Origin of the sequence: Thermopolyspora flexuosa (assembly GCF_006716785.1) — a bacterium.
GTDB lineage: Bacteria > Actinomycetota > Actinomycetes > Streptosporangiales > Streptosporangiaceae > Thermopolyspora > Thermopolyspora flexuosa.
The window spans coordinates 2008796-2066466 of the sequence record NZ_VFPQ01000001.1; the positions used below are offsets into that span (position 1 = coordinate 2008796).

At 70.7% G+C, this 57671-nt stretch carries 43 protein-coding genes and 2 pseudogenes (2 of these 45 running past the window's edge); 21 read left to right on the forward strand and 24 right to left on the reverse strand.

What is annotated here, in order from left to right:
* A protein-coding gene (locus FHX40_RS08565) for a hypothetical protein (RefSeq protein ID WP_142259112.1) crosses the window boundary here: on the reverse strand, nt 1-239 show its beginning. 511 nt of this gene lie to the left of the window's left edge; only the first 239 of its 750 coding nucleotides appear in the window; its start codon is at nt 237-239; the stop codon falls past the left edge of the window.
* Nucleotides 240-617: 378 nt separating this feature from the next.
* Here FHX40_RS08565 and FHX40_RS08570 point away from each other — a divergent pair.
* A pseudogene (locus FHX40_RS08570) lies at nt 618-2006 on the forward strand (GntP family permease).
* Nucleotides 2007-2052: 46 nt separating this feature from the next.
* On the opposite strand, the gene FHX40_RS08575 reads toward FHX40_RS08570, so the two are convergent.
* Nucleotides 2053-2793 carry a FadR/GntR family transcriptional regulator gene (locus tag FHX40_RS08575; RefSeq protein ID WP_142259113.1) on the reverse strand — a complete coding sequence of 247 codons (741 nt, stop codon included), beginning with the start codon at nt 2791-2793 and terminating at the stop codon, nt 2053-2055.
* 128 nt (nt 2794-2921) lie between these two features.
* Between FHX40_RS08575 and FHX40_RS08580 the strand changes: the two genes are divergently transcribed.
* The gene (locus tag FHX40_RS08580; RefSeq protein WP_142259114.1) at nt 2922-3428 is read left to right on the forward strand and encodes a gluconokinase; all 507 of its coding nucleotides are present in this window, start codon (nt 2922-2924) and stop codon (nt 3426-3428) included.
* 61 nt (nt 3429-3489) lie between these two features.
* Here the strand turns inward: FHX40_RS08580 and FHX40_RS08585 are convergent, their stop codons facing one another.
* Genes FHX40_RS08585 through FHX40_RS08605 form a run of 5 tightly spaced genes read right to left on the reverse strand, consistent with a single transcriptional unit; the run spans nt 3490 to nt 9740 of the window.
* The gene (locus tag FHX40_RS08585; protein ID WP_142259115.1) at nt 3490-5202 is read right to left on the reverse strand and encodes an amino acid ABC transporter ATP-binding/permease protein; all 1713 of its coding nucleotides are present in this window, start codon (nt 5200-5202) and stop codon (nt 3490-3492) included.
* Entirely contained in the window at nt 5199-6836 is a 1638-nt protein-coding gene (locus FHX40_RS08590; protein ID WP_142259116.1) for an ATP-binding cassette domain-containing protein, read from the reverse strand. Before FHX40_RS08590 ends, FHX40_RS08585 begins: the two co-directional genes overlap by 4 nt.
* A complete protein-coding gene (locus FHX40_RS08595) occupies nt 6833-7828 on the reverse strand; it encodes an ABC transporter substrate-binding protein (RefSeq protein WP_170198768.1) in 996 nt (331 codons plus the stop codon). Before FHX40_RS08595 ends, FHX40_RS08590 begins: the two co-directional genes overlap by 4 nt.
* Nucleotides 7825-8598 carry an ABC transporter ATP-binding protein gene (locus FHX40_RS08600; RefSeq protein ID WP_142259118.1) on the reverse strand — a complete coding sequence of 258 codons (774 nt, stop codon included), beginning with the start codon at nt 8596-8598 and terminating at the stop codon, nt 7825-7827. Before FHX40_RS08600 ends, FHX40_RS08595 begins: the two co-directional genes overlap by 4 nt.
* The gene (locus tag FHX40_RS08605) at nt 8595-9740 is read right to left on the reverse strand and encodes a FecCD family ABC transporter permease (protein ID WP_142259119.1); all 1146 of its coding nucleotides are present in this window, start codon (nt 9738-9740) and stop codon (nt 8595-8597) included. Before FHX40_RS08605 ends, FHX40_RS08600 begins: the two co-directional genes overlap by 4 nt.
* A 602-nt stretch (nt 9741-10342) precedes the next feature.
* On the opposite strand from FHX40_RS08605, the gene FHX40_RS08610 reads away from it, so the two are divergent.
* Entirely contained in the window at nt 10343-11281 is a 939-nt protein-coding gene (locus FHX40_RS08610) for an SDR family NAD(P)-dependent oxidoreductase (protein WP_142259120.1), read from the forward strand.
* 220 nt (nt 11282-11501) lie between these two features.
* On the opposite strand, the gene FHX40_RS08615 is transcribed toward FHX40_RS08610, so the two are convergent.
* From FHX40_RS08615 to FHX40_RS08630, 3 genes are all read right to left on the reverse strand, one after another.
* Complete coding sequence (locus FHX40_RS08615; protein ID WP_142259121.1) at nt 11502-11888, reverse strand: SdpI family protein; 387 nt, start codon at nt 11886-11888, stop codon at nt 11502-11504.
* 491 nt (nt 11889-12379) lie between these two features.
* Entirely contained in the window at nt 12380-13567 is a 1188-nt protein-coding gene (locus FHX40_RS08625; protein ID WP_142259122.1) for a thiolase family protein, read from the reverse strand.
* Nucleotides 13568-13813: 246 nt separating this feature from the next.
* Entirely contained in the window at nt 13814-14641 is an 828-nt protein-coding gene (locus FHX40_RS08630) for an ion transporter (RefSeq protein ID WP_142259123.1), read from the reverse strand.
* A 649-nt stretch (nt 14642-15290) separates the two neighbouring features.
* On the opposite strand from FHX40_RS08630, the gene FHX40_RS26240 reads away from it, so the two are divergent.
* Complete coding sequence (locus FHX40_RS26240) at nt 15291-15578, forward strand: Scr1 family TA system antitoxin-like transcriptional regulator (protein ID WP_425329290.1); 288 nt, start codon at nt 15291-15293, stop codon at nt 15576-15578.
* Nucleotides 15579-15819: 241 nt separating this feature from the next.
* Nucleotides 15820-15969, forward strand: a complete 150-nt coding sequence (locus FHX40_RS08635) for a DUF397 domain-containing protein (RefSeq protein ID WP_229789138.1) — start codon at nt 15820-15822, stop codon at nt 15967-15969.
* A 284-nt stretch (nt 15970-16253) separates the two neighbouring features.
* On the opposite strand, the gene FHX40_RS08640 is transcribed toward FHX40_RS08635, so the two are convergent.
* Nucleotides 16254-17171, reverse strand: coding sequence for an HNH endonuclease (locus FHX40_RS08640; protein WP_229789137.1), 918 nt, complete (start codon nt 17169-17171; stop codon nt 16254-16256).
* 488 nt (nt 17172-17659) lie between these two features.
* Here FHX40_RS08640 and FHX40_RS08645 point away from each other — a divergent pair, with 488 nt between their 5' ends.
* Nucleotides 17660-18610, forward strand: coding sequence for a hypothetical protein (locus tag FHX40_RS08645; RefSeq protein ID WP_142259125.1), 951 nt, complete (start codon nt 17660-17662; stop codon nt 18608-18610).
* Here the strand turns inward: FHX40_RS08645 and FHX40_RS08650 are convergent, their stop codons facing one another.
* A complete protein-coding gene (locus FHX40_RS08650; RefSeq protein ID WP_142259126.1) occupies nt 18611-20155 on the reverse strand; it encodes a hypothetical protein in 1545 nt (514 codons plus the stop codon). It lies immediately after the preceding gene.
* 475 nt (nt 20156-20630) lie between these two features.
* Between FHX40_RS08650 and FHX40_RS25030 the strand changes: the two genes are divergently transcribed.
* From FHX40_RS25030 to FHX40_RS08670, 6 genes are all read left to right on the forward strand, one after another.
* A complete protein-coding gene (locus FHX40_RS25030; protein WP_170198770.1) occupies nt 20631-20774 on the forward strand; it encodes a hypothetical protein in 144 nt (47 codons plus the stop codon).
* Nucleotides 20775-21290: 516 nt separating this feature from the next.
* Nucleotides 21291-23156 (forward strand): hypothetical protein, encoded by a 1866-nt coding sequence (locus FHX40_RS08655; RefSeq protein ID WP_142259127.1) that lies wholly within the window; start codon nt 21291-21293, stop codon nt 23154-23156.
* On the forward strand, nt 23149-24051 hold the full coding sequence (locus FHX40_RS08660; RefSeq protein ID WP_142259128.1) for a hypothetical protein: 903 nt from the start codon (nt 23149-23151) through the stop codon (nt 24049-24051). The genes FHX40_RS08655 and FHX40_RS08660 overlap by 8 nt, the downstream gene beginning before the upstream one ends.
* Nucleotides 24048-29141, forward strand: coding sequence for a DEAD/DEAH box helicase (locus FHX40_RS08665; protein ID WP_142259129.1), 5094 nt, complete (start codon nt 24048-24050; stop codon nt 29139-29141). The genes FHX40_RS08660 and FHX40_RS08665 overlap by 4 nt, the downstream gene beginning before the upstream one ends.
* Nucleotides 29142-29491: 350 nt before the next feature.
* Nucleotides 29492-29560 carry a putative leader peptide gene (locus tag FHX40_RS26245; RefSeq protein WP_373286912.1) on the forward strand — a complete coding sequence of 23 codons (69 nt, stop codon included), beginning with the start codon at nt 29492-29494 and terminating at the stop codon, nt 29558-29560.
* Between the two features lie 82 nt (nt 29561-29642).
* On the forward strand, nt 29643-30932 hold the full coding sequence (locus FHX40_RS08670; protein WP_229789136.1) for a dicarboxylate/amino acid:cation symporter: 1290 nt from the start codon (nt 29643-29645) through the stop codon (nt 30930-30932).
* Between the two features lie 953 nt (nt 30933-31885).
* On the opposite strand, the gene FHX40_RS08675 is transcribed toward FHX40_RS08670, so the two are convergent.
* From FHX40_RS08675 to FHX40_RS08700, 6 genes are all read right to left on the reverse strand, one after another.
* A complete protein-coding gene (locus FHX40_RS08675) occupies nt 31886-32719 on the reverse strand; it encodes a DeoR/GlpR family DNA-binding transcription regulator (protein ID WP_142259131.1) in 834 nt (277 codons plus the stop codon).
* Between the two features lie 58 nt (nt 32720-32777).
* Nucleotides 32778-33839, reverse strand: coding sequence for an NAD(P)-dependent alcohol dehydrogenase (locus FHX40_RS08680; protein WP_142259132.1), 1062 nt, complete (start codon nt 33837-33839; stop codon nt 32778-32780).
* Entirely contained in the window at nt 33836-34690 is an 855-nt protein-coding gene (locus FHX40_RS08685; protein WP_142259133.1) for a carbohydrate ABC transporter permease, read from the reverse strand. The genes FHX40_RS08680 and FHX40_RS08685 overlap by 4 nt, the downstream gene beginning before the upstream one ends.
* Nucleotides 34687-35628, reverse strand: coding sequence for a carbohydrate ABC transporter permease (locus tag FHX40_RS08690; RefSeq protein ID WP_229789135.1), 942 nt, complete (start codon nt 35626-35628; stop codon nt 34687-34689). The genes FHX40_RS08685 and FHX40_RS08690 overlap by 4 nt, the downstream gene beginning before the upstream one ends.
* 5 nt (nt 35629-35633) lie before the next feature.
* Nucleotides 35634-37082 carry an extracellular solute-binding protein gene (locus FHX40_RS08695; protein ID WP_142259134.1) on the reverse strand — a complete coding sequence of 483 codons (1449 nt, stop codon included), beginning with the start codon at nt 37080-37082 and terminating at the stop codon, nt 35634-35636.
* Nucleotides 37083-37782: 700 nt separating this feature from the next.
* Nucleotides 37783-38544 carry an SDR family NAD(P)-dependent oxidoreductase gene (locus FHX40_RS08700; RefSeq protein ID WP_142259135.1) on the reverse strand — a complete coding sequence of 254 codons (762 nt, stop codon included), beginning with the start codon at nt 38542-38544 and terminating at the stop codon, nt 37783-37785.
* A gap of 55 nt (nt 38545-38599) precedes the next feature.
* Between FHX40_RS08700 and FHX40_RS08705 the strand changes: the two genes are divergently transcribed.
* Nucleotides 38600-38953 carry an ArsR/SmtB family transcription factor gene (locus FHX40_RS08705; RefSeq protein WP_142259136.1) on the forward strand — a complete coding sequence of 118 codons (354 nt, stop codon included), beginning with the start codon at nt 38600-38602 and terminating at the stop codon, nt 38951-38953.
* A gap of 79 nt (nt 38954-39032) precedes the next feature.
* Here the strand turns inward: FHX40_RS08705 and FHX40_RS08710 are convergent, their stop codons facing one another.
* Entirely contained in the window at nt 39033-39569 is a 537-nt protein-coding gene (locus tag FHX40_RS08710; RefSeq protein ID WP_142259137.1) for a hypothetical protein, read from the reverse strand.
* A 92-nt stretch (nt 39570-39661) separates the two neighbouring features.
* Nucleotides 39662-40702, reverse strand: coding sequence for a glycosyltransferase family 9 protein (locus FHX40_RS08715; RefSeq protein ID WP_170198771.1), 1041 nt, complete (start codon nt 40700-40702; stop codon nt 39662-39664).
* A 1173-nt stretch (nt 40703-41875) separates the two neighbouring features.
* Between FHX40_RS08715 and FHX40_RS08720 the strand changes: the two genes are divergently transcribed.
* Together FHX40_RS08720 and FHX40_RS25750 are read left to right on the forward strand one after the other, a co-directional pair.
* Complete coding sequence (locus tag FHX40_RS08720) at nt 41876-42421, forward strand: hypothetical protein (RefSeq protein WP_142259139.1); 546 nt, start codon at nt 41876-41878, stop codon at nt 42419-42421.
* A 75-nt stretch (nt 42422-42496) separates the two neighbouring features.
* Nucleotides 42497-43396 (forward strand): DNA-3-methyladenine glycosylase family protein, encoded by a 900-nt coding sequence (locus FHX40_RS25750; RefSeq protein WP_142259140.1) that lies wholly within the window; start codon nt 42497-42499, stop codon nt 43394-43396.
* 109 nt (nt 43397-43505) lie between these two features.
* Here FHX40_RS25750 and FHX40_RS26250 read toward each other — a convergent pair.
* Nucleotides 43506-43571 (reverse strand): annotated as a pseudogene (locus FHX40_RS26250) (hypothetical protein); the annotation flags it as partial.
* 153 nt (nt 43572-43724) lie between these two features.
* Here FHX40_RS26250 and FHX40_RS08735 point away from each other — a divergent pair.
* The 3 genes from FHX40_RS08735 (at nt 43725) to FHX40_RS08745 (ending at nt 48414) form a co-directional block, all read left to right on the forward strand.
* Nucleotides 43725-44282: an SMI1/KNR4 family protein gene (locus FHX40_RS08735; protein ID WP_170198772.1), complete on the forward strand. Its 558-nt coding sequence runs from the start codon at nt 43725-43727 to the stop codon at nt 44280-44282.
* A 479-nt stretch (nt 44283-44761) separates the two neighbouring features.
* Nucleotides 44762-46615, forward strand: a complete 1854-nt coding sequence (locus FHX40_RS08740) for an ABC transporter ATP-binding protein (RefSeq protein WP_229789134.1) — start codon at nt 44762-44764, stop codon at nt 46613-46615.
* Nucleotides 46612-48414 carry an ABC transporter ATP-binding protein gene (locus FHX40_RS08745; protein ID WP_142259142.1) on the forward strand — a complete coding sequence of 601 codons (1803 nt, stop codon included), beginning with the start codon at nt 46612-46614 and terminating at the stop codon, nt 48412-48414. The genes FHX40_RS08740 and FHX40_RS08745 overlap by 4 nt, the downstream gene beginning before the upstream one ends.
* Nucleotides 48415-48483: 69 nt before the next feature.
* Here the strand turns inward: FHX40_RS08745 and FHX40_RS08750 are convergent, their stop codons facing one another.
* The 3 genes from FHX40_RS08750 to FHX40_RS08760 all read right to left on the reverse strand — a co-directional run bounded on the left by FHX40_RS08750 (nt 48484) and on the right by FHX40_RS08760 (nt 52870).
* Nucleotides 48484-49935: a hypothetical protein gene (locus FHX40_RS08750; RefSeq protein ID WP_142259143.1), complete on the reverse strand. Its 1452-nt coding sequence runs from the start codon at nt 49933-49935 to the stop codon at nt 48484-48486.
* A 306-nt stretch (nt 49936-50241) separates the two neighbouring features.
* Nucleotides 50242-52329, reverse strand: a complete 2088-nt coding sequence (locus tag FHX40_RS08755) for a RecQ family ATP-dependent DNA helicase (protein WP_142261641.1) — start codon at nt 52327-52329, stop codon at nt 50242-50244.
* A gap of 121 nt (nt 52330-52450) precedes the next feature.
* Complete coding sequence (locus FHX40_RS08760) at nt 52451-52870, reverse strand: hypothetical protein (protein ID WP_142259144.1); 420 nt, start codon at nt 52868-52870, stop codon at nt 52451-52453.
* A gap of 698 nt (nt 52871-53568) precedes the next feature.
* Here FHX40_RS08760 and FHX40_RS08765 point away from each other — a divergent pair.
* From FHX40_RS08765 to FHX40_RS08780, 3 genes are all read left to right on the forward strand, one after another.
* Complete coding sequence (locus FHX40_RS08765) at nt 53569-53985, forward strand: ATP-binding protein (protein WP_142259145.1); 417 nt, start codon at nt 53569-53571, stop codon at nt 53983-53985.
* A gap of 708 nt (nt 53986-54693) precedes the next feature.
* Complete coding sequence (locus FHX40_RS25035) at nt 54694-56307, forward strand: chitinase (protein WP_170198773.1); 1614 nt, start codon at nt 54694-54696, stop codon at nt 56305-56307.
* A gap of 11 nt (nt 56308-56318) precedes the next feature.
* On the forward strand, nt 56319-57671 hold the 5' portion of the coding sequence (locus FHX40_RS08780; RefSeq protein ID WP_142259146.1) for a chitinase. The gene runs 258 nt beyond the window's last position; 1353 of the gene's 1611 nt are visible here — the first part of the coding sequence; it begins with the start codon at nt 56319-56321; its stop codon lies beyond the right edge, outside the window.

Sequence of the window (57671 nt, forward strand, 5' to 3'; positions counted from 1 at the left end):
TAGCGGAACCGCAGCTCCCGGGCCCCGTCGAGGCGATGGAGCCGGAACACCGTGCGGCCCGGCAGCCGGACGGGCTCGGCCCTGAGCGGCGTGATCCGCAGGGTGCGCGGGCCGTCCGCCCAGGCGATGCCGTACACCACCTTGGCGGACCTGTCCGGCGGGGCCGCGGCGATGGCGGGTGTGGCGATGGACGCGGCCCCGGCGAGTACGGCCAGCCCGGCGACGATGGAACGTGCCATAACGAATGACCCCCGTTGTGGTCGTGTGCTGTCTCGGTGGGCCCCGTCCGGCGAGGCCCGATACCACGATCGGTGTCTTGGTAGACGCGCACTGTAATCCCGGTAACAGTTCGCTGTAATCGAGCGGTCGCGCTGCGGGGTCAACGTGGACTCGTGCACCCGGCGACCGGTGATCGCGGCTTCGCCCTGCGAGAACGTTGCGGACCGGGAGGCCCGCTGCGGAAGCGCGTGGAGGACGGGGTCGCGCGCGCGGTGGAACACGGGTTGCGCGAAGAGGCAAGAGGGTTTCCGTTCTCCGACCACTTGTATTGGTATCACCATTGCGCCAGAGTGGCGTTCACACGTTTCCGTACTACGTTCCACTGCAAGGAGTCCGGCGTGCAGACCAGCGCTCCCGCATACGACGCCGGACCGCTGCTCGCCATCGCGGGCGCCGCGGTCCTGCTTCTGCTCTTTTTGATCATCCGGCTTCGCCTGCACGCCTTCGTGGCGCTGGTGCTGGTCAGTTTCCTCACCGCCCTCGCGACGCGCGTGCCCCCGGCGGAGGTCGTCCCGACCATGCTCGAGGGCTTCGGCGGCACCCTCGCCGGGGTGGCCCTGCTGGTCGGCCTGGGTGCCATGATCGGGCGGCTGCTGGAGGTCACGGGCGGTGCCGACGTGCTCGCCCACACCCTCATCGACCGCTTCGGCGAGCGGCGCGCGCCGCTCGCGCTCGGCGTGGCGTCCCTGCTCTTCGGCTTCCCGATCTTCTTCGACGCCGGCCTCATGGTGCTGCTGCCGATCATCCTGAGCGTCGCGCGCCGGTTCGGGGGATCCGTCCTGCTGTACGCGCTGCCCGCGGCGGGCGCGTTCGCGGTGATGCACGCCTTCGTGCCGCCGCACCCGGGCCCGGTCGCGGCCGCGGAGCTGATCGGCGCCGACATCGGCCTCGTGGTGGTCTTCGGCCTGCTCATCGGCATCCCCACCTGGTACCTGGCGAGCTACCTGTTCGGCCTGTTCACCGGGCGGCGGCTGGTGCTGCCGGTGCCCGACACCTTCGCCACCCAGGACGGCGAGGACGCCGAGGCCGCGCGGGCGAACGCGCCGCGGTTCGGCACCGTGCTGTTCATCCTCCTGCTGCCGCTGGCGCTGATCTTCCTCAACACGGGGCTGAACACCCTCGCCACCGCCGGGGTGGTGGACGGCGACGCCGCGTGGGTCCAGGCGCTCCGGATGATCGGATAGACCCCCGTCGCGCTGCTGATCACCGTCCTGATCGCGATGTGGGTGCTCGGCGGCGGCCGCCGTACCCGCGAGCAGGTGGAGAAGCTCGTCGACCAGGCGCTCGGCCCGATCTGCGCGATCATCCTGATCACCGGCGCGGGCGGCATGTTCGGCGGCGTGCTGCGGGCGAGCGGGATCGGCGACGCGCTCTCCTCCAGCCTCGACTCGCTCGGCCTCCCGGTGATCGTGGCCGCGTTCGTGGTCGCCACCTGCCTGCGCGTCGCGCAGGGCTCGGCGACCGTCGCGCTCACCACGACCGGCGGGCTGATGGCCCCGGCGATCGAGGCCACCTCCGGGCTGAGCGGCGTCGACCTGGCCCTGATCGTCATCGCGATCGCCTGCGGCTCCACGGTGCTGTCGCACGTGAACGACTCGGGCTTCTGGCTGGTCGGCCGGTTCTTCGGCATGGACGTCAAGACCACGCTGAAGACCTGGACGGTGATGGAGACGCTGATCGGCGTCGTGGGCTTCGCCTTCGCGTTCCTGCTCAGCCTGGTGCTCTGAACCGGCCCTGACGGCAGCGCGCCCGGTCGCGCCTCGCGGCCGGGCGCTAGCCGTCCTCCGGGGCGGGCGGCTCGTTCTCGAGCCCGGCGAGCCGGGCGACCTCGTCGCGTACCTCGGCCACGATGCTGCGCATCGCCGCCTGGGCGACGTCGGCGAGCCCGGCGCCGATCGCGGAGGCGACGAGCGCGTGCAGCCGCAGCGCCTCGGGCCGCGGGCGGGCGGGCATGAGGTGGTGCACGGTGCGGCCGGTGAGCACCTCGGCGATCACGTCGCCCAGCCCGGCGAACATCTCATTGCCGGACTCGGCGAGCACCAGCCGGTGGAACTCGATGTCGTGCCGCAGGAACGTGTCGAGGTCCCCGGCCTCGCCGGTGGCGGTCAGCAGCTCGCTCAGCTCGGCGAGCCGGGCCCGCCCGGCCTCGGACGCGCGCACCGCCGCCGCGGCGGCGGCCGCCGGCTCGACCGCGGCCCGCAGCTCGGTCAGCGACCGCAGCTGCGCGATCCTGCCCCGCCCGGCGAGCCGCCACCGGATGAGGTAGGGGTCGAACACGTTCCAGGCCGTGACCGGCTGGACCTTCACCCCGATCCGCGGCCGGCTCACGACCAGGCCCATCGACTCCAGCACGCGCACCGCCTCACGGACCACGGTGCGGGACACCCCGAAGTCGGCCTCGAGCCGGTCCAGCGTGAACACGTGGCCGGGCCGGTAGTCGCCCGCCGCGATCGCGGGCCCCAGCACGGCGAGCACCCGGTTGTGCAGCGTCTCCGACCGGGCACCGTCGCGCATCGACCGCCCCCCTCTCACCCGTGACGGCGCCGACCGAGCCGGGTGTCCGCCACGTCCCGCCGCCGCCTCCCTATATTGGTATCACCAATAGTCGGTACGGGACGTCGCAGCCACACGGAAGGTCGGCCATGGCAACGCATGTGATCGTGATGGGGGTGGCCGGCTCTGGCAAGAGCACGGTCGCCCGGTTGCTCGCGGACCGTCTGGGCCTGAGGTTCGCCGAGGCCGACCGCTTTCACCCGCCCGCCAACATCGCCAAGATGGAGCGCGGCGTCCCGCTCGACGACGCCGACCGGCTGCCCTGGCTGACCGACCTCGCCGCGTGGATCCGCGACCGGGAGGCCGAGGGCGCCTCCACCGTGGTGGCCTGCTCGGCGCTCAAACGCCGATACCGCGACATCCTCCGCACCGGCGCGCCGGAGGTCTTCTTCGCCCACCTCGCCGGGACCGAGGAGGTGATCCGCGACCGGCTGGCGGCCCGCTCCGGGCACTTCTTCCCGCCCGCGCTGCTCAGCTCCCAGTTCCGCGACCTGGAGCCGCTGCAGCCCGACGAGCACGGGATCACGCTCGACGTGGCCGAGCCGCCGGAACGCCTCGCGGACCGGCTGGCGGCGCTGCTGGCCGCGAAGCAGTGACCGGGGACGCGCCCGCCCGGCCGTGCCGGTCGGCACCCGGCGACTCGGCCCGCCTGCGGGATCAGACCTCGGCGCGAGGGGACGTCACGGCGTCGCCTCGCCGCACCTCGGCGATGCGGCCGTCCTCGAGGACCACGACCTGGTCGGCGAGGTGGAGGGTGGCCGGCCGGTGGGTGATCCAGACGACGGTGCACCCGGCCAGCTCCGGGCGGAGCCGTTCCAGCAGCCGGGCCTCGGTGGCGGCGTCGAGCTGGCCGGTCACCTCGTCGCAGATCAGCAGCGCGGGCCGCCGCAGCAGCGCCTGGGCGAGGGCGAGACGCTGCAGCTGGCCGCCGGACAGATTGCCGCCGCGCTCGGTGAGCCGGGCGTGCAGGCCGTCGGGCAGCGCCCGGACGGTGTCGCCGAGCTCGACCGCCTCGATGACGTGCCACAGGTCGGCCTCGCCGGCGTCGGGCCGGGCGAGCCGCAGGTTCTCGGCGATGGTGCCGGAGAACACGAACGGCCGCTGGTCGACGAGCGCCACCCGGCGCCGCAGCTCGTCCTCGGGCAGCTCGCGCAGATCGACCCCGTCCAGGGTGATCCTGCCCGCGGTGGGGGAGACGCAGCGGGCCAGCAGGTAGCCGAGGGTGGACTTGCCGCTGCCGGTCACCCCGAGGATCGCCGTGGTCGAACCGGCGGCGAGGTCGAGGGTGACGTGGTCGAGCACCGGTACGGCACGGCCGCCCGGCCCCGGGTACCCGAAGCTCACCCCGCGCAGCCGTACCACCGCCCCCGCCGGATGCCGCGCCACGGCCGGGCCCGGGCCCGCCGGGGCCTGCGCGGCGGGCGCGGCGTCGACGATCGCGAACAGCCGCTGCGCGGCGGCCAGCGTGGTGCCGAAGGCGCTCGCGAACGCCTCCACCGCACTCAGCGCGGGCCCGAGCGCGACGGCGACCGCGATGGCCACCCACCACGCCTGCTGGTCGAGCCGCCCGTCCCGCCACAGGTACGCCCCGGCGACCGCCACCGCGCACACCGTCAGCGCGAGCACCGCCACGTTGGCCCCGCGCCGGGCAGCGGACCGCCCGGCCAGCGTGCGGGTGTACGCGCCCGCCTCGGCGTCGAGCCCGGCGAGCCGCGCACGCCGGCGCCCGAGGGCGCGAAGCTGCACCAGCTCGCGCAGCCCGCCGATGGTGTCGGTGAGGTGCGCGGCGATCCGCCCGCGGACCTGCTGCCGCCGCCGCGCCGCCTCCCGCAGCCGCCCCCGCCACAGCCCGGGTACGGCGAGCCCGGAGGCCGCGGCCCCGGCGAGCACGATCGCCCCGAGCAGCGGATGCGCGGCCACCGCGAGGTACCCGGCCGCGCCGAGCGAGACGACCGCCGCGGCGATCGCCGGTGCGATGGTGTGCGCGTAGAACACCTCGATCCGGTTGATGTCCTCGGTGGCCCGCGCGGTGAGGTCCCCGGACCGGTGCCGGTGCAGCACCCCCGGCGCCTGCCGCGCGAGGGCGTCGAAGAACACGGTCCGCAGCCGGGCCAGCACGGTGAACGCCACCCAGTGCCCCAGGTACTGCTCGCCGTAGTGCGCCGCCCCCTTGGCCGCGGCGAGCAGCAGGATCAGCCCCACCGTGCCCGCGACGCCCGGCGCGTCCGGGCCGCGCCCGGCCTGCCCGACCGCGTGCACCGCGGCCGCGAGCACCCCGATCCCCAGGCCGAGCTGCACGACCCGCAGCGCCGTGGACGCCGCGAGCACGCCCGCGAACGGCCGGGCGAACGCGGCGAGCCGCCGGATCATCGCGCCACCTCCCGCACCCCGGCCACCTCGACCACCCGGTCGGCGACCTCCATCACCGCCTCCGAATGCGTGGCCACGACGATGGTTCGCGTGCCGCGCAGCCGCCGCAGCGTGTCGATGACGAGCCGCTCGGACCGGGCGTCGATGTGCCCGGTCGGCTCGTCGAGCAGCAGCACGTCGGCGTCGACGAGCAGCGCCCGCGCGAGCGCCAGCCGCTGCGCCTGCCCGCCGGAGAGGGTGAGCCCCTCCTCGCCGACCCGCGCGTCCAGCCCGCCCGGCATCGCCTCCACCTCCTCGGCCAGGTGCGCCTCCCGCAGCACCGACCACATCCGCTCCTCGTCGGCGTCCGGATCGGCGAGCCGCAGGTTGCCCGCCACGGTTCCGGTGAACAGCCAGGCGCGCTGCGGCACGAGCACGGTACGCGCCGGTCCGCCGCCGCGCGCCGAGAGCCGCACCGTCCCGGCGCGGGGCGCGAGCTCCCCGGCGAGCACCGACAACAACGTCGACTTGCCTGCCCCGGACGGCCCGGCGAGCGCCACCATCTCCCCGTGGCCGACCCGCAGGTCGATCCCGTCGAGTACGGCGGGGCCGTCGCCGTGCCCGGCCACCACCCCGGCCAGCTCCACCGCGGCCTCGCCGTCACCCGCCCCCGGCGGCGGTACGGCACGGCGCTCCCCGGCCCCGGCGAGCGCCCGGACCACCTGGCGCTGCGCCGCCCGGCCCGCCATCGCGATGTAGAAGAACCCGCCCGCGACGCTGATCGGCTCGGTCAGCAGCAGCGAGATCGGCACCAGCGCGAGCGCCGTGCCGAGCGGGATCGCGCCCTCGGCGTGCCGTACCAGCGCGACCGCGGTGCCCGCCCCGATCAGCGCCCCGTAGAACGCCACGTCGGTGACGAGCAGCACGAGCTGGTTGCCCGCGAGCAGCCGCATCGTGGCCCGCCGGTGCCGCTCGCTCTCCTCGGCGAGCAGCCGCGACCGCCGCTCGGCCGCGCCGAGCAGGGTGAGCAGCCGAAGCCCCTGGATCGACTCGAGGAACTGCGCCGCCAGCCGCCGCGACTGGGCCTGGTAGGCGGAGGTGGAGGCGCGGAACATGCGCTGGAAGCCCCCGATCACCACCGGCACCGCGGCCACCACCGCGAGCAGCACGGCCGCCGCGGCCGGGTCGACGACCACCGCGACCACCGCCACCACCACGAGCGGGGTGGTGACCGCCGCGACGAGCTCGCCGAGGAACCCGCCCCGCCACGCCGCGACCTTGGCGGCCCCGTCGGTGGCGAGCGAGGCGAGCGACCCGGTGACCGGCTCGCCGTCCGGCCGGGGCTCGCCGAGCGGGCCGCGGGCGAGGATCGCCGCGTGGATGCGCGCCCGCACCGCGGTCTCGGCGACCGCCTCGCCCGCCCCGCCCGCCCGGCCCTGGCCGAGCACCCCGGCGACGGCGAGCACGATCCCGGCCGCCATCAGCGCCGGTGGCCGCCACCCGATCGCGCCGCCGCCGGTCACCGCGTCGACGAGGCCGCCGATGCCCAGGTAGGTCAGGCACAGCCCGGCCGCGCTCAGCCAGCCGCAGGCCACCGCGGCCATGACGTGGCCGCGCACCGGCAGCTCCAGCCGGGCCGGCGCCGCCCCGCTCATCGCATCGCCTCCGGGTGCAGCCAGCGGGCGATCTCCTCCAGGCCGTCGGCGAGCCGTACGCCGCCGGTGGCGTAGGAGATCCGGGCGGGCAGCAGCCTGACCCGGCCCTGCCGTACCGCGGGCAGCTCGGCCACGGCCGGGTCGTCGAGCAGCGCCCGGAACGAGTCGCGGCCGCGGCCGGTGACGTCGACGAGCAGGATCGCGTCCGGCCGCGCCGCGATCAGCCGCTCGGCGGTGACCGGGCCGGTGGTGCGCCACCCGATGCGCTCGGCGACCAGGTCGCCGCCCGCGCGCCGTACCAGGTCGGAGGTGAGCACGTCGGCCGCGTTGAGGAACGGCCGGTCGGCCTGGTTCGACAGGATCGCCACGCCGGGCCGTTCGGTGACGCCGGCGATCTTCTCGGCCACGGCGGCGGCCCGGCGGTCGAGCTCGGCGACGAGATCGCGGGCCTTGGCCTCGGCGTCGAGGGCCCGGCCGAGCACGGTGAGGTTCCGCTCGACCTCCTCGAGGGTGCGCCAGCCGTTGGTGATGGCGATCATCGGGATGCCGGCCTGGGCGAGCACCTCGCGGGCGTCCTGCTCGCCGCCGTGCCGGGTGGTGAGCAGGATCAGGTCCGGTTTGAGGGAGATGATCTGCTCGGGATCGGGGTCGGTGCCCGGCGGCAGCTTGACCGGGACGGACGCCATCGCCTCGGCGTGGCTCGACAGCGACGGGTTGGCGGCCGAGGCCGGGACCGCGGCGAGCCGTCCGGCGCCGGCCAGCTCCACGGCGGCCTCGGCCACGTCCGGGGAGAGCGCGGCGATCCGGGTCGGCCGGGCCGGTACGGTCACCCGCTGCGGCGGGTCGCCGGGGACCTCGACGGTGCGCGGGTAGGCGGCATCGGCCTGCCCGGCCGGCGCGGCGGGGGAGGCGTCGCCCCGGTCCGGGGCGCAGCCGGTCAGCAGGGACAGGCCGAGCACGGCGGCGGCCGGCCCGGCGAGCAGGTGTTTCACGTGTTCTCCAGTGCGGTCACGGTGAGGGATTCGGTCAGGTCGTCGCGGCGGACCACCGCGCGCACGCCGTACGCCGCGGCGAGGTGGTCCGGGGTGAGCACGTCCGCCGGTGGCCCGGCGGCGAGCACCCGGCCGCGGGCGAGCAGGGCGAGCTCGGTGCAGTGGCGCGCGGCGAGGTTGAGGTCGTGCAGTACGGCGAGCACGGTCCGGCCCGCGTCGGCGCAGGCCCGCAGCAGCCGCAGTACGGCGAGCCGGTGGCGCAGGTCGAGCGCGGAGAGCGGCTCGTCGGCGAGCAGCACCGGGGTGTCCTGGGCGAGCGCCTTGGCGAGCAGCACGAGCCGGCGTTCCCCGCCGGAGAGGGTGGCGATGGAGCGGTCGGCGAGGTGGATGGTGCCGGTGGCGGTCATCGCCCGCTCGGCCGCCTCGTGGTCGGCTGGCCCCTCGACGGCCATCCGGCCGAGGTGCGGGTGCCGTCCCATGAGCACCACCTGGTAGGCGGTGAACGGGAACGCGACCGTGGCCTCCTGCGGCAGGTAGGCGATGCGGCGGGCGAGCTCCCCGGGCCGCATGTCGTGCACGGGCCGCCCGTCGAGCAGCACCCGGCCGCGCGCGGGGCGGTGCAGCCCGGCGATCGTGCGCAGCAGGGTCGATTTGCCCGCGCCGTTCGGGCCGACGAGCCCGAGCAGCCGCCCGGGCGGCACGGCGAGGTCGACCCCGTCGAGGATCACCGTCGTCCCGGCGGTGACCCGCAGGCCGTCGACCACGATCATGCGACGGCCCTCCGGCGGGACCACAGCACGAGCCCGAGGAAGGCCGGCGCGCCGACGAGCGCGGTGACCACCCCGGTCTGCAGGGCCAGTGGGGCGATCAGCAGCCGTGCCGCCGTGTCGGCCGTCACCAGGAACGCCGCGCCGAGCAGCGCGCTCGCGGGCAGCAGCAGGCGGTGGTCGGGACCGGCGAGCAGCCGGATCACGTGCGGGGCCACCAGCCCCACGAACCCGATCACGCCGCTCACCGCCACGGCCACCCCGGTGAGCAGCGAGGCGAGCGCGAGCAGCACGCCCCGGGTACGGGGCACGTCCACGCCGCCGGTGCGGGCGGCGTCATCGCCGAGCAGCATGACGTTGAGGTCCCGGGCGAGCAGCGCGGTGGCCGCGATCCCGGCGAGCACCGGCGCCAGCACGAGCTGCACGTGCTCCCACGTGCGGGCGTCGAGGTCGCCCTGCAGCCAGAACACGATCCCGCGCAGCGCCCGCTCGTCCGGGGCGTTCGCCACCAGCGCGGACACCACCGCCCCGAGCAGCGCGTTGAGCGCGATGCCCACCAGCAGCACCGTGGCGAGGCCGCGGGCGCGGCTCACCGCGGCGATGCCGTGCACCAGCCCTGCCGTGAGCAGGGCCCCGGCGAACGCGGCGGCGGGCAGCGCGAGCGTCCCGGCCGCGCCGTAGGTGATCGCGAGCACGGCCCCGACCGCGGCCCCGGCCGACACCCCGGTCACCCCGGGCTCGGCGAGCGGGTTCCGGAACAGCGCCTGCATCACCGCGCCCGCCGTGCCGAGGGCGGCCCCGACCAGCGCGGCCGTGATCACGCGCGGCAGCCGGATGTTGCCGACGACCAGCGCCTCCTGTGTCGTCACCTCACCCACGGGCAGCCCGAGCCGTCCGGCGAGGATCGCCACCACGTCGCCCACCGGGATCGCGACCGGCCCGAGCGCGACCGCCGCGCCGCCCGCGACGGCGAGCAGCACGAGCAGCCCGCCCAGCGTCGCGACGGCCGTGACGAGCGTGTTCCGGCGGTGCCGTACGCGCGGCGGCCGGTCGGGGGGATCGGCGGATGTGGGGTGGGGCACTGGGGAGGCCGGGATCTCCGGCGCCACCCGTAACGCCTGATCGGCGGTTGCTTCCTTCGACATACGCCCATACCTTGGCATAGTGAAAACGATTATCGCAACCATAACCATTGTCATGGCATGACCAAGGGGAGGGGCATCGGCGGAGATGGCCTTGGCGAGGTGCGGGCGGATGCCGCTCGGCCGGCTCGGCGACATCCGCCGCCGGAACGCGGCCAACGCGGCGTGGAGCGAGGGACATACGTGCCGCTACCCCAGGAGAGACGCGGCCGATCGCGTGTGCGGGTGGGCGACCCGGTCAACGGGTCGTGCTCGATCCCGCGAGCGCGACCCACGTGAGCGAGGCGCCGTCAGCCGCACCGAGCCGCATGCCCGTGTGGTCGCCCGGTGCAGGCCGTACGACGGCGAACGAGCCGACCGCGGCGCGGAGGCGATGGCCGTTTCGGTGCACGGGCCACGCCGGACCTCGGCGTGTCGGTCCGCGATACGGGAGTGCGCCATTCCTGCTCGGCCGCGGCGCACGCGATTCGTGCTTCGTTTGCCGCGTCACGGAAACCCGTCTGTGACGTAGATAACGCCGGGGCTACCGTGTCCTCCGAATTGCGTTCGGGGCCGCGGGCTGCGGGCGGCGCCGGACGGCGAGGAACAGGAAGGAAGCAGGCAGGGTGGAGATATCTCTCGAAGGCAAGGTCGCGCTCGTCACCGGCGTCGGGCCGAACATCGGCAGTGGCATCGCGCTCGCGCTGGCCAGGTACGGCGCCAAGGTCGCCTGCAACGACATCTCCGAGGACGTCATCAAGGCCTGCATCGCCCGGATCGAGCGGAACGGCGGCGAGGCGATGCCCGCTCCCGGTGACGTGACCGACGAGGAGGCCGTCAAGGGCTACATCCAGAGCGTGCTCGACAGGTGGGGCCGCCTCGACATCGTGGTGAACAACGCCGCGCTGCTCGGCGGCCGGGGCGTGCTCGACGAGTCCGCCGAGATGTTCGAGAAGATGGTGAGGGTCTCCGCGCTCGGCACCTTCCTCAACACCAAGTACGGCGCGCGGGCGATGGCGGAGCGCGGCATCAAGGGCTCCATCATCTGTGTCTCGTCCTCCAACGGCTGGAACGGCTCCGCCGGCGTGATCGCCTACGCGTTCCACAAGGGCGGCGTGAACAACTTCGTGCGGGCCGCGGCGATGGACCTCGCCCCCTACGGCATCCGGGTCAACGGCATCACCCCGACCGCCCCCACCCCGGACAACCCCGAGCTGATCGCCGAGCTCGCCAAGAAGGGCCTGCCCACCGGCGGCGTGCTCGGCCCCGGCCCGCACCGCGGGCTCGGCGGCGCGGAGGGCGACGAGCCGTGGCGCCGCCCGAGCCGCTGGACCGGCCAGCGCCCGCCGCTCGTCCCGATGGGCACCACCGGCACCCCGACCGACCTCGGCCACGCGGTCGCCTGGCTGTGCTCCGACTACGCCCGCCTGATCACCGGCACCGACCTGGTCGTCGACGGCGGCGCCCGGGCCAAGAACTTCGCCTACTTCCCGGCCGCGCCCGACCAGATCGCCGGCCCGGTCGACCTCATCCCCCTCGACAACACGCCGCCCTACCAGGGCTGATGCGGACGGCGCGCCGTAGACCCCCGTACGGCCGCGCCGCCTGAGCCGCGCCGTACCGCGGGTCGGGAGCCCGGCCCGCGGTACGGCCGGCCGGCGGTCACCGCGGACGTTCCCAGAGAGATCGCCGTCGGGAACGGCCGCGGCAGAGCCGGCCGCGGGGGCGAATGGGGAGAGCGACCCCGGCCGGGCGGCGGTGGGGCGGGCGGGATGGCGATCGGAGCTATCTGACGCGGTTCCGGCGGCGGAAGGACAGGTGCGCGAGAACCGTTCCGGTCACCAGCAGGACGCCCATCACCGCGGAGCCGACCAACGCCGCCCAGAACCGGACGTGTCCGGACGGCGCAAGACCGATCACCACGCCGGCGACGACGAAGGACAGCCCCGCCAGCGCCACCCAGGGTGCCGACTTGCGGTGGACGTACGCCCAGGCCTTCGGGTCGCGCATGGTCAACGGGGTCCTGATCCCCATCAGTGGATTGGGGCGGAGCTTGCCCAGGGCCCCCAGCGCGCCCGTTGCCATCAGCAACAGCCCGGCAAGCACAAAGGCCACGGTGACCAAGATGAGTTCGCGCGGCTCGAGAGGCAGCTCTGGTAGCCGGTTGGCCATTCGGCTCCTTTCTTGGTACGGCGCCGCGTTCGCGCGGCCGTACCGGTGTCGCAGGGCGGGGCATTACCGACGGGACGGCACGATGGCCCCCTTTCACATCCTGACCGGCGATATGTGATCACGCGATTTCCCGCGGCCCGGAAACGGGATTTCGGCAGGGACCTCTGATCGTGCCGCCGCCCGACCCGCCACTGCGCACACGTGGCCGTGGCGTTGGGGCCGGAACGGCCTTTGCCCTCGCCGCTCCTCAGTGTCCCGCCGCGGGCTCGAGGCCGACCGCGAGCCCGCCGCCGCAGCTCGTCGGGCGTGACGCCGTACGTCGCCCGCACCCTGACCCGATCGCCGCCGACCTCGAAGACGCCCTGGTCGGTGTAGACGCGGCTGACGAACGGCATGCCGGCGAGGCCGAAGCCGCCGACCAGGATGGTGGAGCCGTCCTCGATCCCCGGCGACCGCCTCGTCGACGCTGTCGACGATCCGCGTGGCCGGCATCACGCGCCCGCCTCGAGGTTCTCGAGCACCACGGCGAGGCCCTGGCCCACGCCGATGCAGATCGCCGCCACGCCCCAGCGCGCCTTGCGCTCGCGCAGCACCTTGACGAGCGTGCCGACGATCCGCCCGCCGGACGCGCCCAGCGGGTGGCCGATGGCGATCGCCCCGCCCCGGGTGTTCACGATCTCCGGGTCGACCTTCCAGGCGTCGATGCACACCAGCGACTGCACGGCGAACGCCTCGTTGAGCTCGACCGCGCCGACCCGGTCCCAGCCGATCCCGGCCCGGGCGAGGGCCCGGTTGGCCGCCTCGACCGGGGCGTACCCGAAGTCCTGCGGGTCGAGCGCGAACGCGGCCCGCCCGGCGATCCGCGCCAGCGGGGCGGCGCCGATCACGTCGGCGGCGGCCTCGGAGCCGAGCAGTACGGCCGAGGCGCCGTCGCTGAGCGGCGAGGCGTTGCCCGCGGTGATCGTGCCGTCGGGACGGAAGGCGGGCTTGAGCCGGGCGAGCTTCTCCGGCGCGCTGTCCGGGCGGATGCCCTCGTCGCGTACGAGCTCGGTGCCGTCGACCGGCGCGACCAGGTCGTCGTAGAAGCCGTCCTCCCAGGCCCGGTGGGCGAGGGTGTGGGAGCGGTGGGCGAACTCGTCCTGCCGCTCGCGCGAGACGCCGAACCGCTCGCGCAGCAGCTCGTTCGCCTCGCCGAGCGAGACCGTCCACTCCTTGGGCATGCGCGGGTTGACCAGCCGCCAGCCCAGCGCGGTGGAGACGGCGGTGACGTCGGTGGCGGGGAACGGCCGGTCCGGCTTCGGCAGCACCCACGGGGCCCGGGTCATCGACTCGACGCCGCCGGTGAGCACGACGTCGGCGTCCCCGGCCTCGATCATGCGGGACCCGATGAGCACCGCGTCGAGGCTCGACCCGCACAGCCGGTTGACCGTGGTGGCGGGCACGCTCGTCGGCAGCCCGGCGAGCAGTACGGCCATGCGGCCGACGTTGCGGTTCTCCTCACCGGCGCCGTTGGTGTTGCCGAACACGACGTCGTCGATCGCGGCCGGATCGAGGTTCGGGACACGGGCGAGGGTCGCCGACACGACGTGCGCGGCCAGATCGTCCGGGCGGACCCCGGCGAGCCCGCCCCCGTACTTGCCGAACGGGGTGCGGACGGCGGTGTAGACGAAGGAGCTCACACCTCTGACGCTAGGTGCGCCTTCTCGGATTGAGAAATATCAATGTCAGACACGATTGTTTAGAGGTTCCAGGCGTTGATCGCGGCGATCGTCCGCAGCAGATGGTGAGCTCGGTGCCGGTGAAGTGCTCCGACGCGGTGGCCAACGCCTCGGCGGGGACACCACCGGCGAGCCCGGCGTCCCGGCCAGCCGCGCTCGCCGTAACGAGGACGCGCCGCGGGCATCGTGCTGCCCCGTACGGCCTGCCTAGGACGAGGAGACCTGCGCCGGAGAGTGCCCGCCGGACCGCTGCTCTTCGGGGAGGCGCTCCAGCGCGTCGATGCGGGCGTGCAGCCGGGCGAGCTCCTGGAGGATCGTGTCGAGCTTGTCCTCGGTCCGCTTCTCCTCACGCGAGACGGTCTCGTCATCGAGGGCGTTGACCACGACGGCGATGAACAAATTGAGAACAACGTAGCTCGAGGTGAGGATGTAGCCGACGAAGAAGATCCACGCCCACGGCATCTCGCTCATCACCTGGTCGGCGATGTCCGGCCAGGCCTCGCCGGTCATGATCTGGAACAGCGAGAACAGCGAGGTCGGCAGGTCGGCGAAGTAGTCCGGGGCGATCCTGCCGAACATCTCCGTGGAGATCACGGCCGAGACGTACATGACGAGCAGGAGCAGGCCGATGATCGAGGCCATGCCCGGTATCGCGGACAGCAGCGCCGACACCACCCGGCGCATGCTCGGCACCGCGGAGATGAGCCGCAGCGCCCGCAGGATCCGCAGCGTCCGCAGCACCGAGGTCGGGCCGGTCACCGGGACCAGCGCGATGCCCACGATGAGCGCGTCGAACACGCTCCACGGGTCACGGAAGAACTTCCAGCCGTACGCGTACAGGCGAACGGCGATCTCCACCACGAAGATCGCGAGCGCGATCCGGTCCACCGCGTGCAGGAACCCGAGCACCTGCTCGGGAAGCCCGTCGAAGGTCGCCGTGCCGTGCGTGATCGCGTTCAGGGCGATGATCGCGATGATGGTCCGCTGGAAGGGCCGGGCTTCGATGATGGACCGAAGGCGTTCGCGCCTTGACAAGGGGCAGCTCCTGAAGGGTGACGGATGACGGTCGGCGGTGATCGGCGGGTACGTCAGGCGGCGGCGCCTCTGAGGCGTTCGGCACGCGGGCGTCTCCTGGCCTGATCATCACCAACCAGGGTTCCCGCGGCGAACCGGCGGTAAAGGCTCGGCGGAGCAACGACCACGATCACCTCAGGGTGCGGACCCGCGGCTGTCGGAAAGGGTGCTGGGGGGCGACAGCAGCCAAGAGTACTGGTGCCCTTTAGACGGGTTTGCGGCGGCTCTGCCGGTTCGTTCGTGCCTTGTCACCGGGCAGATCAGCCGGCTCGCGCCCCCGCGGTCCGCGTCCCGACCGCCTGGCTCGCCCGGCAGACCCGCACCGCCTCGTAACCGCCCGGTCTGTACGGCGGGGCGTGCCGATGTGTGAAGCCCCCGGCGGGGCCGCGTCGACGACGTCGACCTCAGCGCCCCGTCGCAGCCGCCGACCGTGTCGGCGAGCCCGCCGGGCCCGCAAGGAGCTAACAGTCGCTGACCTATTTGTATAGAGGACCGAAGTCCCACCCGGGCGGCTGTCGGTGGCCGCGCGGGCATACGGCGAGCCAGGCAGAGGACTACGGCGAGATGCCCTGAGCGCGCGTATCAGTCGTTGAAGATATCGTGGGTGCGGGTGGCGGCCCGGCGAGCCCATCTGACTCGGCAGGAACTTCTGCTTCGCAAGGAGAACCCGCTTCGGTTCTGGACCGTCATCGATGAGGCGGCCCTTCGCCGACAGATCGGCTCCGTCTCCGTCATGCGGGATCAGTACGCCAAGCTCCTCGACTTCGCGGATCGGGACAACATAACAATTCAGGTCCTGCCGTTCGCGAAGGGCGCTCATCTCGGTACGCGCGGCAAATCTCGATCATGCAATTCCGTGAACCCGGCGACCCGGAGGTCGTGTACCTCGAAAGCCTGACCGGAAACCTGTACATCGAGCGTGATGTCGAGATATACCAGTACTCGTTAGCGTTCGACCATGTCCGGCGTTAGCGCTGGACCCCGCCGAGTCCAAGCTGCTGATCGCGAGGTTGGCCGATCAGTTATCCGAGTAGCCGCTGACCCTCCGAGAAGCGCGCAGGGGGTGCGATGGACCTGTCCCACGTCACCTGGAAGAAGAGCCGGTAAAGCGGCAATGCGCGGACTGTGTCGAAGTCGCCGTGGCTCGCGGCACGTGCTCAGATGCCGAGGCGTTGTTCCTAATTCGAGACTCGAAGAGGCTCGAAAGTACGGTCCTCGCGTTCTCTCCGGGTGAGTGGGACGCCTTCATCGCCGAGATCAAGAGCGGCAAGTTTGATCACATGGGCTGATCGTCCTGTCCGTGACAGCCGGAGGTGAATCCTTCCGGCTGCAAAGGTGTGTTCCCACAAGACGGTCGGCCGTGGGCGGATTGCGGATGACAACCCGATTCGTCCGAGTGAAGCAGGAACCGCCTGACCTCTCGGAGAATCGCACCCGCGAAACGGCCGTGCCACCACCAACATAAATTCATGGGTGAGTTAGGCGATGGATCGGCGACCGGGATGGGACCGGACGTCCAGGCGGCCACCGACCGAGGAGACATCAGTGGGCATGTACGGCCGCCGACGGGTGCTCAGCCGAGGAAGACCTCACGAAGATGCCATTCCAGGAGATCGCGATTCGGGTAGTCACGCTGATTCTCCGGTAATCCTACCCGTCTTCCTTCGAGGCGATAGAACTCTTCGCCGGTGTCGAACTCCTCACGCAGGCGGTTACTCACTCTGATGCGATAGTCGGGATCGATTCCCAGGTAACCGCGATCGAATAGGGTGTGCACGTCCGAGCGCAGGAGTATGCCGTTGTCCAGCCGATGCTGTCCGCCTTCTGACACCGGCTGGATGTGCGCGGCTTGGAGCGTGGGTCGAATCCGTGAACCGGTGATCGCACACTGATGTCGATAAGCGTTGAGGACGACGGCCTGGAAAGCGTGTTGGCCGAGGCGCTGCCGGACCGGTCGCGGGCCGCCCAGAGCGGGCCCGTCAAGGTGCCATGTCTCCGTATGGTCTTCCCCGGATGATGTACCGCCCTCAAGGCGGGAGAGCAGTCCGTGGAAGTAGTCGGCGTTCGTGTCGCTGCTCAGGTCGTACGTCTTGCCTTGGACGATGTTCGGGGCGAAGTTCGGGGGAGGATCGGCCGGCGGATCGAAGAAGCGGATGTCACGAAGAAGGATGCATCCGATGACCGGATCTTCCCACTGGCTTATCGGTTGCTTCCGGTACCGGCCGATCTTCCTCCTCATCTCGTCTTCATCGGCGGCCCCGTTGGCCTCCTGGAAGATGTCCCAGGCCGAAGACAATGGCAATCGCTCGAAGGTCTGGAAGTAACCTCCACCGACCACGCGGTTGTGGGGGTGATGGGTCTTGAAGAAGAACGGCTCGCCCGGCTTCAGAGCCCGGAAGTTCTTCTCTTCGTTGGGGCGCCAGAAGTTCGCTTCGGACAGATATGGACGATCAGCAAGAAAGTGGTACCAATCACCGTCGGTGACGCCCACGTATATCCGCATAAATGGGATTATGCACCTACGCTGTGTCCCAATGATGCGCACCGGGATCCTCGACACTCTCAACCCGCATCGGCTGGAACGGCTGCTGGGGCCTATGCCGTGCCGGGAAACTGTCGAGGGCTGTGGGAGGACCAACGCCTTGGTGCTCGGCGGCGAGAGGAAGGCGGCCAGGTTCCGCTGCTGCATTTGGGTTCGAAGGTGCTCAGAGGGCTTGGGTCTCCATCCCGCGGGCTTTGAGGAGCTGCCGCGCATCCCCAGCGGCGCTTCGGAACGCTCGATTGCCCAGTACGCCGTGTGGAGAGCATTCAGTGACATAGCGGCGAGCGCGGGGGTGGGCCGCGTCAAAGATGAAGCCCTGTGCCCTTGGGCCGTCGGAGCGGTAGGGACGGTCGAACGGCCGGACCTCGGTCATACCTGCCCGAACCTGTGGTCCATGATTGTGACGCAGGATACGGGACGGGAGAAAGAAGGACAGCGTGGGATTCGGGGTGGGTTTCAACCTCGGCCCGGTCCGGGTGGGTGTCGGCGTCAGCTCGCGCACGCTCGCGCTTGGCTTCGCGGGAATGCTTGTGATCGGCGCCGTCGGCTGGGTCATCCTCACCGTCCTGAAGATCGTGTATATCGTCCTTACCTGGCCGAGCGGGATAGCCGAGCATCTGGCCCGATCGGCGGGACTGGATCAGACCTTCCAGACCGCCGCGAAGTGGGGAGCGGTCGCGCTTTGGGCTGAGTTCTTGCTCATCGTGTTCGGGTTGTTCTATGCAGCGTCGGTAGTGCATGATCTTTTCCTCGGCGCGCCGGGCACGAGGGCGTGGAACCGGTTCTGGCGGTTCTGGGCGGTGGCGATGTTCGTTCCGGTCTCGGCCGCGACGGTGGGCATGGCGGTGAGCTCCCCGGTTCCCGACCCGGCTCCGCAGATGTCCGGACCGACCGGGACGAGCAGTACCCCGTCCCCGACGGCCACCGCGGCGAGTCGGCCTCCGGGGATCCCCGCGACGGCGCAGCGGGTACGGGTAGTCGACGTGATCGCCGGGGACCGGTTGCGGGTGCAGGCCGCCGGGCCCGGATCTGTGCTGTCTCCCGCCCGGGTGACGACCGTCGTCCGGCTGCGGGGTGTGCACGCGCCGGTTAGTGGCGAGTGCCGGGCCGAGTGGGCCACCGCCCGGCTCAGGAGCCACGTGCCTCGCGGCTCGTATGCGTGGATCGCACGCCGGGCGGGTTCCGCGAACGTCGGCTCCTCCCCGGCGGTGTACCTGTGGCCCGAGGGGAAAGGGCGGGCGACGGTGAACGCCCGGCTCCTCCTTACTGGGGCCGCCCGGGTGGCGGCCGGCGAGGTCAGTGGACGGGTACGCGAGCGGTTTGAGGCCTACGAGGCGAGGGCCGCGGCCGCGCAGCGGGGCGTCCATTCCTGCCCTACCGGCGGGTGATTATCTGGCCCCGACACCCTGAAGCACGGTGCACAGTCGGCCCGGCAGGTCCGCGACGGAGATCATCCAGACGAGCCGGGTGTCGCCGATCTCCAAGGTGAGCTCTCCGTAGAGGGCGATGGGCAGCCTCCGGTTGTCCTTGTACCTGCGGTCAGGGCCGCCGCGGGCGTTGACGTACTTCCAGGTGTAATCCACGACGACGGCGTCGGACGGCAGGGCCGACTCCTCCACGAACCGGGTGACGTCCGCCTCGACGTGAAGCTCTTCGTAGCGGTGCTCGGTGAACCGGCCGTTCCTGCCCAGGAGGATCCGGTCCGGATAGAAGTGCACCACCCAGGGGCCAGCGATGAGAGTGGGTGCGCTGACGTCGGTGTCGATGCCCCGGAACCTGGAGAACGAGATCGAGGCCGGTAGCCGCGTCGTCTTCACCCCTGCTCCCGCGTTGGCTTTGCGCTCGTGGGGCGAGATGACCGCCTGCCTGCCGGTGATGAGCCATGCCGCTTGCGCATCCATGGCATCGATGAAGACGGTCACCAGGTCGTTGAAGGGCGACTCCTCCTCGCCCGGCAGGCCGTAGTGGAACCGAGGGCGCGCCAACTGGTTCTCCACTGCCGCCATCATCAGTGCGACGAGGAGACCCGCGGCCATAACGATCCAACCGTTGCCGCGCATCGCGATCCCGGCGATCTCGCAGAGCAGCAGCAAGTACGGCCACTTGCGCGGCTTCCGTCTCGACTCAGTGAGCTCCGCGAGGAAACTCCGTTCACTGATGGGCGGGACCGCTAGGGGTGCATCGCCGTCGGAGCGGTCCACGTCATCGGAGTCATCGAAGGCCTCGGCGGTGGAGGAAGGGCCTATGTCTCTCGCTCCGTTCTCAGCGACGGAGTCGAGTAGAGCCTCCGTGAAATCCGTCAGCTCATCGTCGGGATCAGCGGACCGGGGCGGCGTCTGGACCGGCAGGGGCGCGTGCCCCATCGTGGCGGACGTGGAGGGCGGGACGACGGCTATGTCCTGCACCGGAGGAGGGGCGGGTGAGGAAAGCGGGTCCGGCGGGGGTGAGGGAGACGACGTTTCCTGGTAGCGCCGCCATTCCCGGGCCCGGTGTTCCTGTTCGGCCAGACGGGCCGTCTCCAGTTCGGTCAGTCGGCGCAGCACCCAGTCCGCGTGCATGGGCGACATCAGACGCTCGATGTGGGTGCGGATCAGCGGGAGGTCCGCTTCGCGGAGCGTTCCGAAATGGATCTCCTTGCCCTCATGGGTGATCAGTGTCAGACGGTTCATTGACGACCACTTATCGCTGACCGCGTACGAGCGGACCTCCGGCCACCACGCCTGAACCTTCGGGCCCCGCGCTGGCTGTGACGCGAGGACGCCAACGAGCCGCATGTCGGTGAGCACGACGTGGTCAACGGTCGGTCTCACCTGGTTGGTCTTGCCGACGAACAGGATCTGTTCGCCTGCGTCGTGCAGGAGGTAGTTCGCCGCACCGGCGATGACCTTGGCCGCCGTCTTCTCGCGAACCGCTGCGCCAAGCTGCGGATTCATGGTGCCCCGTCTCTCACGACCGCGGTCATCTCGCGGAGATCGGCCCCGAGCTTGGTGGGCGCCGGGGCGAGAGGTCGGATATCCACAGCCGCGACGAGACTTTGGCTGCAGAGAACGGCACGTTCCAACTGAGTCAAGGGAGGAAACACTGATATCACCCGATCCGCCACCGGCTCTCACGACACAGAAGTCACGTTTTCACCAGTATGGCTTCCTCGATTCCGGACCTCGCGGCGGCGTGGCCTGATCGCACTGGGTACAAGCGGCCCTTCGCGTCGACCTGTGAGGCATCGTCTCGATCCTGCAGGGCGACGTGGGCTAGTGGATCTTGGTAAGTGCCACACCAATGTCGCCTTGCTGCGAGGCCCCTTACATCATCCGTACCGCCGCGTTGGCGACGATATCGGCAAACACGACGACGCATCGCCCCGCGGGTATGGCACTGCTCCGCCACGCCGGCCTCTGCTCCCCCGAGGTGGATGACAGGGCCGTCATCGGCCTGAAGTTCAGCGTCGTCCTGTCCAGGCACCTCGCATCCGTCGCCCTGGACGTCAGCTTCGCCGACTTCGACCACGCGGCGGCCGTGCTGGACGAGCCGATCGAGTGGCTGGTGCTGTGAGAAGGGGGGAATCTCGACCCTCCCTAGGCGCATATCGGCCCGCTTCGAAAGGGTTCAGCGCCGATCCCGCAAATGATCAGCCGCTTCCCCATGTCTTTCGCCGAAGACCGTGGGCCAGCCGATGAGGCCAAGTTCACGGGTGCCGGTGCGGTTTTCCCTGCGGGTCCCGGGCAAAAGACCGCGGCGACCAGACGTCTCTGCCGTTCGGAGGTTCCGGCCCGAAGATGGCCATACCCTGCCCGTTGTAGTCCTGGACCTGCCCTGCTGCTGCGATCCCGCAGGTGATCGGTCGTTTTCAGTTACGCTGGTCCGATAGGCGAAAAACGTCACAACTGTCACTAATTGTCCAGAATAGACGACTTCCGTATTAAATGTCCGAAGCAGCGTTCCGGTGGGTGGTTAGGCCCTTCCTGGTCACCGTGTCGAACAGGGCGACAATTTGGCCCAATTCCGTTATCGTCTATCCCTCTAGATCGTCACATAGGTTTTGTCATGCGCTCTTATAAGTGGTGGCAAGTGCTGCTCGCCAAGACGTACTTCGGGGAGCATCAGAACGGCCGTCCGGTCCTCTTCTTCGTCGACGACGAGATCGCGCGACGCCTTCATCAGACGGCGGAGCCGGGTATCACTGACCTCTGCACCACCGTCGCCGAGGCCGTCGACTGGTCCGGTGAGGCCTTCGCAAAGGTCGCGGACAACGTGCGGGAGTGGCGCACGAAGGGACAGTACAGAAGCGAACCGCCACCCTGCTTGCCGGTGCTGGCCGTGCTCGTGCTCGCGGCCACCCGTATGAGGAGCAAGGGGACCCGTGGTCAACGTGCCTACTACGAACGCCTCGCCGAACTCATCAAGCCGGCAGGGTGGACTCTCCCTGACGCGACAGACCACCTGAGGCGAGGGTCTGAGGAGATACCTACGCTGTGGCGGTATCTCAAGGAGTGGCTTGAGGAGCGGGACGGCCGGAACGGCATCTGCACCTTCTACGCCACCAAATGGCGTGGACGCATCGGGTACGCCCAGTCGCAGGCGATCATGTGCGCCGACGACAACCAGCGCCTGGCCCCGTTCTTCAAGAAGTACCGAGGCAGATCCGGACACGAGCTCCTTGAGCTGCTACGGCAGCACGGGCCGGAAAAGTATCACCTCTCCAAGACGTGCCAGGAAGCGCTCGTTTCGAACGATCGTGATGAGATCGTGGCCCAGCTTCTGGAGATGCTCTCGAGGACGGGGCAGAACGCACCTGCACCCGCGGGTATCCGAAACCTCGAACTCCGGCTCGCCGCTATGCAGGACCAGCGCCAGAGATGGGTGCTGAGCTGGAAGATCCCTTGCCGTGACGGACTCCAGGGCGGTGCCCTGAAGCACGCGGGTGGCACGCTCCAACTGACTGCCGAAGAAGGGCGACGGTACTACCGGCTGTCCGGGGATCTTCCCGACATCGGAGTGGTCCTGAAGAGCGGGTTCAAAGCGGACGAGAAGTACGTGCGGATCAACGCTGCGCGCCGGACCAAACCCGTGATCCTGCAGCAGGACCCGCATGGCGGATACGTAGAGACCAAGCACGCTGAACCGTTCCAGCCGTCCCTCATCGTCTACAGCGAGGCGCTCGAGAAGCAGGCCAGAGAGCTCCTCGACAGGGCCGGCTACGAGTGGGAGCCCGGAGACCCGTGCAACGTACCGGGCTGGTACGTCCTCGACAGGATCGAGTTCGACGATGAGGGCAGGCCACGCAGGAAGAAGATCCGGCTCACCGGGGGTCTGAAGGTCCGCCAGGATCTGGGCAGGCACCACTATCTGGCGGGCGGAGAGCCGGACCTCGTCCCACCGTCGGGCACCGAGGTCGTGAAGATCGATGGCAGGCCGGTCAAGACCGGGGGACGACCGGTTCTGCTGCGCGGACTCGGCCTGATGCCTGGCCGACACACCGCCGAGTGTGACGGCCACAGCCTGACCTTCCACACCCACGCGCCACGCATGCCGGAGCGGCGGGCGAAAGGCGCCTCGCGTATGCCTTCCCCTCCCGGACCTCCGCTGGCTGCCGTCTATTCCGACGGTGGCTTCACGCGGCTTGCGTCGTCGGCCGCGGCCCCTCCGCCGGTGTGGTGGCGTACGCGGCAGACCGGGCTCACTGGCGCGAGCCTTCAGGCGGAGGTGCCCGAGTCCGCGGTGTGGCTGGTCAGCGAGGCCGAGGACGGGTTTCGGGTCATGCTCCGACGCAGGGAGCCTCCTGCGATCAGACGGTTCACGCAGGAGATGAGGGAGTTCTGGATAAAGGTCTTCTTTGCCAAGCCGTGTGACGATGAGCATCAGAGGTTGTGGGCGGATTATTGCGAAAAGGCGCTCGAGTTCAGTATGAAAAGTATGAAGGCGCATCATGAGTGATCAAGAAACGGAATTCGATCCCGATCTCTTCGTCGCCTGGCTGGCCTATGTCGGAAAAGGTCGGATCGAGGAAATGCGGTCCACCCTCTGCTGGGCGGCGAGCGTCGACAGGGGCGACGCCAACGAGTGGTTGACGGTCCTGGGCAGACTCGGACACTGTGTCGTCGATTGGCGGAATCGCACGTGGTCGGCCCGGCCATTGCAGGTCACCCCGTTGCCCGGGCCGGTGCAGTGCTCACTTGTGCTCGGGACGAGACCTCATCCCGATCTCGCTGAGGGATTGGACGGCTTTGTCACCGCGTGTGCTCCTGGCACCGCCGGGGGCATTCCGCTTCCCGCCACGCTCTGGTTTGAGGGGAGTGAGAAAGAGGCGGCTGAGATCCTCGGCGTCGAGCTCATTCCGTGTGAAGCCGCACGCATCGCCGAGGACCTTCGCCCGGCGTCTCCCGGCCGAGTCACTCAAGGACCTGCAAGGACGACACGACTAAAGTATTTCTCCCTGAGTACGCTGCAATTTCGATGGTCTCGGTCGAACAGAATCTGGCCTGATGGTTTTTATGCGTACGAAGGTCACGGTAAATGGTATTACGTATTGCGTCGCGATCAAAAGTGGTATGAGGTTGAACGTGCCGTTGGCGTTTACCTCGCCACGTCACCGGATCACACCCCCGTCGAGTGGGTTCCGGAATCGGAGGACCAACGTGGTGATCTTGCGTTGGGCCGGCTCAGGGTGAAGAAGGGTGCGCGGCTTCCTTCTGATCAGGACTACGCGGCCATAATGTGCACCGGCCTTCCACCTCTCACCATAGAGGACCGGATCGTCTACGACGGCGTTCCGCTGTGGATCGCCAAGAAAATCGCCGACTCCCTTCATCGCGAGCTGGAGATCTTGTGACCGTCGCGAATTCCCCTCAAGACGTCTTCAACGCATTGCGGCAGGCCTACCTCCGGTACTACGACACCGCTTTCCGGCTACGTGACCCCCGTCTCCAGGAGGAGCGTCGCAGGCTCCTCGATGTTCCCGGTGGCATCTACGCTGAGCCGTACCTCGAGATTCGGCCCGAGTATGCGCGCACCGGACGCAGCGTCATGGAATCCGCCAAGCTGGCGGGAGCACCGCCGGAGCTGGCGGAGTTCGCGAGCTGCGGATTGTTGCCGGCAGCGGAGCTCTATACGCATCAGGAAGAGGCGCTCATAGCGGCCCTGAAGAAGGACGGCAACGTCGTCGTCACCTCCGGTACCGGCTCAGGAAAGACCCAGGCGTTTCTCCTGCCGATCATCGCCGATCTGCTCGCGGAGTCCGCGTCGTGGTCGAATCCCCCCGCTCGGGCGACCGCGTGGTGGCGGAGTGCGACGGCACCGTTCACCCCGCAGCGCTCCGGTGGAAAGGACCGGCCCGCCGCCGTCCGGGCGTTGATTCTCTACCCGACCAACGCTCTGGTGGACGACCAGCTCGTCCGGCTGCGCGGTGCACTGGACAGCGACGAGGCGCGCAAATGGCTGGAGGATCACCGGAACGGACACTACTTCTATTTCGGGAAGTACACATCCGCCACACCGGTGCTGGGCAAGCCCGATCAGCCGGAGGCCGTCAAGGAGCTTCGCGAGTTCTTCCGGGAATGGGAGGAGCGGAGCGCTCAGGCCGCCCGGATCGCCGAACGGGATTCGAATAAGGATCATGCGCGGTACTTCGCCCCGCGCCCGGGCGGTGCCGAGATGCTGTCGCGGTGGGACATGTACGACGCACCACCGGACATCCTGATCACCAATCACTCGATGCTCAACGTCATGCTCCTCCGCGAACGCGACGAGGGGTTCTTCGAAAGGACCAGGGAGTGGCTGGAGACCTATCCCGACGCCCGGTTCACCTTGGTCGTCGACGAGCTCCACACCCACCGCGGAACGGCCGGCACCGAGGTGGCCTACCTGGTCCGGAACCTGCGGAACAGGTTGGGCATCATGGACGCCCCAGAGAAGCTCCGCGTCATCGCGACCACCGCGTCCTTGGAGCCGGAACGGGACAGGAAGTTCCTTGAAGAGTTCTTTGCGATAGACCGCGAGCAGTTCCATTTCGTCAGCGACCGGCGAGTCAAGGGCGGAGGCCGCATCGTTCCCCTCAGGAAGAGCACGGCCACCGCGACCGACAAGGTGCGGGCGCACTTCTTCTTCCGGAACGTTCCCGGCATGTGGGCCTGCTCCGATCCGGAGTGCACGCAGGTGCCCGACGACTGGAGGAAGGATCGGACGGTCGGGAAGCTCTACAGCCGTCCGCGGACCTTCTGCGACTGCGGTGCCCGAGTCCTGGAGCTGCTCTTCTGCCGTTCCTGCGGCGACGTCTTCCTGGGAGGATACGCACCCAGAAAGGCTACCGAGGAACGCTCCTTCAACTCCTACCTTCTCCCCGACACACCGGACCTCTCTCGGATCCCGGACCTGGTCCGGCCGGATCGGACGGCACGTAATTACATCGTTTACTGGCCGCGTACGACCCTGCAGCAGGCCCGCGACCCCAATCCCTGGAGCCGTGACGGCGTCCGGTTTGCATTCCGCCTGTCGCGGCTGACGCCCAAGACCGGACGCCTAGAGAACAGCGCAGACAGCGCCACGGGCTGGAGCTACCACGTCGAGACCCGCAACAGTGGCTACGAACTCGACGAGCTTTCCCCGTTCCCACCCGCCTGTCCCTCATGCGGCTCGGACTGGGAGCGGCGCGGGCGGAAGGAGCCCGACTGGCTCAAGGACCCGGACTACCAGCGTTCCCCGATCAGCCCGATGCGCACCGGGTTTGAGAAGGTGAACCAGGTCCTCGCGGCCGAACTCGCGACGCAGTTCGACTCCGCCGAGGAGCGCAAGCTGCTCGTGTTCTCGGACAGTCGGCAGAACGCCGCCAAGCTCTCCGCGGGCCTGGCCCTGCGCCACTACCAGGACCTTGTGCGTACCTTGGCGCTCTCGGCCATGCACGAGGTGACGGTAACCCTTGACGACATTGCGGCGGCGCGCGACGGGGACAAGGCCGTCTACGAGAAGCTCTTGGCGAAGGACCGGGACGCGGCGCGGGATCTGAAGATCGCCTGGATAGAGGGAGACGCTGACGCGGAGGAGGCGGCCACCGCCAAGCTCATCGCACCGATGCGGCTGGACTGGCTTGCCAAGACCGTCGTCCAGCGCAAGCTCCTCGCCCTCGGCGTCAATCCTGCCGGGCCCAAGCCGTCCGCCCAACGTCCCGGGGGCGTCAACTGGTACGAACTCTACGACTGGGATAAGAAGCCTCCCGCCCTCACGGAAAAGGTTCCCGACGACGTTCGCGAGGCGCTCGCCGATGCTGCCACCCAACTCCTGGACAACACCCTCGAGTCACTCTTCTCCGGCGCGGACCGAGACTTCGAGTCGCTCGGACTCGGCCGTATCGATACCGTCGACCGTCGCACGCCGACGGCGATCCCGGGCGTCGGGCCTGCCAGCCTCCGTATCCTCGCCGAACTCAAGCGCTTCAACGGCCTGCGCGACCCCCAGCCCAACGTCCCCGCACGGCTCAAGGCCTACTGGAAGACCGTCGCCGCGGTCCACAAGCTCGATTTCGCTGAGGTGCAGGACCAAGCCGAGCGTTACTGGCGAGGCGTCGTCGCCGACTTCCTCATCGACCCCGGGCAGGTCGCGCTCTTCCCCGCGCCGTCCAAGGTGTGGGTCTGCAAGACCTGCGGTCGGCGGCACCAGACCGAGAGCGCCGGCGTCTGCACCGGGTGCCGGGCGAGACTCCCGGAGTCGCCGGAGCCCTTGGACAAGGGCCAGCAGCTCGAGGACTACTACGCGTGGAAGGCCCTTACAAAGAACGGCATGTTCCGCCTCAACTGCGCCGAACTCACCGGGCAGACCGGCCGGATCGAGGCGCAGCGGCGTCAGGCCCGGTTCCAAGGGGTGTTCCTCGACGACGACAGGGACCACGTGCATGGCCTCGACTTGCTGTCGGTGACGACCACGATGGAGGCGGGAGTTGACATCGGGCCGCTCAGCCTGGTCGTCATGGCGAACATGCCGCCGACCCGGTTCAACTATCAGCAGCGAGTGGGCCGTGCCGGTCGACGTGACAACCGCCTCGCCGTCGCGCTCACCGTCTGCCGAGGACGGAGCCACGACGAGCATTACTTCCGCAACCCCGACGCCGTTCTCAACGATCCCGTCCCGGCCCCTTACCTTGCTCTCGAGTCGATGGAGATCCTCGAGCGGGCCGTGGCCAGCGAGGTACTGCGGCTGGCCTTCCTCCACACCGGCCTGGCGGACCCCGAGAACTCCGGGGTGCACGGTCCCTTCGGCCGGGCTTCCGATTGGGCCGACATCGCCGCGGATATCGAAAAGTGGTGTCGCGCCAACCTCAGCACCATCCGTAACGCCGCACGCGCGTTCACGGCCTACACAGGCTTTAACCCGGACCGATTCGACGCCGACTGGGTGAGGAAACTCCTGGCGAATGTGGGGAGGGTCGCCGCAGAGTCGGGGGAAAGCGAGGATCTCGGCGAACGGCTCGCGCACATGGGTGTGCTGCCCATGTTCGGCTTCCCCACCAGGGTCCGCTACCTCTACCTGGAACGGCCGACCAGTTCCTACCCGTGGCCTCCAGAGGAGGTCATCGACAGGGACATTGCGCTCGCCGTCTCGACCTTCGCCCCCGGGAACGAGGTGGTCAAGGACGGGCAGGTGTTCACCGTCGAGGGCATCACCGACTTCGCCCCGACGGTGTACGGCAAGCCGCGACCGGCCGACGATCCGCTGCGGAAGCGGCAGATGATCGGGCTCTGCTCGACCTGTAACCGTCTTGAGCTGACCCCGGGGCAGCCCGGCACGTGCCCTCTGTGCGGGCAGGAGAGCTACCGCATCGTGGAGATGAGCGAACCGGCTGGCTTCCGGGCGGGCGAGCCACGTGACTTCGACGGCAACTTCGCCTGGGCGGCCATGACCGTCCTGGCCCGGGCCACAGCCGACCTTTCCGAACTCCGCCGCGCGGCGTGGCGCGCCGCGACGGTCTACCGAGGGCCAGGCAGGCGGTATGTGATCAACGACAACGCAGGGGATGCGTTCACCTTCATCTCGGGAGGGAACGACTGGGGCGGGTACCGCATCGCGCCGAAGGGAAGCACCATCGGCCGGACGGTGGCGTTGGGCGCGGCGCTGCCGACCGACTTCCTCTTCGTTGGCCCATCACGCACCGTCGACGACGTACGCGGGCTTCGCCTCAACCTGGAAGAGTGCCAGCCCAAGTTCAAAGCCGACCTCCATCAGGGGCGGCGCGCCGCCTGGTACTCCCTGGCCTTCCTCCTGCGGTCCGCGGCCGCCGAGTTCCTCGACGTCGACCCGCGCGAGCTTGTCGCCGGTATTCACCCGGAGCGGCACGGAGACAGTCAGGCGTGCTACGCGTTCCTCGCCGACACCCTGGAGAACGGCGCGGGGTTCAGCACCCGGCTGGGTGAGGTCTTCGACGAGTTCGCGGCGCACGTCCAGAGGTTCCTTGCCGGCCTGGCCGATCCGCGGCACGCAGAGAGCTGCAAGACCTCCTGCTATGGCTGCCTGCGGGACTACGAGAACATGGTGTTCCACCCGCTCCTGGACTGGCGCCTCGGAGCGGACCTCTTCACGCTCCTGTCCGGCGGCGACCTCCCGAACGATCACGCGACCATGGCACGGGAACGGATGGCCCTGGACAGCGTGCGCGCCGTGCTGCAGGGCGAGTTCCTCTCCTCCGAGACCGCGGTCATCGGCACCGAGCTTCGCCTAGGCGAACGGTACGCCGTCGTGGCCCGTCATCCATTCGAGGCATGCGAGGACAAGCTCGTGAGCCCGCGGCTCGAGGAAGCACTCGCAGCTGCGTGTGACTACACGAAGGATGAGACGCGTGTGATAGTCACGGACTGGTTCACCGCCGAGCGGAACCCCCTGCTCGTCGTCCAGCAAACCGCTCGCCCCGAGCGGCGGAGGAAGGCCGCGCGCCGCTGAGTGCGGCAGGACGTGGCGGGTGGCTGCCACGGCATCTGCCGTGGCAGCCACCCCCTGTGGCCCGGACCGCGGCGGCCGTCCGGCCGATGCGCTGCGGCGTAGCGGAGCGACAGAGGGCCCGCGCCATGCGAGCGCTTCGCAGCTGCCGAACCCGCGGGCAGGAACGGATCGATCACCTGGTCAGCCTCGGCGAGTTCGACCCGGACACGTTCCAGCAACGACCTAGGTACCGGTCACTATGTGCTTCGAGTACTTCCGATCGGTAATGTCTTGAAACTCCCAAGGATTCATCCTATGATCGGACATACTGTCCTATTTACTCTAAACCGCCCATCAATGTGAGGTGTGACATGTCCGTGTGGCTTGTAGCACGGCTGCACATCGATCTCTGCCGACTGGCCGGCTCCCTCTGTCGCTGATCACGCCCTGACGGGCGCGCCGGTTCCCCTTTCGATTTCGCGTGCCGTCTTCGGCATGCCGTCATTCGGAGTCTCCCTGCCAATGAAGAGGGTCTCGTTTTCCCTGCAACTGCTGCTGGGCCTCGTCGTGGGCGCGGCCCTCGGCTTCGCCGCGCTCGTATGGAACCTCGAGTGGCTCGCCGACGTCCTGACCGAGGTCGGGAACATCTTCGTTCAGCTCCTGCGGCTGGCGGTGGCGCCGCTGGTGTTCACCGCCGTGGTGGTGAGCGTCGCCAACCTGCGCAACGTCGGCAACGCGGCCCGGCTCGCGGGCAAGACGCTGCTGTGGTTCCTCGCCACCGCGCTCATCGCCGTGATCGTCGGCATCGTCCTCGGCCTCGTCATCAACCCCGGCCAGGGCGTCACGCTCGACACCTCAGGCGCCGAGGCGCCCGAGCGGGTCGGCTCCTGGGTCGACTTCCTGACCGGCATCATCCCGACGAACGTCGTCACGGCGTTCTCCGAGCTCAACGTCCTCCAGATCGTCTTCCTCGGCGTCGTGCTCGGCGCGGCCGCCCTCGCCATCGGCGAGAAGGCCGAGCCGTTCCTCACGCTGAGCCGCTCGATCCTCGAGCTGGTGCAGAAGGCGCTGTGGTGGGTGATCCGCCTCGCCCCGATCGGCACCGCCGGGCTCATCGGCAAGGCCGTCGCGACGTACGGCTGGGACCTGCTCGGCCCGCTCGCCCGGGTGAGCCTCGGCGTGTACGTCGGCTGCCTCATCGTGCTGCTCGCCGTCTACCCGACGCTGCTCGCCCTGGTCGGCAAGGTCAACCCGGTCACGTTCTTCCGCAACGCCTGGCCCGCGATCGAGCTCGCCTTCGTCTCCCGCTCCTCGGTGGGCACCCTGCCGGTGACGCAGAAGGTCACGATCGAACGCCTCGGCGTCGACCGCGACTACGCCGCCTTCGCGGTGCCGTTCGGCGCGACCACGAAGATGGACGGCTGCGCCTCGGTCTACCCGGCGATCGCCGCGATCTTCGTCGCCCAGGTGTACGACATCCCGCTCGGACTTGGCGAGTACCTGCTGATCGCCTTCGTCGCCGTGGTCGGCTCGGCCGCCACCGCGGGCCTCACCGGCGCGATCGTCATGCTCACCCTGACGCTCAGCACCCTCGGCCTGCCCCTCGAGGGCGTCGGCCTCCTGCTGGCGATCGACCCCATCCTCGACATGATCCGCACCGCGACGAACGTCACCGGCCAGATCGTGGTCCCCGTCCTCGTGGCCCGCAGCGAGAACCGCCTCGACGACGCGGTCCTCAACGCCCCGCCCCAGCCACTCGACAGCGCCCCGGTCGCTCCGGCCCGTCCCGCGGGCGGGTCGGCGGCCGCCTGACGTTCGAGGGCGTCCATCTCACCGTCTCGTGCGGGCGGCCCCTGACATCGGCCGCCCGCGCTCGGCATGCTCAGGCCTTCCGCCACCGTGCCTGGTCGCCGCCGCGGGAGGAGCAGCGCATCAAAGTGCCGCGATCGGTGGTACCGAGGGCGCCTTCGGGTGAGCAGAAGGCTCCGGGATGAACGCCACGTATCACGGAAGGCCGGGAGCGCTGCTTGGGCTGTGCCACGCGAGCCGGCCGAGGGCTGAATTTACGCGTCTTCGTACGGCTCGGGCGGGGCTTCGGGCGGGAGGTGCGCTCGTCGCCGTCATGGTTCGGTGTGGTCGGAGTCGGCGTTGCCACGGCAGGGGTGACCGATGCCGAGGGAGGGCTGGGCGGCGCAGCGGGAGTGCCGGAGGTCGGTGCGGCGGTCGCGGCGGCGACTGTCTCGGATGAGGGCGACGGCGAGTCGGCACAACCGGTCGCCAGGAAGAGAGCGGCGGCGACGACCGCCACGGCACGGAGAGATCTGGCGTTCACTGTCATCCTCGGGTGGGGATCGAGCCCGTCAACCCTAGGTATCGACAGCGCCCGCCATATGACCCTTTGCCATCTGCTGACCTTTTATCTACTTGTGCATTCGGTGCCCTGAACTACGGCGACCACGAGGAATGCGCTATCCGGGAACAGGCTGGAGCACGACGCCACGCACCCACGGCAGCCGCCGGACGGCGATACCCACACCTCGGCTCACCTTGCGCCGGGTACCGGACTCGGACGTACGGCTCGGCCCGCGCGGTCGTACCCTGATCCGGCCGGGCGGACGGCCAAGGCCAGGGGGTCGACGAGGTTCCAGGCCGGCGGTCGGGAGGTGACGCCGGTGACCTTGACCCGTCGGCCCCGGCCTCCTGCGCCACAGTTCGACGGGAGCGGGCACCCACGATCGCCCGCCGCTGGCCGTTCCCCGGACAGGTCAGCCGACGTCGGTGGTGAGGGCGTCGGAGACCTCGACGACGGCGATGCGGTCGGGGGGCAGGTGGGGGCGGTACTCCTTCTCGGGGGTGGCGGTGTCGGTGACGACGAGGGTGAAGTCGGCGAGGCGGGCGAAGGAGTAGGGGGCGACGCGGGTGAACTTGGAGTGGTCGACGAGGAGGATGCGGCGGTCGCCGACGGCGAGGGCGGCGCGCTTGACGAGGACCGAGTCCTGGTCGGGGTGGTAGCACTCGCCGCCGCTGACGGCGGGGGTGGAGATGAAGACCGCGTCGAGGCGGAGCCGGCCGATCGCGTCGTGGGCGAGCAGGCCGACGTTGGCGTCGAACGCGGGGCGGTAGGTGCCGCCGATCATGACCACCTCGAGGCCGTGCTCGACCAGGACGCGGGTGAGCGACAGCGAGTTGGTGACCACGGTGATGCCGGACAGCCGGGACAGGTACGGCACGAGCGGCAGGCACGAGGTGCTGTCGTCCATGAACACGGTCATGCCGCGCTGCAGCTCGCGGGCGGCCCGGGCGGCGATCGCCTCCTTCTCGCGCAGCGCGGCGCGGGCGCGGTCGTGCCAGCTCGCCTCGCTGTCCAGGGCGTGCACCGACGCCCGGGTCACCGCCTCGCTGACCGCCCCGCCGCGGACCTTGCGCAGTAACCCCTGCTTCTGCAGGATGTCCAGGTCGCGGTGGGCGGTCATCGCGCTGATGCCGAACTCCCGGACGAGTTCCTCGATGGTGACCTTGCCCCGCCGTTCGAGCAGCTCGATGGTCTTGCGGTGCCGTTCCATCTGCACCGGGGTCAGTCGGCGGAACCGGTGTGACAAGGCAGCCCCCTCTGCTCATCCGGGAAACTCGGGTGTACGGCGCGGCGGTGGATCGCCGTTACTCAATATTGGTGCCGTTCGGGTGAACCATGACCTTGAGGGCGGTGGGATCCTGCCGGGCGGCCCGCAGCGCCCGCTCGGTCTCGGCCAGCCCGAACCGCGCCGTCACCAGCCCGTCGAGGTCGATCGCCCCGGAGGCGGCGAGCGCGATCGCGGCCGGGTAGGCGTGGGCGTACCGGAACGTGCCGGTCAGCCACAGCTCGTTGCGCTGCACCACGTCGACGGGGACCGGCACGGTGGGGTCGCCCATGCCGACGAGCACGACGGTGCCGGCGGGGGCGACGCACCGGATGCCGGAGGCGATCGCGTCCGGGCTGCCCGAGCACTCCAGCAGCACGTCGGCGTCGGCGATCACCGAGGACGGGTCGCGCTCGCGCACGTTCACCGTCTCGTGCGCGCCGAGCCGCCGCGCCACGGCGAGCCGGTGCTCGCTCACGTCGGTGGCGACGACGCGGGCCGCGCCCCGCGCGCTGGCCACCTGCGCGCACAGCAGCCCGATCGGCCCGGCCCCGCTCACCAGCACCGACATGCCGGGCTCGACGCGGGCCTTGCGGTTCGCCCACACCGCCACCGACAGCGGCTCGATGAGCGCGGCCGCCTCGTCCGACAGCGTGTCCGGCACCGGGTGCGCGAACGCCTCGTCGAGCGTCACGTACTGGGCGAACGCGCCGTCGACCGGGGGAGTGGCGAAGAACCGCACCTCGGGGCAGAGGTTGTACCGGCCGGTACGGCACTCGCGGCACTGGCCGCAGGGCACCCCGGGCTCCATGGCGACCCGGGTGCCGGGCCGTACCCGGGTGACCTCGGGGCCGACGGCGACGACCGTGCCGGAGGCCTCGTGGCCGAGCACGAGCGGCGACTCCACGACGAAGTCGGCGATGCGGCCGTGCTCGTAGTAGTGGACGTCGGAGCCGCACACCCCGACGGCGGCCACCCGGATCAGCACCTCGCGTGGGCCGGGCTCGGGTACGGCCAGCTTCTCCAGGCGGACGTCCCCGGGGGAGTGCAGGACGGCGGCCTGCTGCACGTCCGGGAGGGGGATGGACGCTGCGTCGGTCATTCGGCGGTCACCGCTCCAAGGGTCAGGCCGGTGACGAGCCACCGGCGAACTGCGAGTCCGGCAACGATCATGGGCAGGGTGACGACGACGCCGAGCGCGGTGAGCTGGCCCCAGTCGACGCCGCCCTGGGTGATGAGGCGCCCGGCCGCCATCGGCAGGGTCTGCGAGGCCGGGCCGGCGAAGCTGGACGCGAACGCGTAGTCGTTCCACGAGAACACCGCGCACAGCACGCCGGTGGTCACCAGGCCGGGCTTGACGGTGGGCAGCACCACGTGCCAGAACGCCTGCCACCGGCTCGCCCCCGACACCAGCGCCGCCTCCTCGATCGACCGCGGCACGTCCGCGAAGAACGCGCTCATCAGCCAGATTGCGAACGGCAGGCTGAACGACAGGTACGCGAGGATCAGCCCGGCCACCGAGTCGAGCAGGCCGAGGTGCCGGAAGATGATGAACAGCGGCAGGATCACGGCCGCGATCGGCGCCATCCGGGTGCTGATGATCCAGAAGGCCAGGTGCTTGCGGCCGCGGCCGCGCCAGTGCGCCAGGCCGTACCCGGCGATGGTGCCGAGGGCGAGCGCGAGCGCGGTCGCCGTCACGGTCGCGATCACGCTGTTGACCGCGAACGGCGTGATGTCGTTGCCCGCCCCGAACAGCCTGGCGTAGTTCTCCAGGGTCGGGGTGAAGACCAGGGTCGGGGTGGCGGTCTTGATCGCGCTCTCCGGCTTGACCGAGGAGAGCAGCATCCAGCCGAGCGGGATCACCGTCCAGGCGAGGATGATCGCGACCAGCACCCAGGTGAGCACGCGGGCGACCGGGGAGCGGCCGCCGAGCGTCGTGGGGGTCTCGCTCATTTGGTGAGCCCCTTTCTGCCCAGGACGCCGACGAAGACGTTCGCCAGGATGATCGAGAACAGCAGCATCACCAGGCCGATCACCGAGGCGTAGCCGATCTCCCGGAACCGGAACGCGGTCTCGTACAGCCGGATCGGGATGATCTTCGTGGCGTCCGCGGGGCCTCCGTTGGTGGTGATCGTGATGATGTCGAAGAAGCGGACCGCGTCCATCGCGCGCACCAGCAGCGCGACGAGCAGCACGCCCTTGATCGTGGGGAAGACGACCGAGCGCAGCGTCTGCCAGTAGCCCGCGCCGTCCACCGCGGCGGCCTCGAACAGCGGCGGCGGCACCGCGGTCAGCCCGGCCAGGGTGATCAGGACGACCAGTGGCGTCCACTGCCAGGCGTCCATCGCCACCACCGCGATCATCGCCGTGGTGCCCTCGCCGAGCACGTCGCTCTCGAAGCCGAGGCCGCGCAGCACCCACGCGTACAGGCCGATGGTGTAGTCGGTCATGAACCGGCCGAGCAGGCCGACGATGATCGGCGCGAGGAACATCGGCAGCAGCACCAGGGCGAACACCAGGCCCCGCCCCCGGGTGATCCGGTAGAGCACGAGCGCCACGAGGACGCCGCCGAGCATCTCCAGGCCGAGGGTGAGCGCGAGGTAGATCAGGCTCACCACCCAGGAGGCGCGCACGTCCGGGTCGGTGAACAGGCGCTGCCAGTTCTCCAGGCCCACCGGCTCGAACCGCAGCCCGCCGAGCAGCTTCACCTCGGAGAAGCTCATGTAGATCAGGGTGAGGAACGGCAGCAGCGACAGGGCGGCCAGCACCAGCAGCGCGGGCGCCATCATGCGCATCTCGAAGCTGGGCGGTCGCAGCAGCGTGCGCGACCGGCTCCGGTCGCGCACGCCCTGCCGGGCCGTCGTCCCCACGACCTTAAGGTCGGAGGCCACCGGCATCACACCTTGTTGATCTCGTCGAACTTCCGGGCCACGGTGCGCATCGCCGCGTCCGGCTTCACCTCGCCCGCGATCATGCGGGACAGCTCGGTGAACAGCGCGGTGTCGAGCTCGTTCCAGGTGGCGACCTTGGGCCGCAGGCCGATGTTCTCCTGCTTCCAGGCCTCGTTGACGGCGTCCGCGGTGAGGATGTTCGGCAGCTTCGACGGCCGCTTCTTCGCCTCCTCCACCTCGGGACGCTGGTAGACGGAGGTACGGGTGGGCGTGCCGCCGCCGACCTCGCTGGCAAGGCACATGAACTGGGTGTCCGGCGAGGTGGCCCAGTTGACGAACAGCCACGCCGCGCCGCGCTCGGCCTCCGAGCAGTTGGCGTTGATGCCGATGCCGGTGCCGCCCCAGATGTTCGCCGAGCGGGCCGGGCCCTTCGGCAGCGGCGCGTAGCCGACCTTGCCCGGCAGCGCCTTCTCGTTCCCGGCGGCGAACTCGTGCCAGTTCGGGCACATGGCGATCTGCCCGGACTGGAAGGCGCTGCCCACGCCGTCCCAGTCCCAGGTACGCGAGCCCGGGTGGGCGATGCCGAGCAGCTTGGCGTAGAACTCGGCGGCGGCGATCCCCGCGTCGCTCGCCAGCGTGGACTTGCCGGGCTCCTTGGTGCCGAGCGTGCCGAGCTGCTGGCCGCCCGCGAAGTAGTCGCCGCCGTAGGCCCACAGCACGTTGGAGAAGTCACACTGCAGCGAGTCGTGCTGCTTGGCCTGGTGGCCGGTGCCGTACGGCACGTCGTCCTTGGCGTTCTTGTTGAACCAGTCGGCGATCTGGAAGTACTGCTCCCAGGTGATGTTGATCGACGGCGTCGGGTCGAAGCCGAGGTCGTCGGCCATCCTGTCGTGGTACTTCTCGAACAGGTCGGCCCGGTACTGCCAGATCATCGTCGGGGTGTCGTACGGCAGGGCGAACAGCTTCTGGCCGTCGAGGAACCGGCCGGCGGCCTCGAGCTGGCTGGGGATGAAGTCCTCCAGGCCGAGCGGCGGCTGCGGGAACTCGTCGTTGCCGATGAACTCGTTGAGATCGACCAGGCCGTCGGAGAAGGGGGCGAGCACCTGGTAGGGGTCGGCGTAGATGACGTGGTAGCCGGCGGTGCCGCTGGAGAGGTCGAGGGAGACGTTCTCCACCAGCTTGGTCAGCTCCATCTGCTGGATGTTGACCTTGATGCCGGTGAGTTCCTCGAACGGCTTGGTGTTCGCCGCGATCGCCGCCGAGGGCGCGGTGTTCTCCGAGATGAAGTTGATCGTCGTGCCCTGGAAGCGCTTCCACGGGTCGCCGCCCGCGGCCGGGGCGTTGCCGCCGTCGGAGCCGCAGGCACCGAGCGCGGCGTAGGCGAGGGCGCCGGCGGCGCCGACGCCGAATCCGCGCAGCAGGGCGCGGCGGGACATCTGGAGGGGTCGGTTCATGTGCGTCCTCCCGGACGTGGAGCGACTTGTGAGAAATCCCCCGCCTAATCACGAGATGTTGCGTGATGTTAGGTGGATCACAAAGAACATCACAAGGGTTCGCGTCCGAATCGTGATAGATCACGTTATCTTCGTGTGAAGAACGTCCGGCTCGCCGGAGCGATCACGCGGCGCCGGGCGCCGTCTCACGCGTGGCTCGGCCCGGCCGGCGGTGCCGTCGCGGGCCCGGCGGCGCCGATGGGGCCGAGGCACGTGACGCCGGCCGGCGGCCGGGCATGCCGTGGTACGCCGGACGCGCCTGGTGCGCCGGCGCCGTGCTCCGTGGACCGGGGGCGTAGGAGAGCACATGACCGCCGATCTCCGGCGGGAAGTGGGCGGCCGGGCGCTTCGCCGACGGCGGAGGCCGAACCCGCCTCAGGGGCGGGATCGCCACGATCACCGGGCGCGCCTCGAGGGCGGGGCGGGTCGCTCCCGGTGGCGCAGGTGGGGCGGCCGTACCGGAGGCCGACGGCTCTGCCTCGTGCAGGGAGCCGCCTCGCCGAGTGCGCTACGGCCAGGTGCATTGCGTGCCTCGTCCGCCCGCCGTACGGCGGATCGCCGGCCTGGCGAGCGGTGGAGTCACGGCGCTTGGCCGGACGTCCTGCACGGTCGGGCGGCATGTCCGCGGCGGCGCGGCGGGCAGGGCTGACCGGGCCTCGCGTCAGCTGAGCTCGAGGCCGCCGTCGACGGTGAGGATCTGGCCGGTGATCCAGGTGGCGGCGGGGTCGGCGAGGTGGACGATCCAGGCGGCGACCTCCTCGGGGGCGCCGCGGCGGCCGAGGGGGATGCGGGCGATCTCGTCCTGCTTGATCTGCTCGATGACCGCGTCGGGCAGCCCGGCGGCGGCGAGCGCCTCGGACTCGGTGGGGCCGGGCGCGACGGCGTTGACGCGGATGCCGTCCGGGGCGAGCTCCAGTGCCCAGCTCCGGGTGAGCTGCTCCAGGGCGCCCTTGGAGGCGGCATAGGGGGCGCCGCCGGGCAGCGGCCGATGGCCGTACGTGCTGGAGACGTTGACGATCGCGCCGCGGCGTTCCCGCAGGTACGGCAGGGCGGCCTTGGCGAGCAGGATCGGCGCGGTGACGTTGAGCGCGAACAGGCCGGCGACGCGGCCGGGGTCGGTCTCGGCGAGCGGCATGACGGCGGTGGCCCCGGCGTTGTTGACCAGGACATCGACGCCTCCCCAGCGGTCGGCCGCCGCGGCGACCACCGCCTGCGGTGCGCCGTCGGCGGTGATGTCCGCGGGGAAGACGGCGATGCCCGGGTGGGCGGCGGCGGTCCGCTCCAGGGCCTCGGCGCGGCGGCCCACGGCGAGCACGTGCGCGCCGGCGCGGGCGAAGGCGAGTGCGGTGGCGCGGCCGATGCCGGATCCGGCGCCGGTCACGATCGCGACCCGGTCACGTAGCGGTCCGGTGGGGGAGGTCAACTGCGGCTCCTTTCGTTCGATGTTCGTCAAACATCGAACAAACTACCATTGGGTCATGCGCGAGGCACACCACCCCGAGGTCGGCGAGATCACGCTGACCGGGGTGATGGCCGCCCTCAGTGACCCGATCCGCGTCGGGATCGTGCGGGTGCTCGCCGACGGCCGGGAACGCGGCTGGGGCGAGCTGCGGGCTCCGGTGGCGAAGTCCACCCTCAGCCACCACCTGCGCGTGCTGCGGGACGCCGGGCTCACCCGGACCCGGCAGGAGGGCACCCGCTGCTACGTGACGCTGCGGCGCGAGGACCTGCAGGCGCGCTTCCCCGGCCTGCTCGATGCGGTGCTCGCCGCCGCCGAGGAGGACGACGTCGGCCACCAGGTGACCGTGCAGCCCGCCCCGCAGCGTGCCTGAGCCGGTGCTCCCCGGCTCTCCGGCCACGCCGCACAAGGCGTGCACCCCGCTCGCGTGCAGCCTCGCCGATGCGATCGCCTCAGGACCCGGCCGGCATGGGTGACCGGCGGGGAGCGGGGGCCACGTCGTGGTGGCGCCCGGGCAGGCGGGCGGCGTGCCGTTGGCCGGGGCCGGGCCCGTCGCGGGCGGCGAGCAGGTCGGCGACGGCACCGGTGGCGAAGCCGTACACGGACTTGTGGAACAGGTCGGTGGCGAGTTCGCCGCGCGGCCACGTCTGCGGCGGGGCGCCCACCCCGGTGGCGTTCTCCAGGACCTGGTCACTGGTGAGCCGGACGGCCGTGAACATCGCCGAGGACCACAACCCGCGTAGCCCGGCCTGGGCCATGACGCTGCGGAGCACGCCGAGCAGCGCCCCCTGCCCGTAGTGCATGGCGAGGTTGAGCGAACGCGGCCGTCCCCGGCGTTCCGGCAGGCCGGTCAAGCGTGCGAGCACCTGGGCGGGCACGTACGAGTCCGGGCGGCCCGTGCGACGCTGCTCGATCTTCTCGGTCGCCGTCATCACCGCCGTACCTGCCAGCCCGGCCAGGACTCCTTGCCAGATCGCGCGTCTCAGCATGCGACCCGCCTACCCGAGGCCGCCCCGCCTAGCCCTCGCCCGGGAAGGCCCGCCTCGTGTCCGCGGTTGATGCCGGTAGGGGGCGGGCCGGGTCAGCCGAGCGCCGCGAGCACGCCCTCGGCGATCGCGCCGGCCGGAATCCCGGTCACGCACGCCGGGTGCAGGAGCCGACCGCACGGCGGGGCCTCGAGCCGACCGCACGGACTGCACGCGAGGCCGAGCCGTACCACGCGGTGCCGGGGGAGGGGTGGGGCGAACGCCGGGTTTCCGGGACCGTAGAGGCCGACGGTCGGGGTCCCCACGGCGGCGGCCAGGTGCAGGGCCCCGCTGTCGACGCCTGCCACGACGCGGGCGCATGCGTGCAGGGCGGCGAGACCGCCGACCGACAGCCGCCCGGCGATGCCCACGGCCGCGCCGTCGCTCGCGCGTACGGCCTGCTCGACCAGCGGGCCTTCCCGCGCGGTGCCCGCGACCAGGACGGGAGAGCCGAGACGATCGCGCAGCAGCCGCGCCACGCGTCCCCAGCGGGCCGGCGGCCAGTTCTTCACCGGCCAGCCCGAGCCCGGGTGCAGCACGACCTCGGGGCCGGGTACGCCCACCTCGGCCAGTACGGCGGCCGTTTCGGCGCGATCGGCGGCGGTCGGGACGATCGTGCCGTCGCGGGCGGGCAGCGGTGGCAGTGCCGATGGCACGCCCAGCGCGGCCAGCCCTGCGGCCAGCAGCCTGCGGGTGGCCTCGGCGACCGGCAGGTCAGGCGCCGGCGGCGGGACCGAGCGGGTGAGGAACGGCAGGGCCTGCGGCGTCGCGAACCCGACCCGGACGGGGACACCTGCGGTCGCGCAGAGCATTCCCGACGCCGGATCGTCGGGGCGGGGCAGCACCGCGAGGTCGTACGGCCCGCCCAGCGCCGCCACCGCGGCACGCAGCTCGGCCTCGGCGAAGGCGCCCCAGGGACGACCCGGCGGCGGGAACGCGATCGACACCACGCGATCCAGATGCGGGCAGCGGCGGCAGGCCTCCGCCGCGGCGGGCGGCGCCGCGTACGTCACGACCGCGGCCGGTGCCGCGGCCCGCAGCGCGGCCACCGCCGGCAGGGTCACCAGCACGTCGCCCAGGTGGTCCGGGCGCAGCACAAGGATCCGCGGCCGCTCCGGCGGCGTGCCAGAGCGGGGTGCGGCCCTCGTACGGCGCGGCCCATTGATCGCCGCCATCGCCCACCCCCGTCCGGCCGTCCGTCCCTCACCAGCGATGCCCGCCTGTGCCCGATCAGGAGCAAGGCGGCTTGCCGCGGATTCCGCCGGCCCGATCGCGTGAGCCAGGTGCTCCGACTGCCAGACACATCGCGCTATACCCGGCATGCCTTCTCGAATCCGATCACGCCTGAACGCACGTTCCCGCCCGTGCTCCGCCGAGAGCCCCGATCGTGCGAGGTCGGCTGCGGTCCGCCATGGCCTCCGTTCGCGGAGCGCTCCGGGTGAAGCCGCACGGGTGACATCGATGGCCGGTATGCAGGACTGTCAAGAGCCATGAAGCGTGCCGATGCGAGGGCGATCCGGGCACCTGCGGCGGAGACCGTCGCGCCGCTACGGTCCGTGGGCGCTGGCAGGGCCGGCCGCACGAGCGGCGCGTGACCGGGGACGGTGGCCCGGCGGGATCATGCGCGCAACGGGCGGCGATGGGCTTCCCCGCGCGACCGCGATACCCGGCGTTTATGGTGATCCGTCGTATTCATGATCGACTGGGGAGATAAATGACTGATCGGTGCCATTGAGTTCTCCGGTACACGAGCCCGTCCATCGATGGATGGTGGCTCCTCGAGTCTCCGCAACGCGGAGCTCGCGCTTATGCGACCGGCGATGCCGCACCTTACGGTCGGGCGGTCACCTGTTCATTTTCAATTGCGGATATGCAGTTGCGGTTACGGTCGGTGCAGTGCGAGGAGAGACGTGCCGTTGTCGCACGACGAAGCCTCTGGGTTTCCTGCGACATCGGGTACCTGCAGGTCATGGGCGGCGCGCGGCATGATGCCGTACCTGCCGCGAATCCCGTGCCGTGTGGCGACGGGCGCCGAGCGCGCCTCCCGCCGCCGGTGGCCGGTCTGAAAGAGTGCGAACAACCAGACTTTACGTGCATGCCCCAAAACGGGATCAATCGCCGATAGCAACCCCGTATTTTCCGGCGGCCGGTCGACAAATCGTTACGGTCATACGACTGATTTCGTCAGTCCGGCGAAATCTCTGCGAAGGGCGGGGGAATGGTGACAAGATTTGCGGCTGTAAGGGAAACAGCGACCTTGTGAGATCGCCATGTCTGCATCCCTCGACCCTGCCTACGCGCCGATCGGCGACGTGGGCACCGCTCTGCTACTGGTCGACTCGCGTCTGGCGCAACTCGCCAGGGAGGACCCCACTCCGGACCCGGAGAAGTGCGATCTAGTCGAGCGGACGCTGGAGTCGTTCGGGCCGAAGGCCGCCCAGGACGTCCTCGACGGGGCGTGCACGCTCATGTACCTGTACGTCGACTGGCTGCGCAAGTCGCTCGAGGCGCACGGCCAGGACCCGATGGAGTACATCGTGCCGTACGTCGCCTCCGGCCTGCGCGCCATGCGCAAGAGCGTGAAGCCCGAGGCCATCCCCACCATGGTCGGCATGCTCACCGCCTGCGTGCTCGGCCTCAGCCCCACCCTCTGGCGCAGGCGGTACGGCCAGTGGCTCGAAGCGGAGATGAACGCCCTCGAGGCGAGCCTCGTCCTGCTCGCCGACCGGATCAACAACCTCACCGAGGACCCGAACGCCGCCAGCCGTATGATCGTCGAGCTGCTCAACGTGATCGACGAGCAGTTCGGCAAGTGACGGCCGGCCCCGGTCGGCCGCCCCGGCGCCGTACGGCCGCGATCGCCCGTCCGCGGGTGCACCTACGATACGCGTATGCCCGGGCACGGCTTCACGATCACGGCGAAGGGCCCCTTCGACCTCGGCGCCGCGCTGCGCTTCACCGAGGACTGGCCGGTCACCGCCCACCTCCCCACCGACGGGCGGTCACTGCGCTTCGCCTACTGCGCCGAGACCGACTGGCTGCCCATCGGCGTGACCGTGAGCGCCGCCCCCGGCGGCGTCGCCGTCACGACCACCCGCCCGGCGAGCCCGGGCATCCGCGCGGAGGTGGCGCGCATCCTCTCCCTCGACGTGGACGGCACCGGCTTCCCCGCCCTCGCCGACGCCGACCCGGTCCTCGGCGGCCTCATCCGCGCGTACCCCGGCCTGCGCCCGGTCTGCTTCTGGACCCCGTGGGAGGCCGCCTGCTGGGCGGTGATCGTCCAGCGCTCCTCCATGGTGATCGCCTCCCGCCTCAAGCAGCGCATCGCCGAACGCCACGGCGCGACCGTGACCATCGACGGCCGCGAGTACGCCGCCTTCCCACCACCCCACACCCTGCTGAACGCCGGCGGCCTCGGCCTGCCCGCGCAGAAGGAGGAGTGGATCCGCGGCCTGGCCCGCGCCGCCCTCGACGGCCTGCTCACCACCGAGTACCTGCGCTCCCTCGACCCCTCCGACGCGCTGGCCGAGCTGCGCACCCTCCCCGGCGTCGGCCCGTTCTCCGCCGGCCTCATCCTCATCCGCGGCGCGGGCGCCCCCGACGCCTTCCCCGGCGACGAGCCCCGCCTGTTCGCCCTGCTCCGCGAGGCGTACGGCCTGCCCGAGGACGCTCCGCCATCGGCGTACCGCAAACTCGCCGACGCCTGGCGCCCGTACCGCTCCTGGGCGTCCTTCCTGTTCCGCGCCTCCACGTACGGCAGCGCCGAGCGGCCGCTCGCCGCCAAGGACTGACATCGTCAGCATGTTGGCCAATCCCTCGCGGTCGAGCGCACCTCCACGGCTCGGGGGTCGAAGAGCGGCTCGCCGCAGGGGCGGCCGCGGCGCCGATGGTGAGGGCCGGGACGGCGAAGGCCGCCAGCGCGGAGTCGTCGACGCCGACCACGAAGACGTCCTCGGGCACGCGCAGACCGCGGCGGCCTGACCGTCGGCGACGTCGAAGGAGGTCGGCTCGCCCAGGTCGGCGCTGCCGCCCTCATGCCACGAACATCCGCCCGTGGCGCCGCTTATGCCGCGAATGCGGCGGCCACTCGAGACGGGATATCTTCGTCACTCTATGAGCATGAGCACCCGAAACGAACGGTCTGAACTTTCCCCTGCAAGCCATCAGGTGGCCGGGGATGCCGATCGCTCGGCGTTAAACGCTGACAGCGGTCTGCCGCCCCCGGCCACAGAGGCTGAAATCGCCCGGCACGAAGCGCGATTGGGCACGGAACTGCCGCCGAGTTACCGACGGTTCCTCCTGTCCTCCAACGGGTTGGGTAACGACGAGGAGGACAGCCGCCTGCTGGGTATCGAGGAGGTCGGCTGGCTGCGCGATATCGATCCCTCGGTCGCCGAGAGCTGGTCAGAACCCAGGAGCGGGGACTCGTGGAGCGTGCCGGACGAACTCTACTTCGTTTATGGACCCGAGCAGGACCCGATCCATTTGAGAAGGGAGTACGTATCCGACACCCTGCTGATCGGGTACTGGGACGACGGAGTCGTCCTCCTCAACCCCCACGTCAAAACCCCTGAAGGCGAGTGGGAGGCCTGGCATCTCGCGCCATGGCTGCCCGGCGCCACGCGTTACAGGTCTTTCCAGGAACTCATCGAGGACCGGCTCGGGGGCCGTTCCTGATGGCCGCGTCGGCCCGGTGAACCGGAATGGTCGCCGGGCCGTGTGGTCGTCAGACCGCAGGTGACGGGGGTGGGTCCGTAGAAGCGGTTTGCGAACGGGTCCGCGTGCGGGCCGGGTGCACAAAGTCCCGCTTGTGGCGACCGGTCGCGGCCGAGGAACCGCCCGGTGATCCTTCCCGCGGTGATCAGCTCCTGTTCCAGCTCAGCTGCGGGCAGCAGGCCCTCGAGTGGCGGGCTCTCCCGGTTAGGGACTGTATTCCTTCGCCTCAAATATCTCTCGTCCTCCGCGTGCCACACTTTCCGTCGAGCGATGAATCCTTTCCACCGGCGGGGACCGAACCTTCACGTTCACGTCGGCGTCAGAACGACTGTTGATCGCGAACCGGTGACCACCGCACGGAGTTGCCCGGGGGTGGTAGCAACGTGCGGCGGCCGGAGTCGCGAGACCAATCGCCGGTACGGAGAACAACGCGGAGAAACGTGCGCGACATCGCGGACCGGATGCGGCTGGTACGGGTCCTGGCGGCGGCCCGGCCGCTGCCGCTGGCCCTGCTCACGGCCGCCCTGCTGATCCAGAGCATGATCCCTGCCGCCACGGCGGCGGCGCTGGCGTTTCTCGTGGGGGAGCTTGGCGAGGCGGCGGAGCAGGGCACGAGGGACGTGTTCGCCGTCGCGATCGTGCCGCTCGCCGTGTTCGCCGCCGTGCTCGTACTCGGTCACCTCGCCGAGGCCGTCGTGACGCCGCTGGAGCAGCTCGCCGCCGCCCGCATCGACGGGCGGCACCGCACCGAGGTGACCCGCCTCGTCGCGGCCACCGACACGATCGCGGCGGTCGAGGACCCGAAGGTGCAGGTCCTGGTACGGCAGGCGCTCGCCGACCGCAGCCGCGGCTACGACCGCACACCCGCCGACGGGGCGCTCGCCCAGCTCCGCTGGGCCGCCCGGCTCGTCGGCGCGGCGGCGGCCTGCGCGGTCCTGGCGAGCCTCTCCTGGTGGCTCGTCCCGCTCGTCCTGCTGCCCGCCGCGGCCAACCGGATGATCCGTACCAGGGACAACCTGCGGCTCATCGGGCACTGGCGCGAGGCCACCGAGGGCGAGCTGCACGCCGACGTGTGGCGGAACGCGGCCGTCTCCCCGGCCGAGGGCAAGGACGTGCGCGTCTTCGGGTTCGCCGACTGGATGGTGGACCGCATGCAGGACCACATCCGGCAGGCGAACCACGGGCTGTGGCGGCACGTCGACCGCATGCTCCGCCGGTCGTGGCGGCACGCGCTGATCGTGGCCGCCGGGCTCGTGCCCGCGTACGTGGCCGTCGCGGTGAGCACGGCCGACGGACGGGCCACGGTCGCCGTCGCCACGGCGGTCCTCACCGCCGGCTGGTCGCTGTTCCTCGTGCTCGGGCCGAGCTCCGACATGTACGACATCGCGAGCGGCATCCGGGTGCTCAAGGCGACCGACGAGCTGCGTGCCGCGCTGGCCGAACGCGCCCCCGCCACCCGCGGCGAACTCCCGCCGCCCGATTCGCCCGGCCCGGCGCCCCTGGTGCGGTTCGAGAAGGTGAGCTTCGGCTATCCCACCACCGGCCGTGCCGTACTGCGCGACCTCGACCTCGAGATCCGCCCGGGCGAGCTCCTGGCGATCGTCGGCCTCAACGGGGCAGGCAAGTCAACCCTGATCAAGCTGCTCGCCGGGCTGTACCGGCCGCGGTCAGGACGCATCACGGTCGACGGCGTCGACCTCGCCCGGCTCGACCCCGACCTGTGGCGCGCCAAGCTGTCCATCGTCTTCCAGGACTTCGTCCGCTACCGGCTCACCGCACGCGACAACGTGGCCCTCGGCCAGGCACACCTGCCTCCCGACCAGCGCCTGATCGACGCCGCGGCGGCGAGCGCGGGCCTGGCGGACGTGCTCGACCGCCTCCCCGACGGCTGGGACACCCCGCTGTCCCGCTCCCGCACCGGCGGCGTGGACCTCTCCGGCGGCCAGTGGCAGCAGGTCGTCCTCGCCCGCGCCCTCTACGCGGTACGGCGCGGCGCCCGCCTGCTCGTGCTCGACGAGCCGACCGCGCACCTCGACGTACGCACCGAGTTCGAGGTGTTCAACCGGCTGGCCGCCAACCGCGGCGAGACCAGCGTGGTGCTCATCTCGCACCGGCTGTCCACCGTACGGCAGGCCGACCGCATCGTGCTGCTCGACGGCGGCCGCATCACCGAGTCCGGCACCCACGACGAGCTGATGGCGCTCGGCGGCACCTACGCCGAGATGTTCGCCATCCAGGCCGAGCGTTTCCGCCGCGGCCACGACGACCGTATCGAGGAGGTGACGCCGCGGTGAGGCGCTACCTGGGCCTGTGGGCCGAGCTCTTCCTGCTGTCGTTGCGACGGCGCCCCCTGCTCACCGCAGCGGCCCTGGCCGTCATCGTCGGCAACGTGGTCGCGATGGCCGTGTGCGCGCCGGCGCTGCGCGCCACCGTGGACGCCATGGTCGCGGGCGAGGCACCCGGTGCGGTGACCGCCGCGGCCGTCGCCGCCGTCGCCTACGCCGCGTACCTCGTGCTGCAGGACGTCTCGGGGCTGCTGCGCAGCACCGTCGTCGACCGGATCGGCCGCCTCGACCTGCACCCGAAGGTGTACCGCGACATCGCCGGCCTCGACGGCATCGAGCACCTCGAGCGCTCGGACTTCCTCGACCGGGTCGCCCTCGTCCGCGCCTCGCCGGGCCGGATCGTGGCCGGCCTCTGGAACGCGATCATGGCCGTCGCGAACGCCGCCAAGCTCGTCGTGACGCTGCTGCTGCTCGGCACGGTGAGCCCGTGGCTGCTGCCGCTCCTGCTGTTCGCGGCCGCGCCCGTCTGGTGTGACCACCGAGGGCAGCGCGTGGTCCGGCGGGTCGAGCTCGAAACGGCCGAGGACCTCCGCCTCGAACAGCACCTCGCCGACCTCGCGGTCGGCGCGGCGAGCGGCAAGGAGATCCGCGTCGCCGGGGCCGGCCCCGAGCTGGTACGGCGGCAGGCGGAGGCCTGGCAGCGGGCGACGGGACGCCGGGTACGCGCCCACGCGGTGGCCGCGACCTGGAGGTTCGCCGGCTGGCTGGTGTTCGTCACCGGCTTCATCGGCGGCCTCGCCCTCGTCGCCTACCGCACGGCACAGGGCGAGGGAACCGTCGGCGACCTCGTCCTCGCCGTCACCGTCGCCGCCACCCTGCGCCAGACCGTGCAGAGCACGGTCACCAGCACCACCGAGACCGCGGGCGCGGCCCGCCTGCTCGATTCCTTCCTCTGGCTACGCGACTACGCCGCCACCCAGCGGGCCATCGCCTCCGGCACGATCGAACCACCCCCGACCCTGCGCACCGGCATCGTCCTGGAGTCGGTGAGCCACACCTACCCCGGCACCGACCGCCCCGCGCTGCGCGACATCAGCGCCACCCTCCCCGCCGGCGCCGTGGTGGCCATCGTCGGCGAGTACGGCTCAGGCAAGACCACCCTGGTCAAGCTGCTCACCAAGCTCTACCGCCAGGACTCGGGCCGCATCCTGGTCGACTGCATCGACCTGAACGACCTGTCCACGCATGGTTGGCGCGCCCGTACCAGCGCGGCCTTCCAGGACTTCGGCCGCTTCCACACCACCTTCGCCGAGACGGTCGGCCTCGGCGACCTACCCCACCTGACCGACCGCACCCGCATCGAGCGCGCCGTACGCGAGGCCGACGCCCAGGACCTCGTCGCCGCGCTCCCCGACGGCCTCGACACCCGCCTCGGCACCGAACTGGGCGGCGTCGACCTCTCCGAGGGCCAGTGGCAGCGCACCGCCCTCGCCCGGGCATCGATGCGCGACAACCCTCTGCTCTTCGTCCTCGACGAGCCGACCGCGTCCCTCGACGCCCCCAGCGAGCAGGCCATCTTCGAGCGCTACATGGCGAGAGCCCGTACCCTCAGCCGCGCCACCGGCGCCGTCACCGTGATCGTCTCCCACCGCTTCTCCACGGTCACCGGCGCCGACCTGATCCTCGTCCTCCACCGCGGCCGCCTGGTCGAGTCAGGCACCCACGACGAGCTCATGGCGCTCGGCGGCCGGTACGCCGACCTCTACACGATCCAGGCCACCGCCTATGCGAAGGAGACGACCTTGTAGCGCAGGTTCCGGTGCTCGGCCGGAGTCGCCGGCCGTAAGGACGTCCGTCCGGCCATCGAGCTCCTCCCATCACCAGGCGTGAATCCAGGGGCCGTGTTCACCGGGCACAACCTGGGTGGCACCCGTTGCGAGATCTACGCGTAGGAGTTGGGCACGTGCGCCGCCGCACGGTGGCAGGCCGGCCAGGGGTGACCTTTCCCACTCACCGGCCTCTCGGTCGAGCCCGACCAGTACGTGGCGGCCGGTCGGGGCGAGCGTCAGGGACTCGATGTGGCCGCAGTCCACGGAAAGGACCTTTTTGACCAGTCGCGTTCCTTCGTGCAGGACGAGCGTGCGGGTCGGCCAACCGAGCGCGCGAAGCTGCCTTCCGTCGGGCAGAGGCAGGATCGCGCCGTACAACTCATGCTCTGCCGGGGCGGGGATCTGCCGGATCGCACCCGTTTCCACGTCGATCGTGGCCACGGTGCTGGCTGCGGCGTTGCTGACGGAGGGAAGCAGGAGGGTGCGGGCGTCGAGCCATTGCAGTCTGACGCCGCTGACCGGCCACTCACGCTCCAGGGTGCCGGTGAAGTCGGCCCCGTCATCCGTTGTTCGCCCGTACGCGATGCGGCCCTCCGGGGAGACCGCGAGGCCGTTGACCGTGCCCTTCAGCGTGGGCGTCAGCCGTTCTTTGACCGTGACCTGTCCGTCGGCGTCCATGGACAACCGGTACAGGCGGAAAGAGCGGCCCGATGGGCTGACGATCGCCGCCACGTAGTGGCCCGGCTTGACGTCTCGGACGACGAGTTCGTAGGTGTCGTAGGTGCGGGTCGCACGCGGCAGCAGGTCCACCGCCTCGCCGGACTCCACGTCGAGCACGTACGGCCGGCCCAAACCGGCTACCGCATACCGTGGCGTGCCGTCGTCGTTGTACGGCGGGCCTGCCAGCACCTTGGGCAGGACCACTGCCGCCACGACGACCGCCGCCGCGAGCACGGCGTTCCGAACGTCGGCCGGACGCGGACGCACCCCCGCTCCCGCGATCCCGGCCAACAGCACCATGGTGGCGGGAGAGAACAGGCAGTCCAGGATCAGGCGCGGTACCGCGAAGGACGGCGTCGGCACCTGCTCGGCCAGGCACTCCTGCCAGACCAGGGGCGGCGGGGGAGTCAGCAACTCACCGATCTCGTCGAGCGTGAAGGGCAGGAGGGCGGCCGCCAGCCCGAGCGTCACGGGGAGCGGAGAGGCACCTCGGCCGAGCCCCGCGGTGTCAGCGAAACCCGCTCCCGCCGGAAAGGTACCGGTCCGGGGCAGCGACCGGATCGCCCATACCGCGGCCAGCGCCAGCAGTACGGGCTGAAGCCAGGCGAGCCACTCGCCGAGAGATCTCACGAACAGAACCCACAGACTGGGCCGTAAGAAATCGAACGGTGCCGAGCTGGTGCAGGTGATCAGCACCACCTTGGCGAAGAGCGGCTCGACCAGCAGCTCCCATAGGGAGAGGGCCACCGCCGCCGACCAGAAAAACTTCGTTGCCCGCATCGGATGACTTCGTGTTGAGTTCAGGAGGCCGAGGCAGTCTAGTGGCCGTTGCGCCGCAAGATCGGCGATTTGATCACTTCGCGGCTGACACACGTCCGACTCAGCCTGTTCTCGGTGTTCGTCCCTCCCCGCCGAGGCCTGTCCGGTCCCCTCGGCCTCGGCGACACCGACCTCACCCGCGGGCAGGAGTGCCGGAAGCGACGAGACCCGCCGAGTCGCCGTCGGCCTGCTGTTCAACCTGCCGGCACCCTTGGATCTCTCGCCCGAGGCCGAGCATGACGGCGTGCCCGGCGCGACGGCTGCCTGTCAGCCGGTCACCGCGAGGGCGAAGGGGAGTACGGCAGGGGCGCCGGCGTGGCGGAGGAGGGCGGCGGCCATGGTCATGGTCCAGCCGGTGTCGATGCGGTCGTCGACAAGGAGGACCGGGCCGTTGAGGCCGCGGAGTGCCTGGCCGAGGTCCGGGGGGAGGGTGAGGGTGGCGCGGATGGCCTGGACGCGTTGGGCGCTGTTGTACTGGCGGCCCGGTGAGCCTGCGCGGTAGGCCAGTTCGCCGAGGTGGGGGAGGCGGCCGGTGCGGGCGATGCGGTCGGCGAGGGTGCGGACGAGTTGCGGGCGGCGGTGCGAGGGCATGTTGACGACCGCGACCGGGCGCTGGGGCCAGTGCCAGGCGGCGAGGACCTGGATGACGGCGGCGAAGACGTCGTCGGGGACCGGGGTGTCGGGGGCGTCCTCGGCCAGGAGGGCGCGGAGGCGGGTGCCCCAGCCGAGGTCGGTGAGGCGGCCGAGGGCACGGCCGGGCTCGGCGGCGAACTGGGGCTTGATACGGCCGGACAGGTCGGGGATGCCGGTCGGCCACTGGCGGCGGACCTGGAACTCGACGCCGGGGCGGCGCAGGCGTTCGGCCGCGGCGCTGACCGCCTCGGCATCGACGTCGGGGGAGCGGTGGACGCCGGTGCAGTTGTCGCAGCGGCCGCACGAGGCGGCGGTCTCGTCGTCGAGGTGGCGGCGGAGGAACTCCTCGCGGCAGCCGGTGGTGGCGATGTAGTCGAGCATCGCCTGCTGCTCGGCCTTGCGCTCGGCCGCGACCCGGGCGTACCGCTCGGCGTCGTACGTCCACGGCTCGCCGGTGGCCTGCCAGCCGCCGGGCACCCGCCGTACCGCGCCGTCGACGTCGAGCACCTTGAGCATCATCTCCAGGCGGCCGCGGCTCAGGTCGACCTTCGCCTCCAGCGCGGGCGTGGAGAGCGTGCCCGCCTCGGCGAGCACCTCGAGGGTGCGGCGCACCACCGGCTCGGGCGGGAACGCCAGCGAGGCGAAGTAGGCCCAGATGTCGCGATCCTCGGGGCCCGGCAGCAGGATCACCTCGGCCCGCTCCACGCCGCGGCCGGCCCGGCCCACCTGCTGGTAGTACGCCACGGGGGAGGGCGGCGCGCCCACGTGCACGACGAAGCCGAGGTCGGGCTTGTCGAAGCCCATGCCGAGCGCGGACGTGGCCACGAGTGCCTTGATCTTGTTGTCGAGCAGGTCCTGCTCGGCGGCGAGCCGCTCGGCGGGGTCGGTCTGGCCCGAGTACGCGGCGACCGCGTGGCCCTGGTCGCGCAGGTAGGCGGCGATCTCCTCGGCCGCGGCGACGGTTAGCGTGTACACGATGCCGGAGCCGGGCAGCTCGTGGAGGGTCTGGGCGAGCCAGGCGAGCCGCTGCTCGGGGCTCGACGTGCGTACCACGCTGAAGTGGAGGCTCTCCCGCTGGAGCGGGCCGCGCAGCACCATGGTGGACTCGCCGAGCTGCTCGGCGACGTCGCGGGTCACCCTGGCGTTCGCGGTCGCGGTGGTGGCGAGGATCGGCACGCCCGGCGGGAGCCGGGCGAACAGGGTGCGCAGGCGGCGGTAGTCGGGGCGGAAGTCGTGGCCCCAGTCGGAGATGCAGTGGGCCTCGTCCACGACCACGAGCCCGGCGCTCTCGGCGAGCTCGGGCAGCACGCGGTCGCGGAAGTCGGGGTTGTTGAGCCGTTCCGGGCTGACCAGCAGGACGTCGACCTCGCCCGCGGCGACGTCGGCGTAGATGGACTCCCACTCCTCGAGGTTCGCCGAGTTGATCGTCGCGGCGTGGATGCCGGCCCGCTCGGCGGCGGCGATCTGGTTGCGCATGAGCGCCAGCAGCGGCGAGACGATCACGGTCGGTCCCTCGCCGAGTTCCCGCAGCAGCGCCGTGGCGACGAAGTACACGGCCGACTTGCCCCAGCCGGTCCGCTGCACCACCAGCACGCGCCTGCGCTCGACGACGAGCGCCTCGATCGCCGCCCACTGGTCGTCGCGCAGCCTCGCGTGCTCCCCGGCGAGCGCCCTCAGCCGCGCTTCGGCCTCCTCGCGCAGCGCCTCACGGTCGACGTCCACCGCGGCGAAGTAGGGCCGGTCTGCGAAGGTCCCGTCCGGCACCGTCCCCGCATCCTCTTCCGGGTACGGCTCGCCGGGGAACGCCGCAGACGGCTCGTCGGGCTGGTCGGGGAGCTGGTTCTCAGGCACCCCTCTTTGCTAGCACGTCCCACTGACCGTTCCGCCCATCCTCAACGGTCGGCGAGCCGTGGCCGAGCGGTACGGTGTCCACTCTGCTGTTCATCGTTCCGTTTGCCGGTACCGGCCGTCGGCTTCGCCTCCGTTTCTCCAGCGGACCGGTCACCTGAAGGAGGGCGGTCGTGAGCATGGGCAGGGCTTCGCCGGGACGGCAGGTCGTGTAGCGGTGCCATCGCTCGTTACGGCCCATGCCCACTCGTCGGGATCGTTCGGGATCGCCCCCGATGGATTTATCGGCCGCGTCGAAAACGCGGTTGAGGACGTCCGGACGGACGGCGTGAATGCCGAGGACCGGGATGAGCCGCATCGGCTTCCGGCGTTCGATTTCATCGTTCTCGCTTCGGACGGGACGCGTCGATTCCACGACATCCCGATATCGGTGCAATTCAGGAAAGATGCGGCAAGGTTTACAAATCGACCATTTGTGTCATACGGGGTGTCGGGCTCGTGGATCACGTGTCCGGTGTCGCGTTCCGCGTGCTCTCGCCGGCCGAGCGGGAGAGGCCGCGATGGACGGCCTGGGCCGCGGGCTGCACCGTCATGCCTCGCGGGTCGTTGCGCCACCGCCGGAGTGCGTACCCCGATCACGTACGCGGGAAAGTCATCGACTCTGACTGCTTTGTATTGATTAGATAACTTTCCCATTGCGCCTCGATCCACTGGCGGTTTTGGATGTCGGCGACCAGGGGAGACCGTTCCCGGTTCTTTACTTGATCCTCATCATGGCATTGCCATGAAAGGGTGTGAGGAAAAACAGGGGGACCCGTTGGCGAGGTGCGTCCAACGGGTCCACGGAGACCGGATCGGAGGTTTCCGGGTTATGTCGACAGGCGTTACCGCCTATGTCCGGATATTGCATGCTTTACAGGTAGGTTCGATGTGCCAGTACCGCCTGCGCCTGACCCAGGGCGTACGGCAAAGCCCGGTTCGCCGTTACCTGGACCGTTCCAACCCGTGCGCCCTGCCCGTGCCGCATAAGGGTCCATCGGGCCTGGCGGGCCCGGGTCGGCGGGGGAGTCACGGCCCGCGGCCGGGAGCGGTGACCGGACGGGGGCCGATCGGATGAGCGTCCCGGCCGACGCGCATCATCTTGCGATCCCTGGCGGCCTCCAGGCGGCCGGGGAGGCGCGGGAGTTCGCGGGCAAGCTGCTCAGCGAATGGGCGCTCGACGCCGACGCGGCGTACGACGTGCTGCTGATCGTGTCCGAGCTCGTCACGAACGCGGTGGTGCACGGGGTGGCGCCCGTCCACCTGTGGCTGTGGGCCGCGGACGGCTGCGTACGCGGCGCCGTGGACGACCAGGGCGACGGCGTGCCGCGCCTCGGCGGTCCCGGAGGCCTGTGCGACGACATGAGCGAGCACGGGCGCGGCCTCACGCTGGTGGCGGCGGTGGCCCGCACGGTCGGCTGGCGCCGGCTGCCGGGCGGCGGCCTCCGGGTGTGGTTCTCGTACGCGGTGGGCGGTGACGGCGGGGCGTGATGAGGGTGTCGCCGGGGCTTCACGGGGGCGAGGGCCGTGAAGTCGGGCCTTGTCGGGTCTCCGGCGGAGTCCTACACTGCATCGCAACTATTAGGAAACCTTCCTGATAGGGATACCGCGACCAAGCCCTTCACCTCTGAATCTGACACGCCACATCCAGCGCGGCCGGCGGCCTCGGTCGTCGGCCGCGCCGGCATGCGCGGAAGGCCCGCCACCGACGCAGGGGCGTCCCGAGTCTCCACCGCGGCGTGGCGCGGCCGGACCGCCGTGCGCTGGTGGCGCCTGAACCGCATGGGCGTCGACCGGTGGTGGCGGGCAAGGCCACGTCAGGAATCAGCCGTCGTACGCTCACGGGTCAGGCCGGCGGCTGCACGGTCCGGTTCGCCCGGTGAGCCGTGCCGCCGGCGGCCTGCCGATCCGCGGCCACGTAACCGGCGGGCGGCGGGAAGCGCGGTGCCGTACGCGAGTCTGTTTCAGGTTGCGGCCCGTCAAGGTCTTGCTCGCCGTCTCGACACGGCTTTACAATCGGGCACAACTATTAGGAAAGTTTACTAACTAAACCATGCTGCCAGCTCGCTTATCGGCCCGTTGATCATCGGCTCGTTCGCCTCTGTCGCCCTCACGTCCCGGAGCTCCGCGAGCACGCCGGCCCGCCGCCGGGCACGCGGACGCCGTACCCCCCACCCCCATCCCCCGCAGAGGTTCGCAATGCATCGCAGGATCTTCCGGCGGGCGCCGTCCGTGGCCGTCGCGCTCGCGGCCGCGCTCGTCGCCATGCTCCTCACGGCCGTACCGGCCAACGCCGCCACGCCCACCGCCACCTTCACCAAGGTCTCCGACTGGGGGACCGGCTGGGAGGGCAGGTTCATCATCACCAACGGCGGGAGCACCGCCGTCAACGGATGGCGGGTCGAGTTCGACCTGCCCGCCGGGTCGAACATCGGCTCGTTCTGGGACGCCGCGATGACCCGCAGCGGGCAGCACTTCACCTTCACCAACCTGTCCTGGAACGCGGCCATCCCGCCCGGCGGCAGCGTCAGCTTCGGCTTCATCGGCAGCCCGGGCGGCGCCGGGGCGGTGATCAGCGGGTGCACGGTGAACGGCGAGCCGTGTGAGGGCGGCGGCCCCGGCCCCACGCCGACCCCCGGCGACGGGGTGCCCGGCAAGCCCGGCACGCCCACGGTCACCGGGGTCACGAACACCTCGATCTCGCTGTCGTGGGGCGCCGCGAGCGGGACCGTGACCGGCTACCGCGTCTACGAGGGCGGCACGGTGCGCGCCACCGTCACCGGCACGAGCGCCACGATCAGCGGCCTGTCCGCGTGCTCCTCGCACACCTACACCGTGCGCGCGTACAACGCGCAGGGCGAGTCCGCGGCGAGCGACCCGGTGAGCGCCACCACCGGCGGCTGCCCGACCGGCTCGCTGCCCAGGCACTTCCTCACCGGCTACTGGCACAACTTCGTCAACCCGGCCACCGAGCTGCGGCTGTCGCAGGTACCGGACGAGTACGACGTGATCGCGATCGCGTTCGGCGAGGCGACGAGCAACCCCGGCGAGGTGCGGTTCTCCCTCGACCCCGAGCTGTCCGCGGCGCTCGGCGGCTACACCGACGCCCAGTTCCGCGCCGACGTGCAGGCGCTGAAGTCGCGCGGCAAGAAGGTCATCCTGTCGGTCGGCGGTGAGGCCGGCCGCATCCAGGTGGCCGGCAGCGCGGCGGCCACCAGGTTCGCCGACTCCGTCTACGCGATCATGCAGAGCTACGGCTTCGACGGCGTCGACATCGACCTGGAGAACGGCCTCAACGCCACGTACATGGAGGAGGCGCTGCGCCGCCTGCACGGCAAGGCCGGCAACGGGCTGATCATCACGATGGCGCCGCAGACCATCGACATGCAGTCGACGAGCGCGGAGTACTTCAAGCTGGCGCTGAACATCCGCGACATCCTCACCGTGGTGCACACCCAGTACTACAACTCCGGCTCGATGCTCGGCTGCGACCGGTCCTTCGCGTACAGCCAGGGCAACGTCGACTTCATCACCGCGCTCGCCTGCATCCAGCTCGAGAACGGCCTGCGGCCCGACCAGGTGGCGCTCGGCCTCCCGGCCGGTCCCGGCGCGGCCGGCGGCGGCGTGGTCGACCCGTCCGTGGTCAACCAGGCGCTCACCTGCCTGGCCACCCGCACCGACTGCGGCCGGTTCGTACCGCCGCGCGCCTACCCGGGCATCCGCGGCGCGATGACCTGGTCGATCAACTGGGACGCCACGCACAACTGGAACTTCGCCCGGACCGTCAAGCCGCACCTCGCCACGCTCCCGTAGGAGGCCGCCGCATGATCCGCATCCGTACGGCCGCGCGTACGGCGGCGGCCTCGGTCGCCGCGGCGCTCACCTTCGCCGCGGCGACGCTCGCCGCCGCCCAGCCCGCCCGGGCGGCGAACCTCGCCGTCAACCCCGGCTTCGAGGCCGGCCTGACCGGCTGGACCTGCACCGGCCGGGCCGAGGCGGTCACCTCGCCGGTCCGCAGCGGGTCCCGGGCGCTCGCCGGCACGCCCGAGGGCACCGACCTCGCCCGCTGCCGCCAGACGATCACCGTCAAGCCGTCCTCGACGTACACGCTCTCGGCCTGGGTACGCGGGAACTTCGTGTTCCTCGGCGCCGAGGGCCACGGCGAGACCTGGGCCTCCCCGGGCGGCACGTGGACCCGGCTCAGCACCTCGTTCACCACGTCCCCGGGGCAGACGAGCGTGACGATCCACGTGAACGGCTGGTACGGCCAGGGCACGTACCACGTCGACGACGTCGAGCTGGACGGCCCCGGCGACGCGCCGGGGTCGCCCTCCCCGTCCCCGTCGCCGACCCCGTCGGAGAGCCCGGAGCCGAGCCCGACCCCGACGGAGGAGCCGACGACGAGCCCGTCGCCCACCCCGGGCGACCGGCTGCTCGTCGGCTACCTGCACGCCACGTTCGCCAACGGGTCCGGGTACGTCCGGATGGCGGACGTGCCGGACGAGTGGGACTTCATCAACCTCGCCTTCGGCGAGCCGACCTCGCCCACCTCCGGCGAGATCCGCTTCACCCGGTGCCCGGCCGCGGAGTGCCCCGGGGTGGAGAGCGAGGCCGAGTTCATCGCCGCCATCCGCGCCAAGCAGCGGGCGGGCAAGAAGGTCCTGCTCTCCATCGGCGGCCAGAACGGGCAGGTCCAGCTCACCACGACCGCGGCCCGGGACGCGTTCGTCCGGTCCGTCTCCGAGATCATCGACCGGTACGGCCTCGACGGCCTCGACATCGACTTCGAGGGCCACTCCCTGTACCTGAACCCGGGCGACACCGACTTCCGCAACCCGACCACCCCGGTCGTGGTCAACCTCATCTCGGCGCTGCGCACCCTGAAGGCGAGGTACGGCTCGCGCTTCGTGCTCACCATGGCGCCGGAGACGTTCTTCGTGCAGCTCGGCTACCAGTTCTACGGCCCGGGCGACGGGGGCCAGGACCCGCGGGCCGGGGCGTACCTGCCGGTGATCCACGCCCTGCGGAACGACCTCACCCTGCTGCACGTGCAGCACTACAACTCCGGGCCGATCATGGGGCTGGACGACCGGTACCACACCATGGGCAACGCCGACTTCCACGTCGCCATGGCCGACATGGTGCTCGCGGGCTTCCCGGTCCGCGGCAACCCCGGC

Bases quoted from the DNA above. Each gene is read 5' to 3' on its own strand.
- FHX40_RS08575 (WP_142259113.1), bottom strand. From the start codon at position 2,793: ATGCGCGACGGTGCCCGGTCGGAGACGCTGCACAACCGGGTGCTCGCC.
- FHX40_RS08580 (WP_142259114.1), top strand. From the start codon at position 2,922: ATGGCAACGCATGTGATCGTGATGGGGGTGGCCGGCTCTGGCAAGAGC.
- FHX40_RS08585 (WP_142259115.1), bottom strand. From the start codon at position 5,202: ATGATCCGGCGGCTCGCCGCGTTCGCCCGGCCGTTCGCGGGCGTGCTC.
- FHX40_RS08590 (WP_142259116.1), bottom strand. From the start codon at position 6,836: ATGAGCGGGGCGGCGCCGGCCCGGCTGGAGCTGCCGGTGCGCGGCCAC.
- FHX40_RS08600 (WP_142259118.1), bottom strand. From the start codon at position 8,598: ATGATCGTGGTCGACGGCCTGCGGGTCACCGCCGGGACGACGGTGATC.
- FHX40_RS08605 (WP_142259119.1), bottom strand. From the start codon at position 9,740: ATGTCGAAGGAAGCAACCGCCGATCAGGCGTTACGGGTGGCGCCGGAG.
- FHX40_RS08615 (WP_142259121.1), bottom strand. From the start codon at position 11,888: ATGGCCAACCGGCTACCAGAGCTGCCTCTCGAGCCGCGCGAACTCATC.
- FHX40_RS08650 (WP_142259126.1), bottom strand. From the start codon at position 20,155: ATGAATCCGCAGCTTGGCGCAGCGGTTCGCGAGAAGACGGCGGCCAAG.
- FHX40_RS08660 (WP_142259128.1), top strand. From the start codon at position 23,149: ATGAGTGATCAAGAAACGGAATTCGATCCCGATCTCTTCGTCGCCTGG.
- FHX40_RS08670 (WP_229789136.1), top strand. From the start codon at position 29,643: ATGAAGAGGGTCTCGTTTTCCCTGCAACTGCTGCTGGGCCTCGTCGTG.
- FHX40_RS08680 (WP_142259132.1), bottom strand. From the start codon at position 33,839: ATGACCGACGCAGCGTCCATCCCCCTCCCGGACGTGCAGCAGGCCGCC.
- FHX40_RS08685 (WP_142259133.1), bottom strand. From the start codon at position 34,690: ATGAGCGAGACCCCCACGACGCTCGGCGGCCGCTCCCCGGTCGCCCGC.
- FHX40_RS08695 (WP_142259134.1), bottom strand. From the start codon at position 37,082: ATGAACCGACCCCTCCAGATGTCCCGCCGCGCCCTGCTGCGCGGATTC.
- FHX40_RS08705 (WP_142259136.1), top strand. From the start codon at position 38,600: ATGCGCGAGGCACACCACCCCGAGGTCGGCGAGATCACGCTGACCGGG.
- FHX40_RS08710 (WP_142259137.1), bottom strand. From the start codon at position 39,569: ATGCTGAGACGCGCGATCTGGCAAGGAGTCCTGGCCGGGCTGGCAGGT.
- FHX40_RS08720 (WP_142259139.1), top strand. From the start codon at position 41,876: ATGTCTGCATCCCTCGACCCTGCCTACGCGCCGATCGGCGACGTGGGC.
- FHX40_RS25750 (WP_142259140.1), top strand. From the start codon at position 42,497: ATGCCCGGGCACGGCTTCACGATCACGGCGAAGGGCCCCTTCGACCTC.
- FHX40_RS08735 (WP_170198772.1), top strand. From the start codon at position 43,725: ATGAGCACCCGAAACGAACGGTCTGAACTTTCCCCTGCAAGCCATCAG.
- FHX40_RS08750 (WP_142259143.1), bottom strand. From the start codon at position 49,935: ATGCGGGCAACGAAGTTTTTCTGGTCGGCGGCGGTGGCCCTCTCCCTA.
- FHX40_RS08765 (WP_142259145.1), top strand. From the start codon at position 53,569: ATGAGCGTCCCGGCCGACGCGCATCATCTTGCGATCCCTGGCGGCCTC.
- FHX40_RS25035 (WP_170198773.1), top strand. From the start codon at position 54,694: ATGCATCGCAGGATCTTCCGGCGGGCGCCGTCCGTGGCCGTCGCGCTC.